This window comes from Burkholderia sp. BCC0097, assembly GCF_902832985.1.
GTDB classification, from domain to species: Bacteria; Pseudomonadota; Gammaproteobacteria; order Burkholderiales; family Burkholderiaceae; genus Burkholderia; species Burkholderia orbicola.
Genome location: NZ_CADFDM010000010.1, coordinates 171045 through 227033 on the forward strand (window position 1 = coordinate 171045; position 55989 = coordinate 227033).

At 67.3% G+C, this 55989-nt stretch carries 54 protein-coding genes (2 of these 54 running past the window's edge); 34 read left to right on the forward strand and 20 right to left on the reverse strand.

Annotation, left to right across the window (positions count from 1 at the left end):
* Together HWX07_RS29775 and HWX07_RS29780 are read right to left on the reverse strand one after the other, a co-directional pair.
* Positions 1-205 carry the 5' portion of a diguanylate cyclase gene (locus HWX07_RS29775; RefSeq protein ID WP_027808944.1) on the reverse strand. Its footprint begins 860 nt before the window's first position, so the window shows 205 of its 1065 coding nt (coding positions 1-205); the start codon lies at positions 203-205; the stop codon falls past the left edge of the window.
* 77 nt (positions 206-282) lie between these two features.
* Positions 283-1287, reverse strand: a complete 1005-nt coding sequence (locus HWX07_RS29780) for a chemotaxis response regulator protein-glutamate methylesterase (RefSeq protein ID WP_175878709.1) — start codon at positions 1285-1287, stop codon at positions 283-285.
* Between the two features lie 312 nt (positions 1288-1599).
* On the opposite strand from HWX07_RS29780, the gene HWX07_RS29785 reads away from it, so the two are divergent.
* The gene (locus HWX07_RS29785; RefSeq protein WP_175878710.1) at positions 1600-2028 is read left to right on the forward strand and encodes a hypothetical protein; all 429 of its coding nucleotides are present in this window, start codon (positions 1600-1602) and stop codon (positions 2026-2028) included.
* Between the two features lie 51 nt (positions 2029-2079).
* Here the strand turns inward: HWX07_RS29785 and HWX07_RS29790 are convergent, their stop codons facing one another.
* Positions 2080-2304, reverse strand: a complete 225-nt coding sequence (locus HWX07_RS29790; RefSeq protein WP_011548005.1) for a hypothetical protein — start codon at positions 2302-2304, stop codon at positions 2080-2082.
* Positions 2305-2575: 271 nt separating this feature from the next.
* On the opposite strand from HWX07_RS29790, the gene HWX07_RS29795 reads away from it, so the two are divergent.
* The 7 genes from HWX07_RS29795 to HWX07_RS29825 all read left to right on the forward strand — a co-directional run bounded on the left by HWX07_RS29795 (position 2576) and on the right by HWX07_RS29825 (position 8744).
* Entirely contained in the window at positions 2576-3265 is a 690-nt protein-coding gene (locus tag HWX07_RS29795) for a DUF969 domain-containing protein (RefSeq protein WP_175878711.1), read from the forward strand.
* Positions 3262-4212: a DUF979 domain-containing protein gene (locus HWX07_RS29800; RefSeq protein WP_175878712.1), complete on the forward strand. Its 951-nt coding sequence runs from the start codon at positions 3262-3264 to the stop codon at positions 4210-4212. The genes HWX07_RS29795 and HWX07_RS29800 overlap by 4 nt, the downstream gene beginning before the upstream one ends.
* Before the next feature lie 19 nt (positions 4213-4231).
* Entirely contained in the window at positions 4232-5254 is a 1023-nt protein-coding gene (locus HWX07_RS29805; protein WP_175878713.1) for a DUF2891 domain-containing protein, read from the forward strand.
* Between the two features lie 127 nt (positions 5255-5381).
* On the forward strand, positions 5382-5705 hold the full coding sequence (locus HWX07_RS29810; RefSeq protein WP_175878714.1) for a hypothetical protein: 324 nt from the start codon (positions 5382-5384) through the stop codon (positions 5703-5705).
* Between the two features lie 494 nt (positions 5706-6199).
* The gene (locus tag HWX07_RS29815) at positions 6200-6943 is read left to right on the forward strand and encodes a hypothetical protein (RefSeq protein ID WP_175878715.1); all 744 of its coding nucleotides are present in this window, start codon (positions 6200-6202) and stop codon (positions 6941-6943) included.
* Positions 6933-7370, forward strand: a complete 438-nt coding sequence (locus tag HWX07_RS29820) for a DUF4279 domain-containing protein (protein ID WP_175878799.1) — start codon at positions 6933-6935, stop codon at positions 7368-7370. Before HWX07_RS29815 ends, HWX07_RS29820 begins: the two co-directional genes overlap by 11 nt.
* Positions 7371-7682: 312 nt before the next feature.
* Positions 7683-8744: an asparaginase gene (locus HWX07_RS29825; protein ID WP_175878716.1), complete on the forward strand. Its 1062-nt coding sequence runs from the start codon at positions 7683-7685 to the stop codon at positions 8742-8744.
* Between the two features lie 57 nt (positions 8745-8801).
* Here HWX07_RS29825 and HWX07_RS29830 read toward each other — a convergent pair whose 3' ends face one another.
* Positions 8802-9776, reverse strand: a complete 975-nt coding sequence (locus HWX07_RS29830; protein ID WP_175878717.1) for a LysR family transcriptional regulator — start codon at positions 9774-9776, stop codon at positions 8802-8804.
* 142 nt (positions 9777-9918) lie between these two features.
* Between HWX07_RS29830 and aspA the strand changes: the two genes are divergently transcribed.
* Together aspA and HWX07_RS29840 are read left to right on the forward strand one after the other, a co-directional pair.
* Entirely contained in the window at positions 9919-11325 is a 1407-nt protein-coding gene (gene aspA / locus HWX07_RS29835; protein ID WP_175878718.1) for an aspartate ammonia-lyase, read from the forward strand.
* Between the two features lie 82 nt (positions 11326-11407).
* Complete coding sequence (locus HWX07_RS29840) at positions 11408-12913, forward strand: amino acid permease (protein WP_175878719.1); 1506 nt, start codon at positions 11408-11410, stop codon at positions 12911-12913.
* 74 nt (positions 12914-12987) lie between these two features.
* Here HWX07_RS29840 and HWX07_RS29845 read toward each other — a convergent pair whose 3' ends face one another.
* Positions 12988-13671: a phospholipase gene (locus HWX07_RS29845; RefSeq protein ID WP_175878720.1), complete on the reverse strand. Its 684-nt coding sequence runs from the start codon at positions 13669-13671 to the stop codon at positions 12988-12990.
* 256 nt (positions 13672-13927) lie between these two features.
* On the opposite strand from HWX07_RS29845, the gene vapB reads away from it, so the two are divergent.
* The 9 genes from vapB (at position 13928) to HWX07_RS29890 (ending at position 21770) form a co-directional block, all read left to right on the forward strand.
* A complete protein-coding gene (gene vapB / locus HWX07_RS29850; RefSeq protein WP_069230948.1) occupies positions 13928-14170 on the forward strand; it encodes a type II toxin-antitoxin system VapB family antitoxin in 243 nt (80 codons plus the stop codon).
* Positions 14167-14574 (forward strand): type II toxin-antitoxin system VapC family toxin, encoded by a 408-nt coding sequence (locus tag HWX07_RS29855; protein WP_175878721.1) that lies wholly within the window; start codon positions 14167-14169, stop codon positions 14572-14574. The genes vapB and HWX07_RS29855 overlap by 4 nt, the downstream gene beginning before the upstream one ends.
* A gap of 400 nt (positions 14575-14974) precedes the next feature.
* A complete protein-coding gene (locus tag HWX07_RS29860; protein ID WP_175878722.1) occupies positions 14975-17362 on the forward strand; it encodes an MCP four helix bundle domain-containing protein in 2388 nt (795 codons plus the stop codon).
* Between the two features lie 22 nt (positions 17363-17384).
* Positions 17385-18113, forward strand: coding sequence for a methyl-accepting chemotaxis protein (locus HWX07_RS29865; RefSeq protein WP_175878723.1), 729 nt, complete (start codon positions 17385-17387; stop codon positions 18111-18113).
* Positions 18110-18691 (forward strand): hypothetical protein, encoded by a 582-nt coding sequence (locus HWX07_RS29870; RefSeq protein WP_175878724.1) that lies wholly within the window; start codon positions 18110-18112, stop codon positions 18689-18691. The genes HWX07_RS29865 and HWX07_RS29870 overlap by 4 nt, the downstream gene beginning before the upstream one ends.
* 22 nt (positions 18692-18713) lie before the next feature.
* Positions 18714-19673, forward strand: a complete 960-nt coding sequence (locus tag HWX07_RS29875; protein ID WP_175878725.1) for a chemotaxis protein CheX — start codon at positions 18714-18716, stop codon at positions 19671-19673.
* Between the two features lie 36 nt (positions 19674-19709).
* Positions 19710-20075 (forward strand): response regulator, encoded by a 366-nt coding sequence (locus HWX07_RS29880; RefSeq protein WP_006486240.1) that lies wholly within the window; start codon positions 19710-19712, stop codon positions 20073-20075.
* Positions 20076-20217: 142 nt separating this feature from the next.
* The gene (locus HWX07_RS29885) at positions 20218-20670 is read left to right on the forward strand and encodes a DUF3592 domain-containing protein (RefSeq protein ID WP_175878726.1); all 453 of its coding nucleotides are present in this window, start codon (positions 20218-20220) and stop codon (positions 20668-20670) included.
* A gap of 149 nt (positions 20671-20819) precedes the next feature.
* Positions 20820-21770: a hypothetical protein gene (locus HWX07_RS29890; RefSeq protein ID WP_175878727.1), complete on the forward strand. Its 951-nt coding sequence runs from the start codon at positions 20820-20822 to the stop codon at positions 21768-21770.
* Between the two features lie 12 nt (positions 21771-21782).
* Here HWX07_RS29890 and HWX07_RS29895 read toward each other — a convergent pair whose 3' ends face one another.
* The gene (locus HWX07_RS29895) at positions 21783-22661 is read right to left on the reverse strand and encodes a LysR family transcriptional regulator (protein WP_175878800.1); all 879 of its coding nucleotides are present in this window, start codon (positions 22659-22661) and stop codon (positions 21783-21785) included.
* Positions 22662-22798: 137 nt separating this feature from the next.
* On the opposite strand from HWX07_RS29895, the gene HWX07_RS29900 reads away from it, so the two are divergent.
* Both HWX07_RS29900 and HWX07_RS29905 read left to right on the forward strand, forming a co-directional pair.
* Positions 22799-24229: an MFS transporter gene (locus HWX07_RS29900; protein WP_175878728.1), complete on the forward strand. Its 1431-nt coding sequence runs from the start codon at positions 22799-22801 to the stop codon at positions 24227-24229.
* Positions 24230-24414: 185 nt separating this feature from the next.
* Positions 24415-25209, forward strand: coding sequence for an enoyl-CoA hydratase (locus tag HWX07_RS29905; protein WP_175878729.1), 795 nt, complete (start codon positions 24415-24417; stop codon positions 25207-25209).
* Positions 25210-25411: 202 nt separating this feature from the next.
* On the opposite strand, the gene alr is transcribed toward HWX07_RS29905, so the two are convergent.
* Positions 25412-26533: an alanine racemase gene (gene alr, locus HWX07_RS29910; protein ID WP_175878730.1), complete on the reverse strand. Its 1122-nt coding sequence runs from the start codon at positions 26531-26533 to the stop codon at positions 25412-25414.
* Between the two features lie 303 nt (positions 26534-26836).
* On the opposite strand from alr, the gene HWX07_RS29915 reads away from it, so the two are divergent.
* On the forward strand, positions 26837-27208 hold the full coding sequence (locus HWX07_RS29915) for an MAPEG family protein (protein WP_011547985.1): 372 nt from the start codon (positions 26837-26839) through the stop codon (positions 27206-27208).
* A 45-nt stretch (positions 27209-27253) separates the two neighbouring features.
* Here the strand turns inward: HWX07_RS29915 and HWX07_RS29920 are convergent, their stop codons facing one another.
* On the reverse strand, positions 27254-28201 hold the full coding sequence (locus tag HWX07_RS29920) for a LysR family transcriptional regulator (RefSeq protein ID WP_027805305.1): 948 nt from the start codon (positions 28199-28201) through the stop codon (positions 27254-27256).
* Between the two features lie 118 nt (positions 28202-28319).
* Here HWX07_RS29920 and HWX07_RS29925 point away from each other — a divergent pair, with 118 nt between their 5' ends.
* From HWX07_RS29925 to HWX07_RS29965, 9 genes are all read left to right on the forward strand, one after another.
* The gene (locus HWX07_RS29925; protein WP_175878731.1) at positions 28320-31859 is read left to right on the forward strand and encodes an ABC transporter ATP-binding protein; all 3540 of its coding nucleotides are present in this window, start codon (positions 28320-28322) and stop codon (positions 31857-31859) included.
* A gap of 511 nt (positions 31860-32370) precedes the next feature.
* On the forward strand, positions 32371-33123 hold the full coding sequence (glnH, locus tag HWX07_RS29930) for a glutamine ABC transporter substrate-binding protein GlnH (protein ID WP_175878732.1): 753 nt from the start codon (positions 32371-32373) through the stop codon (positions 33121-33123).
* A 15-nt stretch (positions 33124-33138) separates the two neighbouring features.
* Complete coding sequence (gene glnP / locus HWX07_RS29935; protein WP_175878733.1) at positions 33139-33846, forward strand: glutamine ABC transporter permease GlnP; 708 nt, start codon at positions 33139-33141, stop codon at positions 33844-33846.
* On the forward strand, positions 33843-34571 hold the full coding sequence (gene glnQ, locus HWX07_RS29940) for a glutamine ABC transporter ATP-binding protein GlnQ (RefSeq protein ID WP_069230959.1): 729 nt from the start codon (positions 33843-33845) through the stop codon (positions 34569-34571). The genes glnP and glnQ overlap by 4 nt, the downstream gene beginning before the upstream one ends.
* A gap of 20 nt (positions 34572-34591) precedes the next feature.
* Positions 34592-35641 (forward strand): C45 family peptidase, encoded by a 1050-nt coding sequence (locus HWX07_RS29945; RefSeq protein ID WP_175878734.1) that lies wholly within the window; start codon positions 34592-34594, stop codon positions 35639-35641.
* A gap of 15 nt (positions 35642-35656) precedes the next feature.
* Entirely contained in the window at positions 35657-36991 is a 1335-nt protein-coding gene (locus HWX07_RS29950; protein WP_175878735.1) for an aspartate aminotransferase family protein, read from the forward strand.
* A 25-nt stretch (positions 36992-37016) separates the two neighbouring features.
* Complete coding sequence (locus HWX07_RS29955) at positions 37017-37571, forward strand: carboxymuconolactone decarboxylase family protein (RefSeq protein WP_175878736.1); 555 nt, start codon at positions 37017-37019, stop codon at positions 37569-37571.
* Between the two features lie 206 nt (positions 37572-37777).
* Positions 37778-38677 (forward strand): lipid A hydroxylase LpxO, encoded by a 900-nt coding sequence (gene lpxO / locus HWX07_RS29960; protein ID WP_175878737.1) that lies wholly within the window; start codon positions 37778-37780, stop codon positions 38675-38677.
* Between the two features lie 167 nt (positions 38678-38844).
* Positions 38845-39639, forward strand: a complete 795-nt coding sequence (locus HWX07_RS29965) for an extensin (protein ID WP_175878738.1) — start codon at positions 38845-38847, stop codon at positions 39637-39639.
* A gap of 95 nt (positions 39640-39734) precedes the next feature.
* On the opposite strand, the gene ahpF is transcribed toward HWX07_RS29965, so the two are convergent.
* The 5 genes from ahpF to HWX07_RS29990 all read right to left on the reverse strand — a co-directional run bounded on the left by ahpF (position 39735) and on the right by HWX07_RS29990 (position 43886).
* Entirely contained in the window at positions 39735-41336 is a 1602-nt protein-coding gene (ahpF, locus tag HWX07_RS29970; RefSeq protein WP_175878739.1) for an alkyl hydroperoxide reductase subunit F, read from the reverse strand.
* A gap of 125 nt (positions 41337-41461) precedes the next feature.
* Entirely contained in the window at positions 41462-42025 is a 564-nt protein-coding gene (gene ahpC / locus HWX07_RS29975; RefSeq protein ID WP_011547973.1) for an alkyl hydroperoxide reductase subunit C, read from the reverse strand.
* Positions 42026-42320: 295 nt separating this feature from the next.
* The gene (locus HWX07_RS29980) at positions 42321-42686 is read right to left on the reverse strand and encodes a type II toxin-antitoxin system VapC family toxin (RefSeq protein ID WP_012338377.1); all 366 of its coding nucleotides are present in this window, start codon (positions 42684-42686) and stop codon (positions 42321-42323) included.
* Positions 42680-42898: a hypothetical protein gene (locus HWX07_RS29985; RefSeq protein WP_011547971.1), complete on the reverse strand. Its 219-nt coding sequence runs from the start codon at positions 42896-42898 to the stop codon at positions 42680-42682. Before HWX07_RS29985 ends, HWX07_RS29980 begins: the two co-directional genes overlap by 7 nt.
* A 91-nt stretch (positions 42899-42989) precedes the next feature.
* Positions 42990-43886, reverse strand: a complete 897-nt coding sequence (locus HWX07_RS29990; RefSeq protein WP_074803710.1) for a LysR substrate-binding domain-containing protein — start codon at positions 43884-43886, stop codon at positions 42990-42992.
* Between the two features lie 178 nt (positions 43887-44064).
* Here HWX07_RS29990 and HWX07_RS29995 point away from each other — a divergent pair, with 178 nt between their 5' ends.
* From HWX07_RS29995 to HWX07_RS30005, 3 genes are read left to right on the forward strand one after another with little or no spacing between them, the layout of a single operon-like run.
* The gene (locus HWX07_RS29995) at positions 44065-45231 is read left to right on the forward strand and encodes a branched-chain amino acid ABC transporter substrate-binding protein (protein ID WP_175878740.1); all 1167 of its coding nucleotides are present in this window, start codon (positions 44065-44067) and stop codon (positions 45229-45231) included.
* 39 nt (positions 45232-45270) lie between these two features.
* Positions 45271-45795: an L-2-amino-thiazoline-4-carboxylic acid hydrolase gene (locus tag HWX07_RS30000; protein ID WP_175878741.1), complete on the forward strand. Its 525-nt coding sequence runs from the start codon at positions 45271-45273 to the stop codon at positions 45793-45795.
* Complete coding sequence (locus HWX07_RS30005) at positions 45788-47044, forward strand: Zn-dependent hydrolase (protein WP_175878742.1); 1257 nt, start codon at positions 45788-45790, stop codon at positions 47042-47044. The genes HWX07_RS30000 and HWX07_RS30005 overlap by 8 nt, the downstream gene beginning before the upstream one ends.
* Positions 47045-47075: 31 nt before the next feature.
* Here the strand turns inward: HWX07_RS30005 and HWX07_RS30010 are convergent, their stop codons facing one another.
* The 7 genes from HWX07_RS30010 to pgaA form a co-directional block, all read right to left on the reverse strand.
* Complete coding sequence (locus tag HWX07_RS30010; protein WP_175878743.1) at positions 47076-47912, reverse strand: cytochrome c; 837 nt, start codon at positions 47910-47912, stop codon at positions 47076-47078.
* A gap of 288 nt (positions 47913-48200) precedes the next feature.
* Complete coding sequence (locus HWX07_RS30015; protein ID WP_175878744.1) at positions 48201-49469, reverse strand: hypothetical protein; 1269 nt, start codon at positions 49467-49469, stop codon at positions 48201-48203.
* Positions 49466-51289: a glutamine--fructose-6-phosphate transaminase (isomerizing) gene (gene glmS / locus HWX07_RS30020; RefSeq protein ID WP_175878745.1), complete on the reverse strand. Its 1824-nt coding sequence runs from the start codon at positions 51287-51289 to the stop codon at positions 49466-49468. The genes HWX07_RS30015 and glmS overlap by 4 nt, the downstream gene beginning before the upstream one ends.
* Positions 51290-51406: 117 nt before the next feature.
* Positions 51407-51895: a Biofilm PGA synthesis auxiliary protein PgaD gene (locus tag HWX07_RS30025; protein ID WP_175878746.1), complete on the reverse strand. Its 489-nt coding sequence runs from the start codon at positions 51893-51895 to the stop codon at positions 51407-51409.
* Complete coding sequence (pgaC, locus tag HWX07_RS30030) at positions 51873-53144, reverse strand: poly-beta-1,6-N-acetyl-D-glucosamine synthase (RefSeq protein WP_011547962.1); 1272 nt, start codon at positions 53142-53144, stop codon at positions 51873-51875. Before pgaC ends, HWX07_RS30025 begins: the two co-directional genes overlap by 23 nt.
* Entirely contained in the window at positions 53141-55234 is a 2094-nt protein-coding gene (pgaB, locus tag HWX07_RS30035) for a poly-beta-1,6-N-acetyl-D-glucosamine N-deacetylase PgaB (RefSeq protein WP_175878747.1), read from the reverse strand. The genes pgaC and pgaB overlap by 4 nt, the downstream gene beginning before the upstream one ends.
* A 13-nt stretch (positions 55235-55247) precedes the next feature.
* Positions 55248-55989 carry the 3' portion of a poly-beta-1,6 N-acetyl-D-glucosamine export porin PgaA gene (pgaA, locus tag HWX07_RS30040; RefSeq protein WP_175878748.1) on the reverse strand. It continues 1916 nt past the right edge of the window, so the window shows 742 of its 2658 coding nt (coding positions 1917-2658); its start codon lies beyond the right edge, outside the window; its stop codon occupies positions 55248-55250.

Sequence of the window (55989 nt, forward strand, 5' to 3'; positions counted from 1 at the left end):
TCACGGTCGGGCGCGTCTCGACCGCGGTGGCCATCGCGTCGTCCGAGCGCGGGCAGTAGTGAAAGTCGATGCCTTCCTCGTCGACGAGCGCGCGCCGCACGGCTTCCGCGACGATCGTCTGGTCGTCGACCAGCAACACCATCGCCGGCGCGTCGGCGGGCGACGCGGTCGGGCCGCCCGGCGGTCGAGTCAGGTCAATCGTCATGGTCGATGCGGATTGTGGCGGTTGTCGCGGTCGTTGCAGGGGCAGGCATGGGTGTTGCGCGTGGTCATCGTCGGGGTTCAGATCCGCGCCAGCGCCGCCAGTTCGCCCGCGATGCGCCCGAGCGGCAGGATCGCCCGCGCCGCACCGAGCGTCGCGGCCGCCTTCGGCATCCCGTACACGGCGCTGGTCGCTTCGTCCTGCGCGATCGTATGGTAGCCCTTCATCCGCAGCGCCTTCAGGCCGATCGCGCCGTCGCGGCCCATCCCCGTGAGCAGCACGCCGATCACGCGGCCCGGCCAGTGCTCGGTCAGGCTGTTGAAGAATACGTCGACCGACGGGCGATACGGCGTGGCGGCCGGCTCCCGCGTGTATTCGATCGTGCCGGCGCGCGTGATGCGCAGGTGATCGTCGGTCGCGGCGAGCAGCGCGACGCCCGGTTGCGGGCGGTCGCCTTCGCGCGCGACGCGCACCGCGAGCCGGGTCTGGCCGTCGAGCCATTGCGCCATGCCTTCCGCGAACGCACGATCGACGTGCTGCACGATCACGATCGGCGCATTGAAATCGGCCGGCAGGTTGCCGAGGATCGACGCGAGCGCGCCGGGGCCGCCGGCCGATGCGCCGATCGCGATCAGCGGGCCGGCGCCGCCGCGCGCGGCCGCGTCGGCGAGGCGCGAGCCGCCCGGTGCGTCGAGCAGGCGGCCGATCTGGTCGATCTTCGCGAGCAGCAGTTTCGTCGTGTCGCCGGCCGCGCCGTCGCCGAGCCGCGGCGTGTCGACCGCGTCGAGCGCACCGGCGCCCATCGCCTCGAACACGCGCCACGCGTTCGCGCCGATGCAGCTCGTCACGATCAGGATCGCGCACGGTCGTTCGGAGCGCATGATCCGGCGCGTCGCCTCGATGCCGTCGAATTTCGGCATGATCAGATCCATCAGCACGATGTCGGGCGGCTGCGCGGAGCACAGTTCGACGGCCTGCGGGCCGTCGGTCGCGACCCACAGCACGCGGTGCTCGGGCCGTCGCGCGATCGCGCGGCGCATCGCCTCGACGGCAAGCGGGAGGTCGTTGACGATGCCGATGTTCACAAGCGGAATTCTCCGGTCGGTTCGTGGTGTTGGAGGTGGGCCGGGTTCATGGAAGGGCGCAGCCTGTTCGGCGCGGCCGGGCGGCATCGGCGGCCGGACGGCGCGGCATTCTTTTCGGTTGGCGACGCCCGAATGCTGTCATGCGGCGCGGGCGGCGGCAATCGAAAAATATGCGCATTGTGCGGTTTCAGTACGTTTCCTCTATGGCGATGCCGCATTGCCTGCCAGCGGGCCGGTCGATCCTGTCCGACAGGCCGCAAAAGTCCGCATGTTACCGTGCCGGCATCGACAAAAAAGCAAGGAGAGAACCGGATGAGCGCGCCCGATACCGTCCTCGTCAGCCGCGACCCGTACGCGCCGATCGTGATCGAGCAGGACGGCCGTTTGCTGTACCGGATCCACATCGAAAGCGGGCACGCGTCGTTCGACCGCGATTTTCCGGTCGAACCCGATGCGGTGCGGGTGCTGCGCGACGATGCCGAGCGCTACTATTTTCTGTTCGCGGCGCTTCACCATCCGTACCAGCTGAGCGCGACGAACCTCTCCGACGCGGAGCGCGAGCGTTATTTCGGCACGATCCTGTTCGCCGGCCGCGACGAAGTCGAAGCTTTCATGACGGAACGCGATCGCGCCAGCAACGGCGCGGTGGCGAACCTGCTGAGGATCTTCACGCAGGCCGATTACCGGCAACTGCGCGAGGGCCGGTGGTTCGGCATGGGCGCGGGCAGGCCCGCCGCGTAGCGGGCCGTAGCGCGCATCCGGCCGCGCGGCCGCGGGCCTGCCGCCACGCCGTCAATGGCTGCGCGCGTAGCCCTGGATCAGCGCGCGCATCATCCCTTCAACCGTCGCGTCGCGCAGGTCGGCTTCCTGCTCGGCTTCCTCGACGAGCGCGGCATAGGCGGTCGCGAGCGTCACGCGGTCGACTTCATGGCGTTGCTCCATCAGCGTCACCATCCCGTCCTTCGCCAGATGAGCGGAGAACGCGCGGCTGCCGATGGTCTGGAATACGTCAATCATGGCGGCTCTCCCGTACGTTGCCGATGCTCTTCAGTGTAGTCGGCGTCCCGGGGCTGCGCCACGCGCGCCGGGCGGCCCGATTCGTCCGATGAAACGCGGCCGACACATGGCGCGTGCACGGTGTCCATCGGCTTCAACGTTTACCCGAACCGGCAAATTGTCGACTTTTTATCGATAAAGTCTCGTGTTAGATTTCGCCGTCCGAGCCCGATGCAAACCGGGCCGGCAGCGCGTGGCCGGCGTGCCGCGCGTCCAGACACAAGGAGGGGAAATGCTGGTGCTGATTGGGGTGCCGATCGTCGTGATCGGCTTCGCGCTGCGCTTCAACGCGCTGCTGGTGGTCACGATCGCGGGGCTCGCGACGGGGCTGGCGGGTGGGCTGAATCTCGTCGACATCGTCAGCGCGTTCGGCAAGGCGTTCGCCGAGAACCGCTACATGGGGCTGATCTGGCTCACGCTGCCGGTGATCGCGCTGCTCGAGCGCAACGGGCTCAAGGAGCAGGCGAAACGGATGATCTCGCGAGTGCAGGCGGCCACCACGGGCCGCGTGCTGATGCTGTACTTCGTGCTGCGCCAGGCGACCGCCGCGCTCGGCCTCACGTCGCTCGGCGGCCACGCGCAGATGGTGCGGCCGCTGATCGCGCCGATGGCCGAGGCCGCCGCGGTCGGCCGGCACGGCGAGCTGCCCGAGGCGGTGCGCCAGCAGATCCGCGCGCATGCGTCGGGCGCCGACAACGTCGCCGTGTTCTTCGGCGAGGACATCTTCATCGCGATCCAGTCGATCCTGCTGATCAAGGGCTTTCTCGAACAGAACGGCATCGCCATCGAGCCGCTGCACCTGTCGGTATGGGCGATCCCGACCGCGATCGCCGCGCTGCTGATCCACTGCACGCGCCTCGCGCTGCTCGACCGCCGGCTCGCGCGCGGCTTCGGCCTGGTCAAGCAGGAGGGCGTGCGATGATCGGCCTCGAATCGCTGTACACGCTCGCGGGGCTGATGTTCACCGCGTTCGCGTACTTCAACCTGACGGATCGCACGAACCCGCGGCGCGTCGTCAATTTCGCGTTCTGGGCCATCTACGCGGCCACGTTCCTGTTCGGCGCGCTGCTGCCGCATTTCGTGACGGGGTGCCTCGCGATCGCGCTCGCGGTGATCGCGGGCTCCGGCAAGCTCGGCCGCGGCCAATCCGACGAGGCCGGCGAAGCGGCGGCCGGGCGGCGCGAGACGCTCGCGCAGCGCTTCGGCAACCGGCTGTTCCTGCCCGCACTGCTGATTCCGCTCGTCACGCTGATCGGCACGTTCGCGCTGAAGCTCGTGCCGTTCGTCGAGCCGAAGAGCGTGACGCTGATCTCGCTCGTGCTCGGCACGATCGTCGCGTTCGTCGTCGCGCTCGCGATGCTGCGCGATTCGCCCGTGCATGCGCTGAAGGAGGCGCGCCACACGATGGACGCGGTCGGCTGGGCCGCGATCCTGCCGCAGATGCTCGCGGCGCTCGGCGCGCTGTTCGCGGTCGCGGGCGTCGGCGGCGTGGTGTCGGGGCTCGTGAAGGACTGGGTGCCGATCGATTCGCCGTTCGCGGTGGTCGCGGCCTATACGGTCGGCATGGCGCTGTTCACTATGATCATGGGCAACGGCTTCGCCGCGTTCCCGGTGATGACGGCCGGTATCGGCCTGCCGCTGATCGTCCACCAGTTCCACGGCAATCCGGCGATCATGGGCGCGATCGGGATGCTGAGCGGCTTCTGCGGTACGCTGATGACGCCGATGGCCGCGAACTTCAACATCGTGCCCGCCGCGCTGCTCGAACTGAAGGACAAGAACGGCGTGATCAAGGCGCAGTGGCCGACCGCCGTGCTGCTGCTGGCCGTGAACACGCTGCTGATGTACGCGTTCGTATTCCGCTTCTGATTCGATGGACGAGATCCTCATGACCGACCGACTCACCCCCGAACTCGCGTCGAAATTCGCGTCGCTCGCGCTCGCGCACCTGACCCGCGAATATCCGAACAAGCTCACGCATGCGCTCGAAGGTCCGCACGACGTGCAGGGCCCGCGCGCATTGCATCCGATCTTCTACGGCAGCTACGACTGGCATTCGTGCGTGCACGGCTACTGGCTCGTGCTGCGCGTGCTCGAACGCTACCCGGCACTGCCGGAGGCCGAGCGCATCGTCGCGACCGTCGATGCGCATTTCACCGACGCGAACGTCGCCGGCGAGCGCGCGTATCTCGCGCGGCCGCACAACGCCGGCTTCGAGCGGCCGTACGGCTGGGCGTGGCTGCTCGCGCTCACCGCGCAGCTCGAGCGGCTCGCGCTGAAGGGCGTGCTGCCGCAGGCCGCGCGCTGGGCGAAGACGCTGGCGCCGCTGGCCGACCTGTTCGTGTCGCGCTTCGAGACGTTCCTGCCGAAGGCCACCTATCCGCTGCGCGTCGGCACGCATTTCAACACCGCGTTCGCGCTGGCGCTCGCGCTCGATTTCGCCCGCGACACGCAGCGCGACGGGCTCGCGGCGCTGATCGTCGATACCGCGAAGCGCTGGCACCTGAACGACGTCGCGTGCCAGGCGTGGGAGCCGTCGGGCGACGAATTCCTGTCGCCCGCGCTGATGGAGGCCGAACTGATGCGGCGGGTGCTGCCGGCCGCCGAATTCGACGGCTGGTTCGCGCGCTTCCTGCCCGATCTCGCGCAAGGCGAGCCGGCCACGCTGTTCGAGCCGGCGACGGTCAGCGACCGCAGCGACGGCAAGATCGCGCACCTCGACGGGCTGAACCTGAGCCGCGCGTGGTGCCAGCGTTCGCTGGCCGGCGCGCTGCCGGAAGGCGATGCGCGGCGTGCGAAGCTGCTCGACGCAGCTGATCGGCATCTCGCGAGCGCGCTCGCGCACGTGGCCGGCGATTACATGGGCGAGCACTGGCTCGCGACGTTCGCGTTGCTCGCGCTGGACGCGTAGCGCGCGAAACCCCGCCGGCGGCGAGGTCTTCGGCGCGCGGCTATACTCGCCGCTCGGGCCGCTTCGCGCAGCATGCATTGCGCGAAGCGCGCCATCTGCCAGCCAACCGCCAGTTCGGCGCCTCGCCATGGACAAGCTTGTTTTCTACGTCGCCGCGATCCACGGGCTCGCCGGCCCGGTGCAGGTCATGTCGCACGCGACGTCGCACGATCGCTGGACCGACGACGACGCCGAAGTCACGCGCGACGAAACCGAATACCGTTTCGACAACGGCGCGATCGTGCGCCGCTCGGTCGAGCAGGACCGTGCACCGTCCGACCTGATGTGCGCCGAATGCTGGATCGACTACGACGTGCTGCGCCGTCCCGATGCACAGCCGATCAGCCCGGCGCGGCTGACGTTCGACAACGCATGCCGCGAGACCTTCTGGTTGCGGTACCACCTCGCGTGAACGGGTTGGGGGCCGCATCAGCCCTGCGGCCGACGAAGCGCGTGCCGGGGTGTCGGCGCGGGGGGATTCAATTGATTTTTGAGAATCAATCGAATATTTTATAAATATATTAATTTTTTAAATCCCCGATATTTAACAGTCGTTCAAATTTTCCCCATGATCTCGTGGCAATAAGTTTGCCGGTGTTCTTCGAGCAAGTTTGCCAACAGAGAACGATGAATAAAAAGGCCTGCCGCCTGATGGATGCCAGGTTCCGGGGAAAGGTAGTGGCCATCGGGGAAACGGCAAGCACCTGGGCCGCACGCGCTTGCTGATTGCCCCTGTTTCACAGGCGGCGAGCTGTCCATTGACCGGTACATATGTGGTCCAGATGCACAACGGATTGCCGCAGGTAAATACAGCGAAACCATCGGATGCCGGGGAGAGCAGTCAACAGCTCTATTGTGTTATCCCGCTTTGCAATGCAGATTAATCTAAAAAGCGGAGCACACAGGATGACCTCGGTAACTCTCGATTTAGGTTCAGGAAAACGCGCAACGTTGACTTGCGCCGCAGGTTCTATCGGTGCAAGCCGATCGATGGGGCAACGCAGCGCCGTTTCGGAATTGATGCTGCACTGGCCGAAATACGCGGGCCTCACTGCCAACGCGTTGGCGTACATGCGGCAACTCGGTCTGGACGTGCTTCAGGGCACGCCGCTTGACGCGCTCAAATCCGCCATAGAAATCGGTCGCGTAGCGGTCGAGATTGACCGCGGGGTAGGCGGCGGTGGCGGTGGTGGCCAGCCGTCAATCCCACCCTTCCCGCGTGCCAGCAGGCTTGCCAGCGTGCCGCGGATGACCTCGCTGCGGGCCGACAAACCCCTACCGAGTTGGGCGACGCCTGGCGACGTGTCAGGCGACTCGCTGTTGGCCTACTTGGAAAGCGTTATTGGCGGCGGTGGCGCGGGCGGCGCAGCCGGTTTTACGGGCGGTGCCTCATCGTTGCTTGGAGATGCGCAGCCGTTCGATTATGCCGAACGCGCTGGCGAGCGTGTTGAATCGCTTGCCGCGGCGACCAACAATCCGAGCTTTGCGGCAAGGATGCTCGGCTACGATCGCAAGACGTTCGGGCAGATGCTGCATATCTTGAAGCCGGCCAACGGCTTGGGACCTGCCGACAACGTTATCTTCCACGACAGCGGGGACGTTGAATTCAAAGGCGTAATTATTGATAACATCCATGACTATGCACGCTGAGTCCCCTCCGCCCTCCGATAGCGCCCTTGCGCACGCGACGTTCATCATTTCATCGGACGGCGCGCACCCGGACACGTGGACCGCTTTCTTCGGCATCTTCCCGAGTCGAACGATCACGAAAGGGAAGCCCTATCTGCTGCCCTCCGGGCGCTTGAGTTCCCGGCCCGGAAAACTCAATCTATGGGCGCTGGAAAGCAAGGCCGCCGTTCAAAGCGATCGGTTGGAGCCGCATCTCCGCTACCTGATCGAACGACTCTCATTGCCGCGTGAAGGTCTGCTCGAGCGTATCGAACAAGCAGGGGCGCGTATGCGGTTCTTCTGTTACTGGGACAACGAAAAAGGTGATCGTGTGCCCTACGTATCGGACGCTACCCGCCAGTTGATTGAATCAGTCGGGGCAGTGATCGAGATCGACGAATATCGATAGCGTCTCCGGCTGCTGGCGTCGCCGTGACGCCTGAAGCGACGCGCGTACGTCCGTCCACCTCCCGCCCCGGCACAGGCGCGAGCTTGCGGGCAGTTCCCATTGCAGCGCGCCGCTGAGCGGTAAATAGCTAAACGATTGAATGGTTTTTGTACTAATTCGGTGAGGCTTCCGTGGGGGCGCGACCGCCTTTGCGTCGCATGCAACACCGCTTTCCATGACGAAGGCCGACGCGCGGCGGCGACGACTCGCTACACTGCCGTACCGGTTGGACGGGCCCCGGCATCAGGCCCGCGAGCAAGGAGACAGAAGAGGATGGAGACCCCACGCGCAGCGGTCGTCACGTACCGCGGCAATGCGATCGAGAACACGCACGTCGCCCATGTGGCGGTCGTCGATGCACGCGGCCGGCTGCTGGCCCGGTTCGGCGATCCGTACCGGATGACGCTCGCGCGGTCGGCGGCCAAGCCGGCCCAGGCGCTGTCGGTGATCGAGACGGGCGCGCCGGAGCGCTTCGGCTTCGACGATGCGGACATCGCGCTGATGTGCGCGTCGCACAGCAGCGAGGATCGTCATATCGAACGCACGCGCGCGATGCTCGCGAAGGTGGCCGCGCACGAATCGGATCTGCGCTGCGGCGGCCATCCGCCGTTGTCCGATGCGGTGTACCGGTCGTGGATCAAGCGCGACTACACGCCGACCGGCGTATGCAGCAACTGTTCGGGCAAGCATGTCGGGATGCTGGCCGGCGCGCAGGCGATCGGCGCGGCGATCGCCGATTACCATCTGCCCGACCATCCGATGCAGGTGCGCGTGAAGCAGGTGGTGGCCGACGCGTGCGGCCTGCGCGACGACGAGGTCGACTGGGGCATCGACGGCTGCAACCTGCCGACGCCGGCGTTCCCGCTGGATCGGCTGGCGCGCCTGTACGCGTCGCTGGCCGACGGCGCGGACGCGGTGGAGGCGGGCGGCGCGGTGACCGAGCGGGTGCGCGCACTGGCGCGCATTCATCGTGCGATGACCGCCCATCCGGAACTGGTCGCCGGCGAAGGACGCTATTGCACGGTGCTGATGAACGCGTTCGGCGGGCAGGTGGTCGGCAAGCTCGGCGCCGATGCGTGCTACGGGATCGGCGTGCGCGCGTCGGAACGCACGCGGCAACTCGGCGCGGACGGCGCGCTCGGCATCTCGGTGAAGATCGAGGACGGCAATCTCGACGTGCTCTATATGGTCGTCAGCGAAATCCTCGAGCGGCTGCGGATCGGCACGGCCGAGCAGCGCGCGCAACTGGCCGCGTTCCACCGGCCGCGGATGCTCAACACGCAGGGCGTCGAGTTCGGGCACGCGACGTTCCCGTTCGAATTGCAGGCGGCCTGAACGCGGTGGCCGCGTCGATGCCGCCGGCCCGCGATCCGGGCCGCGCATCGGTGCGCGCTACGCGCGTGCGTCGCGAATCTTCGCCAGCTCCCGCTCCGACAGCTCGCCGATCTGCGCGAGGTGTTCCGCCAGAAAATCCTTGAGCACGCGCAGCTTCGCCGAGCTGCGCCGGTTCGCCAGATACGCGATGTAGATGTATTCGCCGGTCAGCCGGTTTTGCAGCCGGTAACGCGGCAGCACGGCTTCGAGCTGGCCGCTCGCGAGCAGGTCGCGCACCAGCCAGATCTCGAATTCCGCGATGCCGAGCCCCGCGCAGGTCGCTTCCAGCAGCAGCTCCGAGTGGTCGGTGACGAGATTGCCGGCCGGCAGCACGCTGTGCTGCGTGTCGCCGCGCACGAGCGCCCAGCGCGGATCGCCTTCCGGGTGCACGTAGCGCAGGCAGTTGTGGTGCGTCAGGTCCTCCGGCGTTGCGGGGCGCCCGCAGCGGTCGAGGTAGCCGGGTGTCGCGCACAGGATGCTGTCGTTGCGCGACAGCCGGTGGACGACCAGGTTGTCCAGGTAGTTCTCGCCTTCGTGGATGTCGAGGTCGAAGCCGCCGGCCACGAGGTCGTTGTGGTTGTCGGTGAGCCGCACGTCGAGCTGGATCGTCGGATAGCGCGCCAGAAACGGCGCGATCAGCGGCGCGAGATGACGGCGGCCGAACGCGACCGGCGCGGTGAGCTTCAGCGGGCCGCTCGGCTGCGCGTTCAGCTCGGCGACGACGCGCAGCGTGTCGTCGAGATCGGCGATCAGCGTGACCGCGCGCTCCAGGTAGATATGGCCGGCTTCGGTGAGCGTCACGCTGTGCGTGGAGCGGTGCAGCAGCGCGACGCCGAGTGCCTCCTCGATCGCAGTGACCTTGCGCGCGACGGTCGACGTCGATACGTGCATCTCCTTCGCGACCGCCGAAAAACTCCCTGTTTCGACCACCCGCACGAACGCGCGCATCGCGCCCAGATGATCGATGCCGATTTCTCTCGCGCCTTTTTTCATTCGATTCTCGCTGTTGCGTCCCACGCAAAACCGCTTTCGATAATACAGAAGCGAGCTTGTTTTTGCAAAGGCATAGAATGCGAACCCGTCGCGTCGGGAAGTGGCGAACGACGAGCGGCACGAGACATCCAGGAGGGGCACGATGACCGAAAACGGCTTCCGCGTCGAAGCGGATCTTTTAGGCAAACGAAGTATTCCGGATGCCGCCTATTACGGCGTCCATACGCTGCGCGCGAAAGAGAATTTCGACATTTCCGGCCGCACCATCGCGTCGCTGCCGTACCTCGTGATGGCGCTCGCGTCCGTGAAGGAAGCGGCGGCCGACGCCAATTGCGAACTGGGGCTGCTGCCGCGGCCGTACCGCGATGCGATCGCCGCCGCGTGCGTCGAGATCCGCGAAGGGCGGCTGCACGACCAGTTCGTCGTCGACGTGATCCAGGGCGGCGCCGGCACGTCGACCAACATGAACGCGAACGAGGTGATCTGCAACCGCGCGCTCGAAATCATGGGGCACGCGCGCGGGCAGTACGAATACCTGCATCCGAACGAGCACGTCAATCTCGCCCAGAGCACCAACGACGTCTATCCCACCGCGATCCGGATCGCGACCTGCTTCGCGGTCGAACACCTGCTCGAGGCGATGGCGCGGCTGCGCGATGCGTTCGCGGAGCGCGCCGACGCGTTCGCCGGCTTGCTGAAGCTCGGCCGCACCCAATTGCAGGACGCGGTGCCGATGACCCTCGGCCAGGAATTCTCGACCTACGCGGTGATGCTGACGGAAGACATCGCGCGGCTGCAGGAGGCCGGCTGGCTGATCCGCGAGATCAACCTCGGCGCGACCGCGATCGGCACGGGCATCACCGCGCATCCGCAGTACGCGGAGAAGGCGCTGGCCGCGCTGCGCCGCATCACCGGGCTCGACCTGAGCACCGCGCCGAACCTGATCGAGGCGACGCAGGATTGCGGCGCGTTCGTGCAGGTGTCGGGCGTGCTCAAGCGGATCGCCGTCAAGCTGTCGAAGATCTGCAACGACCTGCGGCTGCTGTCGAGCGGCCCGCGCGCGGGCTTCGGCGAAATCAACCTGCCGCCCGTGCAGGCCGGCTCGTCGATCATGCCCGGCAAGGTGAATCCGGTGATCCCGGAAGTCGTCAACCAGGTGGCGTTCGAGGTGTTCGGCAACGACGTGACCATCACCTTCGCGGCCGAGGCCGGCCAGCTTCAGCTCAACGCGTTCGAGCCGGTGATCGCGAGCGCGCTGTTCCGCAGCTTCAGCCACCTGACGGCCGCCTGCACGACGCTCGCGCAGCGATGCGTGAGCGGCATCACCGCGAATCCCGAGCGGCTGCGCGAAACGATGGAACGCTCGGTCGCGCTCGCGACCGCGCTGAACCCGTACATCGGCTACAAGCGCGCGACCGCCGTGGCCGCCGAAGCGCATGCGACCGGCAAATCGATCCGCGAGGTCGTGCTGGCGCATGAACTGATGACCGACGCGCAACTCGACGAAGCGCTGCAGCCCGAAGCGTTGATCCGGCCGCGGGCGTTCTGACGTCGGGCCGTTCGCGGCCGTACCGAAAGGAAAGCGCCCCCGGAGCGGGGCGCGACACATCAACAAACAACGGAGACTCACGATGACACACCCCAGCGAGCGCCCGGCCGGTCCGGCCGGCGGCGCGGATGCCGCGCATGCCGACCCCGATGCGATGTTCGCGTCGCACGAGGCCGGCTACGCGAAGCAGTTGAAGCCGCGCCACGTGCAGATGATCGCGATGGGCGGGGCGATCGGCACCGGCCTCTTTCTCGGCGCGGGCGGGCGCCTGCAAAGCGCGGGGCCGGCGCTCGCGCTCGTGTATCTCGTGTGCGGCGTGTTCGCGTTCCTGATCATGCGCGCGCTCGGCGAGCTCGTGATGCACCGGCCGACCAGCGGCAGCTTCGTGTCGTACGCACGGGAGTTCATGGGCGAGCGCGCGTCGTTCGTCGCGGGCTGGATGTACTACCTGAACTGGGCGACGACCGGCATCGTCGACATCACCGCGGTCGCGATCTACATGAAGTACTGGGCCGTGTTCACCGACGTGCCGCAATGGGTATTCGCGCTCGGCGCGCTCGGGATCGTGTCGGTGATGAACATGATCGGCGTGAAGGTGTTCGGCGAGATGGAGTTCTGGTTCTCGCTCGTCAAGGTCGGCACGCTCGCGGTGTTTCTCGCGGTCGGCGCGGTGTTTCTCGCGAGCGGCCATCCGGTGGCGGGGCAGATGCCGGGGCTGCATGTCATCGCGGAGCACGGCGGGATCTTCCCGCACGGGATTCTGCCGGCCGTGCTGATCGTGCAGGGTGTCGTGTTCGCGTATGCGAGCATCGAGCTCGTCGGCGTCGCCGCCGGCGAGACCGCAGACGCGCGCAAGGTGCTGCCGAAGGCGATCAACAGCGTGATGTGGCGCATTGCGCTGTTCTACGTCGGCTCGGTCGTGCTGTTGACGATGCTGCTGCCGTGGACCGCGTACAGCGCGCATGAAAGCCCGTTCGTCACGTTCTTCGGCAAGCTCGGTGTGCCGTATGTCGGCACGGTGATGAACGTCGTGGTGTTGACTGCCGCGCTGTCGAGCCTGAACTCGGGACTCTATTCGACCGGGCGCGTGCTGCGCGCGATGGCGATGGGCGGCTCCGCGCCGCGCTTCGTGTCGCGGATGAACGCGCGCGGCGTGCCGTACGGCGGGATCCTGATCACGGTCGCGATCAACGCGATCGGCGTGCCGCTGAACTACATCGTGCCGGCCCAGGCGTTCGAGATCGTGCTGAACATGGCGTCGCTCGGGATCATCACGACGTGGGGCTTCATCGTGATGTGCCAGATCCTGTTCCGCCGCGCGGTCAATCGCGGCGAACTGAAAGCCGTGTCGTTCCGGATGCCCGGCGCACCGTTCACGTCATGGCTCACGCTCGCCTTCCTCGTCGGCGTGCTGGTGCTGATGGCGTTCGACTACCCGGGCGGCACGTGGACCGTCGCGATGATTCCGGTCGTCGTGCTCGCGCTGGTGATCGGCTGGAAGCTCGCGAAGCGTGGCGCCGAGCGCGAGCGGGCGGCGGCGATGCCCGCCTCCGTGCGTGCCGTTGCGGATCCCGCGCAGAACGCGTGACGAACGCTTGACGTCATGCCCCGGGGGCGCCGGTCCATTCGCGGGCCGGCGCCCCCGGCGCGTTCGATTCGACTTCAGTTCAATCCGGCGCGCTCGCCGACCCATCGGCCGAAATCGCCGGCCATCTCCGCGGTCAGTTCGTGGCCTGCCGCATACAGCCGCGTGTCGTGCGCGACGCCGAGCGCCGTCAGCTTCGCATCGGCCTTGTCCGCCCACGCGACGGGCAGCTTGTCGTCGAAGCGGCCGTGCACGATCAGCGCGTGAAGCGGGAGAAGCGCATCGCGCGGCGCGATCAGCGGATCGATTTCCGGCAGGATGCGCCCGCACAGCACGGCGAACGCGCTCACGTCGCCCGGCGACGTGAGGCCCACGCTCGCGCTCATGATGCCGCCCTGGCTGAAGCCGGCGATGACGGTCGGCAACGCGGGTGCGGCGCCATCCTGTTTGCGCAATGCATGCAGCAGCGTGATCAGCTGCACGCGGCTCTCGTCCGCACGCTCCGCATCGATTTCAGGGCCGTTCGGGCCGAAACGCACCGGAAACCACGCATGCTGACTGGGCCCGAACGTGAGCGGGCCGCGCAGGAACGCGATTTCGATGCGCGGATCGATCGCGTCGGCCACGTTCAGCAGGTTGGTTTCGTTGCCGCCGACGCCGTGCAGCAGCAACAGGCGGGCGGCGGGACGGCCGGCGGCCGGGCGTACACGGTACTGCAGGCCGGAATCGGGGTCGGTGGTCAGCGGCAGGGTGGCGGTCATCGCGTGGGTCCGGAAAGGGATCGATGCGACAGTCTAGAGCGGGCGGATCGGGAGGGGAATCGCCGGGGCGGGATTGATTGTTTCCTGGGCGGAATGAATCGGGCACCGTGCGTTGCGGAGCGGATCGCGATGTCACGCGGCCAGGCATGGCCGGACGGCCCGGATATATGCCGACGACAGGCCGATCGGACGACTCGTCATTCTCACGTACAGTTGATAAAATAGATACATTCTGTAGATACGTGAGGATGGAGCGATGGATACTGCAAAGCTCTTCAAGCATGGCGGCTCGCAGGCTGTCCGGCTACCGAAGGATTTCCGCTTCGACACGGCCGAGGTTCGCATCCGCCGCCACGGGGCGGCCGTCATTCTCGAGCCGATGCCGCAAGACTGGGCATGGCTGGCACCGCTGATCGGTCCGGTGGACGCCGATTTCGAGGCTGCCGCGACCACGCAGCCGTCCGGTCAGGAGCGCTCGGGCCTGGACGTGTTCGAATGAAGTTCCTGCTGGATACCAACGCGGTGATCGCCATTCTCAAAGGCGAGCCGGCGATACTGGCCCGTTTGCATGCCTGGCACCCGGCCGATTTCGGGATCCCCGCGATCGTCGCGCACGAGCTTTACTACGGCGCGTACAAGAGCCAGCGAGCGGCTGCGAACGTCGCGCGTGTCGACGCGCTGCAGTTCGAGGTCGTATCGTTCGACACCGAGGATGCACAGCATGCGGGTGAAATTCGTGCGCACCTGATCGCGGCCGGCACGCCGATTGGTCCATACGACGCCTTGATCGCAGGGCAGGCGCGCGCGCGGCACCTGGTGCTGGTCACGCACAACGTCCGCGAATTCGAGCGCGTTCCGCGGCTGCAATTCGAAGACTGGGTCGCGGAACCGAGGGCAGACTGAACGGCAGGTCATGCAAGATCGACATTAACGAACCTGCCCGACAAACCCCACATCGATCATAAAGAGATGCCAGGAAAAACGACCCGTCGATAATACGCAAACGTTTTGCCGGCATTCAATAAAATGGATTTGGCGGGGCATGAATAAAACAATGAATATCCGCTATTCCGGTGATTCGTCGAACGCCGCATCCTTACTGAGTATGGCGACCGAAAGTTAACGGCAAGTCGGCAAAAAACTTTAGGCTTTTCCCCACGCAATTATTCATTTCATTTTCCTCAATGACCGATCGATTTTCGGTCATCGGACAGTCATACATCATCCCCGATAATTCGGCGCTCACATTCTTTCAATAGACCAAAGGGCGATCGAACCCGGATCGCTGCGGGGAGCTGTACTCATGACCATCCGTCATCGCATTACGCTGCTAGTCGTCCTGACGTTCTTCGCGCTGTCCGCGATCGGCATCTACGCCGTGTACCAGACGCGCAAGAGCGCGTCCGAGGTGCGTCAGGTCACCCAGGGAATCGTGCCGAGCGCGCTCGCGTCGGCGGATCTCGTCGCCGACGTGAAGAACATCCAGATCGCGACGATGACGCTCGTCTACGCGCCCGACGCGAACACCGCCGCCCAGGCGCGCGACGAGCTGAAGGCGAAGCAGGCCGCGCTGCGCGCCGCACTCGACACGCAGGCGAAGTCGGCGGTCGGCCAGGCGCAGGTCGGGCTCGTCGCGCAGGCGAAGGACAGCGCCGCGAACTATTTCGCGGCGATCGCCGACACCGTGAAGATGAAGACGGACGGCAAGGCCGAGATGGCGCAGGCCTACCTGTTCGCGAACGTCGCGCAGTATCGCGACGAACTCGAAAGCATCGTCGACACGCTGCGCGTCGAGAAGAACCGCCAGAAGGACGACGCGATCGGCGCGCTGAACGGGATGCTCGCGACCACGGCGACCGCGATCGCGGGCGTCGCCGGCACGGTGATCGTGCTGCTGACCGCGCTCGGCTTCGTGCTGTATCGCCAGATCACGCGCCCGCTGATCGGGATGCAGACGGCGATGAGCGAGATCGCGACGAGCCAGGATTTCACGCGCCGCGTGCCGGTGGGCCGGATGGACGAGATCGGCCATTCGATCGTCGCCTTCAACGGGATGATCGAGAAGATCCAGGAGAACGCCGCGCAACTGAAGCAGAAGACGGCCGACATCCAGGCGATGCTGCAGAACATGCAGCAGGGCATCCTGACCGTCGTCGAGGGCGGCGTCGTGCACGCGGAGTATTCGGCGTACCTCGAAACCATCTTCGAGACGAACGACATCGCCGGCCGCGACCTGATGGCGCTCGTGTTCGACGATTCGGCGATCGGCGCCGACGCGCGCTCGCAGGTCGACGCGGCCGTGCATGCGTGCCTCGGCGAGGACAGCATGAACTTCGGGTTCAACGAACACCTGCTCGTCAACGAAGTCGCGAAGCGGATGCCGGACGGCCGCGAGAAGTGGCTCGACCTGAGCTGGTCGGCGATCACCGACGAGACCGACACGGTAGTGCGCCTGATGCTGTGCGTGCGCGACGTGAGCGAGATCCGCGAGCTGACCGCGCAGGCCGGCGAACAGCAGCGCCGCCTCGAGATGATCGGCGAGATTTTGTCGATCAGCCAGGACAAGTTCCACGACTTCGTGCACAGCGCGAAGGGCTTCCTCAGCGAGAACGAGCGGATGATCCGCCAGCACGAGCGCGTCGATCACTCGATCGTCGCGGCGCTGTTCCGCAACATGCACACGATCAAGGGCAACGCGCGCACCTACAGCCTCCAGCATCTGACGAACATCGTCCACGAAGCCGAGCAGGCGTACGAATCGCTGCGCCGCGCGGACAGCGGCCCAGAGTGGAACCGCGACGCGCTGATGGAGGATCTGGCGCGCGTACGCGAAGCCGTCGACCACTACGCGACGATCAACGCGGTCACGCTCGGCCGCAGCGGCGAGCCCGCTCCGAATGGCGCCGATTTCCTGATGGTCGAGCGCGCGCACATCAGCGAGAGCCTGCGGGTGCTCGACGGCGCCGATCCGGCGAACGCGTCCGACTGGCACGCGGCGCGCGATGCGGTGCGGCGCATGCTGAGCCAGCTCGGCACGCAAGGGATCGGCGACGCGCTCGGCGGCGTGATCGAGTCGCTGCCGTCGCTCGCGGCCGAGCTCGGCAAGCCGGCGCCCGTCGTGCACATCGACAGCCACGGCCAGCGGGTGCGCAGCGAGATCGTCGCGACGCTGAAGAACGTGTTCATGCACCTGCTGCGCAATGCGATCGACCACGGGATCGAATCGTCCGACGAGCGGCGCGCGGCCGGCAAGGCGGCATCCGGCACGATCGACATCGCGGTCGGCGTGGGCGGCGGCGAACTGTGGTTCGTGCTCGCCGACGACGGCCGCGGCCTCGCGCTCGACCGGATTCGCGGCATCGCGCGCGAGCGCGGCTGGATCGATGCCGCGAGCGAAGCGGCGTTATCCGACGAGGATGTCGCGGAGCTGATCTTCCGGCCCGGCTTCTCGACCGCGCAGACGGTGACCGAAGTATCGGGGCGCGGCGTCGGCATGGACGCGGTGCGCAATTTCCTGAAGCGTGACGGCGGCGATATCGCACTGCGCTTCACCGACGATCGCGTGGGGGCGCCGTATCGCGCGTTCGAGACGATCGTGTCGCTGCCGGCGCGCTTCGCGGCGGACGGCGCCGCGCCCGGCACGGGGCACGCGCAGCGCGCACGCGTCGCGGATATCGACGCAGCGGAGTGACGGCGTGATCGTGCAGGCGTGGATGACTCAGATGGCCGCCGCGCTGGCGGGCGGCGTGGTCGTCGCGGTGGCGGCGGCGATCGTGTTTCGTGCGATGCGCCAACGGCTCGTCGCGACGCTGGCGCGCGAGGCCGACGCGTTGCGCGACGCGCTCGACGCAGCCGCCGCACGCGCGGATGACGCGGCGTCCGCGCATGCGGAAGCGGCCGACGCATGGGCGCAACGCGAGGCGCAGCTCGAGGAGGCGCTGACGCGCGAGACCTCCGCGAACGGCGCGCAGCGCGACGCGTTGCAGGCGCGGTCGGCCGACCGCGCGGCGCTCGCGCAGCACGCGATGAAGATCGCCGACGAAGCCGCGCGCCTGCGCGGGCTGGCCGGCACGTTCGAGCGCTGGCACGAGCAGATGATCTCGCTGACCACGCAGAACCAGGACATGCGCGCGAAGAACCAGGAACTGTCGGCGATCGTCGCGCACGTGTCGATCGTGTCGCTGAACGCGTCGATCGAGGCGGCGCGCGCGGGCAATGCCGGGCGTGGTTTCTCGATCGTCGCGAGCGAGGTGCGCGGGCTGGCCGCGCGCTCGCAGGAACTGTCGAACAGCTATCGCGACAGTCTGAACCGCAACGATCTCGTGACGGCCGCGACGTTCCAGGACATCCAGGCCGGCGGCAAGATGATCACGGCCGCGCTCGCGACCGTCGAGACGCTGGCCGGGCAACTGCATGCGCAGATCGAAGGAGCGGCCGCGTGATCAGCGCACAGGCGAAGGCCGGTTTCGAGCGGATCTTTTTCGATGCCGCGCGCACGCGGCTCGCCGCCGGCGGCGCGTGCGACATCCGGCCGGCCGCCGGTCACGAACACAACGCGCCCGATCGGGGGCACGCGAAGTCACGATCGAAGCCGAAGGTGCCCGAGCATGTCGTGGCGCTGACGATCTCGGCGCTGCATTTCCGCCTGCTGCTCGCGCTGCGCTTCAGCGACGACGACGCGACACGCCGCCAATTCGCCGGCACGACGGCGGGCACGAGCAGTCAGCGGCCGCTGACCGACGCGTTCATGGAAGTCGCGAACCTGTGTTGCGGCGCGATCAACCAGGCATTGACCACGCCGTTTCCCGATCTCGGGATGTCGACGCCTTACCTGCTGAGCGGCGCGAGCATCGACTACATGCATGCGCTCGCACCCGATTACGTGGCCGCGTACGACCTGACGCTCGACGGCGGCGTGCGGGTCGGCGCGACGCTGTGCGTGTGCGCGAACGCGCCGGTCGATTTCCATGTGCCGGAAACGGCCACGATGGAATCCGGCGGCGAGCTCGAACTGTTCTGACCGACCATCAGGAATCCATCAGATGACCGAAGACCAACCCGTCAGCAAGGTGCTCGTACTCGACGACAGCCGCGTGCACGCCGATGCGATCAAGCGTTTCTGCGACGCGCACAACCTGGTCGGCCTGACCGTGCGGCGCAGCCGGCTGCTGAAGGTGCTGCGTTCGAACATCGATCTCGGCGCGATTCTGCTGGCCGAGGATTACGGCGGCTCGCCGGCCGAAAGCGCGATCATCGCGACGCAGATCGACGCGCTGCGCCCGGAACTGCCGATCATCCTGCGCCGCGAATCGCTGGCGTCGCGCGACGGGCTGCCCGATGCGCTCGCGCGGGTGGCATGCGCGGCCTACGTCGCCGACGACATGACGCCGCTCGAGCGCGCGATCGACGAATACCTGTTCGGCCGCGACTACCCGAACGCGCTGGTGCGCGGCATCTCGGAGATCACCGAGGCGCGTATCGACAGCCTGTTCCCGGGCATGGCGATCGAGCACGACACGCCGTGCATCGTGCGCGACCAGATCATCTTCGGCGAGGTGTTCAGCCTGATCGCGCTCGAAAGCGCATGGTGCCGCGGCTACATGCTGCTGCAGACGAGCGAGCAGCCGCTGCTCGACATGCTCGGCGGCACGCGCGACGGCGGCCGCGCGCCGGATTTCCGCGACGTAAACAGCGTGCTCGGCGAGCTGACCAACCTCGTGTGGGGCGCGTTCAAGAACCGCTATCTCGGCGACGCCGAGGCGCTGGCGCGCCATCCGGTGCAGGTGCCGCTCGTCGTCAATCACAAGCAGAAGTTCATCTCGTTCGGCGGCGACTGTCCGCAGCTCTGTTTCAAGTACCGGATGACCGATCCGGCATCGGGGCGTTCGGTCCGTCTCGACCAGCGTTTCGTGTTCAGCCTCAGCTGGTCGCCGGAGGATTTCCGCGAATCGGTGCAGGACGTGGGGCCGATGGTCGAATCGGGTGAACTCGAACTGTTTTGAACGTTGAAGTCGGCAACGACGAAAGGGGAATACGACATGGCAAAGATTCTGGTGGTCGACGATTCGGGCACGGTGCGCGACGAGGTCGCAGGCTTCCTGCGCAATCACGGGCTCGACGTCGCGACGGCCGTCGACGGCAAGGACGGGCTCGCGAAGCTCAAGGCGACGCCCGGCGTGCGTCTCGTGATCAGCGACGTGAACATGCCGAACATGGACGGCCTGACGATGGTCGAGAAGATTCGCGGCGAACTGGCGAACACGGCCGTCAACGTCGTGATGCTGACGACCGAAAGCAGCCCGGCGATGAAGGAGCGCGGCAAGGCCGCCGGCGTGAAGGGCTGGATCGTGAAGCCGTTCAAGGGCGACGCGGTGCTCGACGCGCTGAAGAAGCTCGCGGGCTGACGCACGCGGCCGGCGAGCCGCTTGCGGACGCGATTTACAGCGTACCGGGATGTCCGTATCCTGCCGGATGCCGAGGGCGGCGTGCGGCGCATCATGCGCCGCACGCCCGGCATTGACGAACATCAGGAGCGGAACGAAGCAGATGGCATCCGAAATCGGGCGATCCGCGGCGCAGCACATCGAGTGGCGGATCGCGAAGGGCGTCGTTTTTACCATCGTGGGCACGTGCATGCTGATCGGCGTCGCGCTGCATGCGCAGTCGACGCGTGAGTTCCTGCGAACGTCGGTCGTCGTGCCGGGGCGCGTCGTCAAGCTGAACGCGGGTCCGCATCATCCGGAGATCGCGTTCACGACGCTCGCGGGTGAGCAGGTCGAATATGCGCAGGGCGGCGCCGTCAGCGTCGAGGACGGCGCGACGGTGGAGGTGCGCTATGCGCCGGACGCGCCAAGGATGACCGCGCGGATGAACGCATTCGGCGCGATCTGGGGCGATGTGCTGGCGTTCGGCGTGATGGGCGCGGTCTTTTTCGTCGGCGGGGTCGGTCAGTTGCGGTCGGGCGTTCGCATGTGGCGCAGCGGGCGCAAGCGGACCTGACCGCTCGCTGCGCGCTGAAACTTGTCGCACCCGGCAAGTAGAACATCACGGCACTCACATGGCACGGCGGGCCGATCCGGTCGTCACGCACACGATTGCATGTGCGGCGTCGCAATATGTTGCCTCGTTACTTCACAGGACATTCCAGCATGACAATTCGCTTGATGCCGTGGCTCATCGCGATCGGCGCCGCATTCGCGGGCTTCCCCGCGCACGCGGCCGGTACCGCGCATTCGCTCGACCAAGTGCCCGGGAAGCTCGGTTCGCCCGAAGCCCGCGCCGCGTACGCGCGGGACATGAGCGGCGCGGAAGCGGACGGTTTCGGCGTGCACCTGCCGCCCGGCTTCACGAAGGAGGGGCTGGCGGCGCAGCTTGCCCCGGGCCAGCCGCTTGCGCGTGTCGTGCTGGCCGGCGCGAAACCGTGGCCGCAACGCCCCGGTGCGTTCGTCGCGATCGTGTGCGTGGCACCGACCGACGAGATTGCGCGCGAGGTGCTGCGATTCCGTGCACCCACCGATTGTGAAGGCTTCGAGAGCCGCGCCGACGCCGATGACCGGAAGGAATTCGTCTGGCTGGGCGTGTTCGAGCGCGGTCCGGACGGCGCGCCGCGCCTCATCGCGCGGACCGAACAGCCGCTCGAACAGGGAATCGACTGGAGCGACACGAATCTCGACAGTCCCGACTACATCGAGCAGACGAAGCAGTCGCGTGATGTCGCGTTACGGCCCGAGCGGTGGTCGCGGTTCGATCTCGCGCCGTATACGCTGCGGGCGGGCGATGCCGCGTTCGGGGTACGGGCGGGCTGGTCGATCGGCTATGCGGGCGGTGGTGCGTCGTTCGAGGCGCTGTACCTGTTCCGGATCGACGGCAAGACGCTGCGCGTCGTGTTCGCGCAGCCGATGATGTTCTACCGGGATATTGCCGGCGATTGGCATCGTAACGGCACGCGCGATCACGACATCACGGAAGGCAGCAATGCGCTGAGCGTGCTGTCGACGTCGACGGACGGCTTCCACGACTTGCAGTTGCGAGAGCGCGGCGGCAAATGGCGCCGGACGTTTCGCTGGTCTGCTGCCGATGGCGAATACCAGCCGCGCTGACGCACCGGCCCGTTAGCGGCCCGCCGCCGCCGTCGCGAATTCGTCGACGACGGCTTCGATCACCGCCTGCACGCGCGCGGTCTTGTAGAGATCGGCATGCGCGACGAGCCACACGTCGAAATGATTGCACCGCTGCGGCATGAGCCGTACCAGATCCGGCTCGGTGTCGGCGCGGAAGCACGGCAGCTCCGCAATGCCGAGCCCCGCCAGCGCGGCTTCCACCAGCATCATCGTCGACGAGGTCTGGAACATCACGCGGCCGCGTGATGTCGGTTCGCCGCACAGCGCGTCCCACATCGTCGGCACCACCGGCTGCTGATACATCACCAGATCGTGCCCGTCGAACGCACTGCCCGCGACCGGTTCGCCCCGTTCGGCCAGATAGCGGCGCGACGCGTAAATGCCGGTTTCGAGATGCCCGAGCCGCCTCACGATCAGGTCCGGCGATTCCGGCCGCAACGTGCGGATCGCGAGGTCCGCTTCGCGGCGCGTGAGATTGGTGATTTGCGCCGACGTCACGCACACGACGTCGATGCCGGCATGCCTGCGCCGCACGTTGGCGATCGCGGGCACGACGAAACGCTTGCCGAGCGTGTCGGTCGTGGCGATGCGCACGGACCCGGCCAGTTGCTCGTCGAGCCCCATCACGCGGCGTTCGATCGTCAGCGATGCGCGTTCCATCGTTTCGGCCGGTTCGAGCAACGCTTCGCCGGCGGTCGTCAGCACATAGAGGGACGGCGTGCGCAGAAACAGCCGGGCAGACAGTTCGTCCTCGAGCGCGGCGATCCGCCGTCCGACCGTCGCCTGGTCGACGTTCAGCTGCGCCGCGGCGCCGCGCAGCGTGCCGGTGCGCGCCAGCGCGAGGAAGAAGCGGGCGTTGTCCCAGTTCATGCGGATCGATTGTGTCATCGGGCAAGCGGCGACGGGCGCGAAAGGGTGATGCAAATCTGCATCAGGCAAATGCGAAATTATCACTTTTCCGCATCTCCCGCTCGCTCCTAGACTCCCGGCATCTGCCTGGAGGTGTCATGTCCGATTGCCGTTCCGTTTCCGTCCCCGTTTCCGCCGTTCCGCTGGCCGCGCCGAGCCGCGCGACGGCGCGCGAGCAGCGCCTGACGCTGGCGCTCGTCGCGATCGGCATGTTCATGGCGGTGCTCGATTCGACGATCGTCAACGTGGCGCTGCCGGCAATGCGCTCGAGCCTCGGCGCGACGGTCGCGGAACTCGCGTGGATCGTCGACGCGTATACGCTCAGCTTCGCCGCGCTGATCCTCGCGGGCGGCGCGCTGTCCGACCGGTTCGGCGCGAAGCGCGTGTATCTCGCCGGGCTGGCGCTGTTCGTCGGTGCATCGGCGGCGTGCGGCGTCGCGTCGTCGGTGGCGCTCCTCGTGGCCGCGCGTTTCGCGCAGGGCATGGGCGCCGCGCTGTTCTTGCCGGCGTCGCTCGCGATCGTGCGCAGCACCTTCGACGTGCCGGCCGAGCGGGCGCGGGCGATCGCGGTGTGGGCCGGCATCGCGTCGGTCGCGGTCGCCGTGGGGCCGGTGCTGGGCGGCATCCTCGTCGACGATTTCGGCTGGCGCAGCGCGTTCCTGATCAACGTGCCGACCGGTGCCGTCGCCTTTGCCGGCGCGGCGGCGCTGGTTCGGGCAGCGGCCGCGCGGGAGGTGCGCCAGTTCGACTGGGCCGGCCAGTGCGTCGGTGCGACGGCGCTCGGCGCGCTGTGTTTCGCGGTGATCGAGTTGCCCACCCGCGGCGCCGGCGCCACGGAGGTCCGCTGCGCGCTGCTGATCGCCGTGCTCGCGGCCGTCGTGCTGGTCGCCGTCGAGCGGCGTGCCCGCCATCCGATGGTGCCGCTCGCGTGGTTTCGCAATCGCGTGTTCGTCGCGATGAACCTGATGGGCAGCCTCGTCTATGTCGGCTACTTCGGGTTGTTGTTCGTGCTGAGCCTGTACCTGCACGGGCGCTTCGGCATGAGCGCGCGGCAGATCGGGATGACGTTGTTGCCGTTCGCGCTGAGCCTGTCGCTCGGCAACCTGCTGTCGGGAAAACTGCATGGCCGGGTTCGCCCCGTCAGGCTGATGGCGAACGGCCTCGCGATGGCGGCGCTGGCCGTTCCGGCGATCGCGCTGGCGCTCGTGCTGCGTGCGCCGTGGCCGGTGGTCTGGACGGCCATGGTCGCATTCGGCACCGGGACCGCGCTGTCGGTGGCGCCGATGATCGCGACGGTGCTCGAACAGGTGCCTGCCGACGCGGCAGGTGTGGCATCCGGGTTCCTCAACGCGGCGCGTCAGGCCGGCAGCCTGCTCGGCGTGGCCGTCGCAGGCGCCGCGACGATCCTGTTGCCGGAGCTGACCGATGCGCTGTGGGCGGTCGCGGCGCTCGGGGGTGTCGCCTACGCGATTGCCGCGCTCGCTGCGAGGGCGGCAGGCCGGGCGGAAGCCGCGCAACGGGGGCGTTGACGCTCGCGCGGCATCGCGCGTCGCGCGGTGGCCGGCAGGCCGCTACGCACGCGCATGCGGCGGCGCGGCTGGACGCCGTGCGGAATGTAGAGGACCATTTCGTGACGATGCAGCGAACGGACGGACATGATCGTCGCCCGTTCGCGCGGCCTCCGATCCTGCCGAACCCCGTCGAGCGGAACACCATGGAACCCATTCACGAGACTGCCGAGCCGATCCTGCTGCGCGACGCGCACGACGGCGTCGTCACGCTGCGCCTGAATCGCCCGCGGCAGTTCAACGCGTTGTCCGAAGCGATGCTCGCGGCCCTGCACGATGCGTTCGACACGCTGGCTGCCGATCCGCACGTGCGCTGCGTCGTGCTGGCCGCCGAAGGCAAGGCGTTTTGCGCCGGCCACGACTTGCGGCAGATGCGCGGCAAGCCCGAACTCGACTACTACCGCACGCTGTTCGCGCAGTGCAGCCGCGTGATGCTCGCAATGCGCGCGTTGCCGGTGCCGGTGATCGCGCGCGTGCACGGCATCGCGACGGCGGCCGGCTGCCAGCTCGTCGCCGCGTGCGACCTCGCGATGGCGGCCGATACCGCGCGCTTCGCGGTATCGGGCATCAACGTCGGGCTGTTCTGCTCGACGCCCGCCGTCGCGTTGAGCCGCAACGTCGCGGCCAAGCGCGCGTTCGACATGCTGATGACCGGGCGCTTCGTCGATGCGGCGACGGCCGCCGCGTGGGGGCTCGTCAACGAAGCCGTGCCCGAGGACGCGCTCGATGCGGCCGTCGCGCGCAAGGTCGCGGAGATCGTCGCGAAGAGCCCGGCCGCGGTGCGTTATGGCAAGCAGATGTTCTATCGTCAGCACGAGTTGCCGCTCGACGAAGCCTATGCGTATGCGGGCGACGTGATGGCGCGCAACATGATGGAAGAGGATGCGGGCGAAGGGATCGACGCGTTCCTCGAGAAGCGCAAGCCGACGTGGCGTTCGTGATGCGTTGACGAAGGCGGGCGGGGAGTGCGTCGTCTCTCGTCGTTGTGTGCAACGCGCAACGACGTACCGCGTCGTCGCTGATGCGCGTCGGCGGGCCGCCATACACAAACGCAGACGGGCCGCCCAAGGCAGCCCGCAAGTAAGTCGCACCGCATGCGCGGCGGCGCGGTTGCGCACCGCCGCACAGCAGCAGCGACGCCGGTCAGCGCCCGTAGCTGCCCGTCCGCGGCGCCGGCTGCACGCTCGCCGCACCGGGCGGCACGATCACGACCGGCACGCGGCGCGCGAGCGCGCACATCAGCTCGTAGCCGATCGTGCCGCTGGCTTGCGCGACATCGTCCACCTTCACCTGGTCGCCCCACAGCTCGACGCGTGAGCCGATGCCCGCGTCCGGGCACGGCGTCAGGTCGACGGTCAGCATGTCCATCGACACGCGGCCGACGACGCGCGTCATCACGCCGTCCACCGCGATCGGCGTGCCGGTCGGCGCGTGGCGCGGATAGCCGTCCGCGTAACCGCATGCGACCACGCCGATCCGCATCGGCCGGTCGGCCGTGAAGCGGCGGCCGTAACCGACCGTTTCGTCGGGCGCGAGCGTCTGCACGCCGATGATCTTGCTGGTCAGCGTCATCGCGGCCGTCAGCGGCGTGTCGGCGATATCCCGCGCCGCGCCGGTCGGCGACGCGCCGTACAGGATCGTGCCGGGCCGCACCCAGTCGCGGTGCGCGCGCGGATGCCACAGCACGGCCGCCGAATTCGACACCGAGCGCTCGCCCGGAATCCCGGCCGTGGTCGCGTCGAACTGGTCGAGTTGCCAGTCGACCTCGCCTTCGTCGGCGTTCGCGAAATGCATCATCAGCGTGATCTTGCCGATCGACGGCGCACTCGCCGCGCGTTCCCACGCGGCGCGGAACGCGGCCGGCCGGTAGCCGAGCCGGTTCATGCCGGAATTCATCTTGAGCTGGATATCGATCGGCTGCCGCGGCTTCGCGGCGATCAGCAGGTCGAGCTGTTCGTCGCAGTGCACGGCGACCGTCAGCCGGTGGCGATCGGCCAGCTCGACGTCGGCCGGCTCGAAGACGCCTTCGAGCAGCAGCACGGGCTTGTCCCAGCCGAGTTCGCGCACGCGCACGGCTTCGTCGAGATCGAGCAGCGCGATGCCGTCGGCGGCCGCGAGGCCGGGGTAGATCCGTTCGATGCCGTGGCCGTACGCGTTGGCCTTGACCACGGCCCACACGCGCGATTGCGCGGAGGTGCGGCGGATGAAGTCGAGGTTGTGGCGGACGGCGTCGGGGCGGATATGGGCGACGATGGGACGGGGCATGGCAAGGGCTCGGGTCGGATGTCGTTCGGCGCGCGGCGGCGCGGAGTGAAACGGCCGGCTGACGCGATGGCGCGTCAAGCCAGTGTCGAGCGCTATCTTATTGGTGTTCGACCAGTTTTAATTAACGTATTTGTCGACGATTTGGTGGAAATTTTGGTGTCGTCGCGGCCCGGGCGCCTTCCCCGGCAGCCTGCGCGGCCCGAGTCTCTCATCTAGAAAACCGGTGCGCGAACGGCACGGCGCAATGCTAAGCTCTCGGCGATCTTGTCATTGATCAATGTAATCATAACGGAGGAGACTTTGATGACGACGTCCCAGCTGTGCCTGTTCATCGTGGCGCTGTTGCCGTTCCCGATGACGTTTCTCGCCAAGGCCCGCAAGGGTTACGACAACTGCGCGCCGCGCGATTACCTGGCGAAGCTCGAAGGCTGGCGGGCCCGAGCCCAGGCTGCCCATCAGAATGCGTGGGAAGCGCTCGCGCTGTTCACCGCCGCGCTGGTGGTGGCGTGGCACAACGGCGCGAACGTGCATCGCGTCGACCAGCTCGCGATGGCGTTCGTCGCGATCCGCATCGTCTATGCGCTGATGTACCTGCTGAACTGGGCGTCGCTGCGTTCGCTCGTGTGGTTCGGCGGCATGGCGTGCATCGTCGCGCTGTTCTTCGCCACGCCGTAAGCGGGCCGCCGGCCACCCGAGGGCGGCATCGCATGCCGGCTCTCGTCAGGCGCCGCCCGCGCCCCGTGCGTGACTGTCATTGGATGCGGGCGCAACCTTCTTCGAGACGAACGGCGGCGCGTCCGCTTCGCTGCGCAGGAACGCGATCAACGGATCGAGCAGCCGGTGCCGCGTCGACGGATGGCGGCGCAACACGAAGCGCCATGACGCATCGCGCGAAAGGCCCGGCACCAGCGGCACCAGACGCCCGCTGCGCAGTTCGGGCTCGATCAGCGGCACGCGGCCGAGCGCGATGCCCGCGCCGCCGACGGCCGCGCCGATCACCTGGCTGAAACTGCTGTAACGGACGATCTTCGTGTCGAAGTCGTCCGGCAAGCCGAAGTGCACCGCCCAGTTGCGCCAGTCGATCTCGGGGCTGTCCTCGTGCATCTCCTGCAGCAGCCGCGAGCGGCAGACGTACCCCGATGCGTACGGAAACAGCTCGGGGCTGCAGACCGGAAACACGGTTTCCCGCATCAGCACGTCGTCGTCGGCGCGCAGCCGGTGCGCGGGGACGTGCACGATCGCGAGGTCGACGCCGCTGCGCGCGAAATCCGGCTCGTCGTCGAGCACGACCGCATGCAGCGGGGTATCGGGATGCAGCGACGAGAATTCCGCCAGCCGGCGCGCGAGCCACATCGACGAAAACGGCGCGTTGGCGGATACGGTGAGCCGTTGCGCGGTGCCGCGAATCTCGGCGCACGCGTCGGTGAGACGCGACAGCGCATCGCTGACGGCCGGCAGCAGGCGCGTACCGGCCGGCGTGAGGCTGATGCCGCCGAGCCCCGTGCTGCGTTCGAGCAGCCTTGCCCCCAGCGATTCCTCGAGCGAGCGGATCTGGTGGCTGACCGCGCTGGTCGACACGTTCAGCTCGACCGCCGCGCGCGCGAACCCGCCGAGGCGGACGGCCGCCTCGAAAGCACGCAGTGCGCTGAGGGGAGGAAGGTGCGACATGCGGGGTATTGTAGTTGACTCAACACCCGTTGAAAAATCATCTTTTGCCGCGCGCGGACGGCGCGGGTAGCCTCGATCCGGTCAAGAAAAACGCAACGAAACACCGACTGGAGGCTTCATGTATTTCGACCGACGACTATGGGCAATGATGGCGGGATTGCGCTGGCGGGTGGCGGCGGCCGTCGCGCTCGGGCTGCTCGCGATGGGTGTCGGCATCCTCCGCTTCGTATTCCTCGGCCGCGTGCTGGCGCTGGTTTTTTCCGGGGCGCCGGCGCGCAGCATCGGCGAAGCCGTCGTTGCAACGGCGGCCTGCGTGCTGCTGCGTGCATGGCTCGATCATCGCCGCACGGTGCTCGCGCAGCACACGGCCGGCCGCGTGCAGGCCACGCTGCGCGCGCGGCTGTTCGACCGGATCGCCGCGCTCGGCCCCGCATGGTTCAGCGGCGAACGCACGGGCGGCGTGATGCTGGCCGTCGTCGACGGCGTCGAGCAGCTGCAGACCTTCTTCGGCGTCTACCTGCCGCAGCTCGTGATCGCCGCGTGCGCGCCGCTGATGATCTTCGCGGTGCTCGCGTGGTGGGACGTGCCGACGGCCGCGGTCCTGCTGGTCGCGGCGCTCGTCACGCTCGCGCTGCCGCAGCTCGTGCATCGTGCGGACAAGCGCGCGGCGCTCGCCCGTTCGGCCGCGTTCAAGGCGTTCGGCGAGGAGTTTCTCGACGCGGTGCAGGGCCTGCCGACGCTGAAGGCGTTCGGGCAGAGCACCGCGTTCGGCGCGAAGCTGGCCGCGAAGGCGCGGGCGCTGTCGGACAGCACGTTCTGGGTACTCGCGCTCGGGCTGCTGACGCGGCTCTTCACGGATCTGGGCACCGGCCTCGGCGCGGCCGCGGCGATCGCGGTGGGCGCGTGGCGCGTGCGGCACGGCGACATGAGCCTCGAAGCGCTGCTGATCGTGCTGATGGCCGGCAGCGAGATCTTCCGGCCGCTGCGCGACCTGCGCGCGGTGCTGCATCAGGGGATGATCGGCCAGTCGGCGGCGAATGCGATCCATGCGCTGCTCGACGCGGGCAGCCATGCCCCTTCCGTCGACGCGCCGCGCGTACCAGGCCTGCGGCCGGAGATCGCGTTCGATCGCGTCAGCTTCGCGTACCCGGGGCGCCGCGCGGATGCCCATGCGGCGTTGAGCTTCACGGTGCGCGAGGGTGAGACGGTCGCGATCGTCGGGCCGAGCGGGGCCGGCAAGTCGACCATCGTGCGCCTGCTGCTGCGCCAGCACGACGCGCAGGGCGGCGCGGTCCGGATCGGCGGCCACGACGTGCGCACGCTCGATGCCGACCAGGTGCGCGAGATGATCGCGGTCGTCGCGCAGGATGCGACGCTGTTCGACGGCAGCGTCGCCGACAACCTGCGGCTCGGCCGCCCGGACGCGAGCGACGCGGACATGATCGCCGCCGCGCGCGCCGCCAATGCGCACGACTTCATTTCGGCGCTGCCCGACGGCTACGCGACGCGTATTGGCGAACGCGGACTCATGCTGTCGGGCGGCCAGCGCCAGCGCATCGCGATCGCCCGCGCGCTGCTGCGCGATGCGCCGATCCTGTTGCTCGACGAGGCGCTGTCGTCGGTCGATGCGGAAAACGAAGCGCTGATCCAGCAGGCGCTCGACCGGCTCACGCGCGGGCGTACGACGCTCGTGCTCGCGCACCGGTTGTCCAGCGTGATCGGCGCCGATCGCATCCTGGTGCTCGACCAGGGGCAGGTGGTCGACGAAGGGACGCATGCGGCACTGATCGCGCGCGACGGCCCGTATCGCCGGCTGATGGGGCCGCAACTGGAAGCGGTCGCCGAATCCGTCGGCGCGACCGAGGCGGCGGGCACGACCGCCCGCGCGTCATCGGGCCCGCAGGTGCGGCCGCTGAACGACGACGCGGCGACGATCGGCTGGCCGGAAACGTTGCAGACGCTGCTGCGCTTCGTGCGTCCGTGGAAGGGCAAGGTGGCGCTGACCGTGCTGTTCGGGATCGGCCGCGTGCTCGCGTTCATCGGCGTCGGCGTGCTCGGCGCGCGGGTGGTCGGCGCGGTGCCTAGCGGCCAGGTCGGCACCGGGTTGATTGCCGCGCTGCTCGTGATCGCGCCGGTCGCGGCCGTGCTGCACTGGCTCGAATCGTGGCTCGCGCACGACATGGCGTACCGGCTGCTCGCGGAAATGCGCATCGCGCTGTTCGCGACGCTCGAACGGCTCGCGCCGGCCGGGCTGCTGCGTCGCCGTTCCGGCGATCTCGTGTCGCTCGCGACGCAGGACGTCGAGACCGTCGAATATTTCTATGCGCATACGCTGGCGCCCGCGTTCGTCGCGGTGCTCGTGCCGGCCGGCGTGCTGGTGCTGCTCGCGTCGGTCGCATGGCCGCTCGCGCTCGTGCTGCTGCCGTTCCTGCTGTGGGCCGGGCTCGCGCCCGTGCTGGCCCGGCGCGACGTCGACCGGCTCGGCACCGGCGCGCGCGACGCGCTCGGCCAACTCGGCGCGCACCTGACCGAAACGATCCAGGGCCTCGCGGAACTGACCGCGTTCCAGGCGATCGCGCGCCGGCGCGCGGCATTCGTGGCCGAAGTCGACGCGTATCGCCGGCAGCGCGCGAAGCTGCTCGACGATCTGTCGACGCAAAGCGCCGCGCTGGAAGTCGCGAGCGGGCTCGGCGGGCTGGCGGTCGCGGCGCTCGGCGCGTGGTTGTGCGCACGCGGCGGGTTCCCGCGCGAGTCGTTGCCGCTGCTGGTGCTGGTCGCGGTGGCCGCGTTCATGCCGGTGGCCGAAATCGGCCAGGTCGCGCGCCAGCTTGCCGACACGATCGCGTCGACGCGCCGCTTGCGCGCGCTGGAGAAGGAACCGGTGACGGTGACCGACGGCGCGCATGCGATGCCCGGCAATCCGGCGGTGCGGTTCGAGGCGGCGTCGTTCATGTATCCGGGGCGCAGCGTGCCCGCGATCGACCGCGTGAGCTTCGAGGTGCCGCCCGGCAGCACGGTCGCGCTGGTCGGCGCGTCGGGCGCCGGCAAGTCGACGGTCGCGAGCCTGCTGCTGCGTTTCTGGGACCCGCAGCAGGGCCGCGTGACGCTCGGCGGCGTCGATCTGCGCGATCTGCGGCTCGACGACCTGCGGCAGCACATCGCGCTCGTCGCGCAGGATACCTACCTGTTCAACGACACGCTCGAGGCGAACATCCGGCTCGCCGCGAACGACGCGTCGGATGCGGACGTACAGCGCGCGATCGACCACGCGGCGCTCGGCGATTTCGTCGCGCGACTGCCGGACGGGCTCGCGACGCGCGTCGGCGAGCGCGGCGTGCAGTTGTCGGGCGGCCAGCGCCAGCGTGTGGCGATCGCGCGCGCGTTCCTGAAGGATGCGCCGGTGCTGATCCTCGACGAGGCGACGTCGCATCTGGACACGATCAGCGAGCAGCAGATCCGCGCGGCGCTGGAGGACCTGATGACGCAGCGCACGTCGATCATCATCGCGCACCGCCTGTCGACCGTGCGCAATGCCGACCTGATCCTCGTGATGGAGCAGGGCGCCGTGATCGAGGCCGGGCGCCACGCGGAACTGATCGCGCGGCAGGGCGCGTATGCGCGGCTGGTGTCGCATCAGGCGAGCGGTGTCGCGGCGTGAGCGGCGCGGGGTCGATGCGCCGTCGTTCGGCGATGCCGCGCGAATCCCGCAATCTGCGTTGAGCCGCGCCGGCGGTTGCCGGCCTGGCGCCCACGGTCGTCCCGACAACGCGCCTGGTTGAATCGCCGGCCGTCCGCGCAGGCCGGCGTGCGGGTCGCGGCTTGCGCGGTCGCCATCCTGCCGCACGCGTTGCACTGGGCGGCCGTCGTGCCGGCCCGCACCAACCGCTGCGATCCTCCCTTCGACCCTCTGCCTTAAGCCCGCCTGCGCGGCATGCCCCCGTGCATTTCGCCCGCCATCCGCCGCTTTCCTCCGATCTATCCGCGCCGCGTGCCCCGGGTTTGCCTCGATGCATTTATTTGTTGCGGACTTTTTTGTTGTCGTAGTATCGCCATTGACAACACTTGTTGCACTAAGGTCTAATTCAACATCGCATGTTGCGGTGCGGCTTGATGTCGTCGTTCCCCGGCCAGCCGGCCGGTTACATCGCTCAACCATGCGGAGAAATGCCATGAGTCGCCGTTCCTTCCTGAAAGCCGTCGCGGTTGCTGCCGCGCTCGGCGCCAGCCTCGCGCACGCGGACACCAAGACGCTCGTCGTCGGGACCGATACGTCGTTCATGCCGTTCGAGTTCAAGCAGGGCGACAAGTACGTCGGCTTCGATCTCGACCTGTGGGCCGAGATCGCGAAGGACCAGGGCTGGAAATACACGATCCAGCCGATGGATTTCGCGGGCCTGATCCCGGCGCTGCAGACGCAGAACATCGACGTCGCGCTGTCGGGGATGACGATCAAGGAAGAGCGCAAGAAGGCGATCGACTTCTCCGCGCCGTACTACGACAGCGGCCTCGCCGCGATGGTGCAGGCCGACAACACGTCGATCAAGTCGATCGACGACCTGAACGGCAAGGTGATCGCCGCGAAGACGGGCACCGCGACGATCGACTGGATCAAGGCGCACCTGAAGCCGAAGGAGGTCCGTCAGTTCCCGAACATCGACCAGGCCTATCTCGCGCTGGAAGCCGGCCGTGTCGACGCCGCGATGCACGACACGCCGAACGTGCTGTTCTTCGTGAACAACGAAGGCAAGGGCAAGGTGAAGGTCGCGGGCCAGCCGGTCAGCGGCGACAAGTACGGGATCGGCTTCCCGAAGGGCAGCCCGCTCGTGCCGAAGGTCAATGCGTCGCTCGTGAAGATCAAGGCCGACGGCCGCTACGCGCAGATCTACAAGAAGTGGTTCGGCGCCGAGCCGCCGAAGATGTGAGCGTGACCACGCGTCATGGCGCGGCCGGGTGGCCGCGCCGGTCTTGAATCGAACGGGGAGCGACAAGTGAATTTCGATTGGTCGGCGATCTGGGCGGCGTTGCCGGACCTGATGGACGGGGTCCGGTTGACGGTGTTCATCGCATTAGTGGGGCTGGTGGGCGGTTTCATCGTCGGGATGATCGCGGGGATGTTCCGCGCATACGGACCGAAGGTGATGAACGTGCTCGCACAGATCTATATTGAGTTGATCCGCGGCACGCCGATCGTCGTGCAGGTGATGTTCCTGTATTTCGCGCTGCCGCTGCTCGCGCATATCCGCATCGACGGCCTGACGGCCGCGATCATCGCGATCACGGTGAATTCCGGCGCGTATCTTGCGGAAGTGGTGCGCGGCGCGTTGCTGTCGATCCCGAAGGGGCTGACGGAAGCGGGGCTCGCGATGGGCCTGTCGATGCCGCGCGTGCTGCTGAAGATCGTCGGGCCGCTGGCGTTCCGGCGGCTGATTCCGCCGCTCGGCAACCAGTGCATCGTGAGCCTGAAGGACACGTCGCTGTTCATCGTGATCGGCGTGGGCGAACTGACGCGCAAGGGGCAGGAAATCATCGCCGGCAATTTCCAGGCGGTCGAGATCTGGAGTGCGGTGGCCGTCATCTATCTGATACTGACCGGCGCGATGACGCTGACCCTGCGGATCGTCGAGAAGAGGATGCGTATCCTATGAGCATGATCGAATTCCAGAACGTGTCGAAGAGCTTCGGCCACGTGCCGGTGCTGAAGAACATCGACCTGAGGATCGACGCGGGCGAGGTGGTCGTCGTGGTCGGCCCGTCGGGCTCGGGCAAGTCGACGATGCTGCGCTGTATCAACGCGCTCGAGAAGATCACCGGCGGCGAGCTGCTGGTCGACGGCCAGAGCGTGCGCGGCAACGCGACGACGATCCGCAACATCCGGCTCGAAGCCGGCATGGTGTTCCAGCAGTTCAACCTGTTCCCGCAAATGACCGCGCTCGAGAACGTGATGTTCGGGCCGATGCAGGTGCGCGGCGCGTCGCGCGCCGACGCGCGCGACCAGGCGATGGCGCTGCTCGACAAGGTCGGCCTCGAATCGCGCGCGAATCATTACCCGTCGGAGCTGTCGGGCGGCCAGCAGCAGCGCGTCGCGATCGCGCGTGCGCTTGCGATCCGGCCGCGGCTGATGCTGTTCGACGAGCCGACCTCGGCACTCGATCCGGAATTGCGCCACGAAGTGCTGAAAGTGATGCAGGATCTCGCGACCGAAGGGATGACGATGATCGTCGTCACGCACGAGATCGGCTTCGCGAAGCGGGTCGGCACGCGGCTGCTGTTCATGGATCAGGGCGGCATTGCCGAGGACGGCCATCCGGTCGACCTGATCGACCGGCCGCCGACGCCGCGCCTGAAGGAATTCCTGAAACACGTGTCCTGAACGGAACCGAACCCTCCGACATGCCGCTTTCCCTTTCTCCCGTCATCGCCGGCGCGCCGTTCGACATCGGCGTGCGTCTCGGCGAGCTTGCGCGCCCGGTATTCGACGCGTACATGCAGCAGAGCAGCGCATGGCAGGCCGTGCGCCGCTGGCGCGGTCATCCGTTCGTCGCGGTGCTGCGGCAGGCCGCGCTTGCCGCGTATCCCGATCTCGTCGCGGAACTCGACGGCATCGCGGCGGGCATCGGCTGGCCGGCCGAGGACATCTTCCTGTGGAATTGCCGCGGCGAGCTGATCCACAACGCGCCGGACGGCTGCACGACGCTCGCCGCGCACGATGCGAACGGCACGCGCTGGATCGCGCACAACGAGGACGGCGATCCGTACCTGCGCGAGCGCTGCCTGCTCGTCGACGTGCAGCCGGCGGGCAAGCCCGGCTTCATCAGTTTCTACTACCCTGGATCGCTGCCGGGCCATACCTTTGCCGCGAACCGCGCGGGCATCGCGCAGGCGATCAACAACCTGCGAATCCGCACGCCGGCGCCGGGCGTGCCGCGCATGATCCTCGCGCGCGCCGTGCTCGATGCGACGTCGCTCGACGCAGCCGCCGACGTGCTGCGATCGCATGCGCGCGCGAGCGGTTTTCATCACACGCTCGGGGCGACCGGCGATGCGCGCTTGCTGAGCATCGAGGCGAGCGTCGCGCGCTGCTCGATCGTCGACGTCGCGCGACTGGCCGGCCATGCGAACCATCTCGTGCATGCCGGCTGCGACGCGGAAGCGCAGATCGTCACGCAGTCGTCGGCCGACCGCCAGCGCCGCGTCGATGCGCTGACGCCCGGCATCGACACGATCGACGCCGCCGCGCTGCTGAGCGTGCTCGGCGATCGCGCGCCGGAAGGACTGCCGATTTATCGCGACGATCCGGCCGATCCCGACGACGAGAACACGCTGGCGACCGCGGTGTTCGAGATTCATGACACCGCGATCGACTTCACCGTCCATCAACACGGCACGCAGCGCTTCGCGACGCGCATCGTGCCGTCCGCGCACGCGCCCAGCGCATCCTGATCCATGAGGCCACGCATGACGACCGTTTTCCATCGCGCCCCGCGCGCCACCTTGCCCGTTGCCGTCGCAGGCGACGGCATCGAGATCATCGATTCGACCGGCAAACGCTATATCGACGCGTGCGGCGGGGCGGCCGTATCGTGTCTCGGCCACAGCAACCAGCGCGTGATCGACGCGATCAAGCGACAGGCGCAGCAATTGCCTTACGCGCATACGTCGTTCTTCACGACGGAAGTGGCCGAAGAACTGGCCGACCGGCTCGTCGACGGCGCGCCGGCCGGGCTCGACCACGTGTATTTCGTGTCGGGCGGCTCGGAGGCGATCGAAGCCGCGTTGAAGCTCGCGCGCCAGTATTTCGTCGAGAAGGGCGAGCCGCAGCGCCGCCATTTCATCGCCCGGCGCCAGAGTTATCACGGCAACACGCTCGGCGCGCTCGCGATCGGCGGCAACGCCTGGCGGCGCGAACCGTTCCTGCCGTTGCTGATCGAAGCGCACCACGTGAGCCCGTGCTATGCGTACCGCGACCAGCAGGCGGGCGAAACCGACGAAGCGTACGCGCAGCGTCTGGCCGACGAGCTTGAGCGGAAGATCGTCGAACTCGGTGCGGAAAACGTCGCGGCGTTCGTCGCGGAAACGGTGGTGGGCGCGACGGCCGGCGCGGTGCCTCCGGTGCGCACGTACCTGAAGAAGATTCGCGCGGTGTGCGACAAGTACGGCGTGCTGCTGATCCTCGACGAGATCATGTCGGGGATGGGGCGAACGGGCTATCTGTATGCATGCGACGAAGACGACGTCGCGCCCGATCTGCTGACGATCGCGAAAGGGCTTGGCGCGGGTTACCAGCCGATCGGTGCGACGCTGGTGAGCGACCGTATCTATCGCACGATCGTCGACGGCTCGGGCTTTTTCCAGCACGGTCACACCTACCTCGGCCACGCGACGGCCTGCGCGGCCGCGCTCGAAGTGCAGCGCGTGATCGCCGAAGACAAGCTGCTCGACAACGTGAAGGCGCGCGGCGAGCAACTGCGTGCGTCGTTGCGCGAGCATTACGGCACGCATCCGCATGTCGGCGACGTGCGCGGCCGCGGGCTGTTCGTCGGCGTCGAACTCGTGCGCGATCGCGACACCAAGGCGGCGTTCGACCCCGCGTTGAAGCTGCATGCGGCGGTCAAGCGCGAAGCGATGCAGCGGGGGTTGATGGTGTATCCGATGGGTGGCACGATCGACGGCGTGCACGGCGACCACATCCTCGTTGCGCCGCCGTTCGTGTGCACCGCGCAGCAGATCGACACGATCGTCGAGCGGCTGACCAGCGCGATCGGCGCGGCGCTCGCGTTGGCCGGCGCGTGAACCCCGATCTCACCGAATCCTCACCATGACAGACAGACTGCCTCCCTTCGATCCCGCATCAGCCACCGACGAACAGAAGGCCGTGCTCGCCGATATCCTCAGCGGCCCGCGCGGCAACCTGAACGGGCCGTTCCTCGGCTGGATCGCGAGCCCCGAACTGGCGCAGCACGCGCAGAAGCTCGGCGCATTCTGCCGCTATCGCACGGGGCTGCCGCTGCGCCTGTCGGAGCTCGCGATTCTCGTGACGGCCGCGCGCTGGCGCTCGCAGGCCGAGTGGCACATCCATTATCCGATCGCGCTCGAGGCCGGCGTGCCGGCCGCGACGGCCGATGCGATCCGGCTGGGCGTCGCGCCCGCATTCGAATCGGACGACGATGCGCTGATCCATGCGTTCGCCACCGAGCTGTACGACACGCGCCGCGTGAGCGATGCGACGTTCGCGCGGGCGCAGGCGCGCTTCCGCCACGAGACCGTGGTGAATCTCGTCGCGCTGCTCGGCTATTACGCGCTCGTGGCGATGACGCTCAACACGTTCGGCATGCGCGCGGAAGGACAAACTGATTTGCCGTTTCCGGAATAATCGCTGCCGGCGCGTGCGTCGGTAGCCTGTCGCGCATGCATGAAGATTGCCCGAAAAGCCCGTATATACGGGCTTTTCGGCGTTTTGGCACGGATCGATTGGCCATCTCGTCGCGTTGCGAGACCCACACATGCGATCTCACCGTCAGAGCAAGAAATTTTCCTCGTCTCTAGAATTTCTTCGAAAGAGCTACGGGGGAAATATCGATGCGCTGGGTCCTGTTGATCGTGTTCATTGCGTGTGTCGTGTACACGCATCGGCGCGGCAAGGTTCGGCACCGGTTGTTCAGGCAACTATCCGACCACTCGACCTTTACCGCACCGCTGAACTGCTTTTCGTATGCGTTCTCGTCGGTGCCGACCACGCCGTTTCTCGACACGGAGCACCTTCCGGAGCTCGCGGTGCTGCAGCGCGAATGGCGCACGTTCCGACGCGAAGCGCTCGCGTTGCGCGATGCGAGCCGGATCAAGGCGTCGGGCGAGTACAACGACATCGGCTTCAATTCGTTCTTTCGCCACGGCTGGAAGCGTTTTTACCTGAAGTGGTACGACGCGCCGCATCCGTCCGCGCAGTTGTTGTGTCCGCGCTCGGTCGAGATCCTGTCGCGGATTCCGTCGATCAAGGCGGCGATGTTCGCGCAGTTGCCGCCGGGCGGGACGCTCGGGCTGCATCGCGATCCGTATGCGGGCTCGCTGCGCTACCACCTCGGGCTCGACACGCCGAACGACGACGCGTGCCGTATCGTGGTCGACGGCGAGTCGTACGCGTGGCGCGACGGGGAGGCCGTGATGTTCGACGAGACGTACCTGCACTGGGCCGAAAACCGCACCGGGCACGATCGCGTGATCCTGTTTTGCGACATCGACCGCCCGATGAAATATCGCTGGGCGCAGCGCATCAATAATGCGTTCGGACAACTGCTGATGCGCGCGGCCGCGTCGCCGAACGAAACGGGCGATCGTACGGGCGGGCTCAATCGTGCGTTCCGGTACCTGTATGCGATTCGCCGTGCCGGCAAGCGCCTGAAGGCGTGGAATCGCACGGTGTACTACATCGTCAAGTGGCTGCTGTTCGGCGGGATCGCGGTCGCGATTTTCTGCATCTGATCGGCGAGAGCGGGCGGTTTATTCTCGTCTGACGATAGCGCGGCGCGGCCTCGCACGGCGTCGGCGCCCTTGCGCCGCGATCAATGCAACCAAATGTATTCGTGCGAGATCAACGCGCATTGGCCGCGTATGATGGCTTGTTCACATCGATATGTCGGTGAGCAAGCATGACGAGTACTCGTAAAACCATCATGATCGCCGGCGGGCTCCTGGTAGCCGCGGCCGGCACCGCATACGTGATGCTGTTGCGCGCGGACCACCGTGCGATCGAAGACGCCGGCATCGGCGATTCGGCCGCGCCTGTTGCCGCGGCGCCCGCGGGCAGCGATCACGCAGTACAGGGCGCGATCGCGCCGCCGGCCCCGGCCGCCGCGACGGCGCCGAAGCAGGCGGCTGCCGCGCCGCCTCCCGCACCAACCGCACCCACGCCCGCGCCGGCCGCAACCGCGCGCGTCGACGCCGCGCCTGCGCCGGTGCCGGTCGTCAGCGACAAGCCGCAACCGGTGACGAAGCCGGCCGCACCGCCGCCGAAGGTCAATGTCGTGACGGTGAACCCGGACGATTCGACCCCACCGGCCCCGGCCCAGACTGCGGCCGTTCAACCCGCCCAATCGGTCCAACCCGCTCAGTCGGCCGCGCCAGCACAGGTCACGCAACGCGCGCCGCGCAAGCGCGACGGCCTCGAACGCCACGCCGCGCCGTCGGCCGCGACGAAATCCGAAACGCCGGAGACGGCCGCGCTCGTCAGGGAATCGGCGAAGCTCGACCCGTCGTTGCCGCCGCCGTCGATGTCGTCGATCTCTTCGATGCCGGCGAGCACCGGTTCATACCGGCAGGGAAGTGCGTCGTCCGGCGCGAATCCGGTGGCGGCCGCGATGACCGAGCAACTGGTCCGGCAGTCGAGCAGTATCAAGTCGACGGCGCCCGTGCCGGCGGACGGCGGCACGACCGCGACCAAGTAACCGCGAAGGTATTCGGCATAAAAAGGGCCCCGCACGCCGACCAAAGCATGCGGGGCCAAGAGAGACAAACTGTGATGCCGGTGCGTTGATGTCCGTCAGGCGGCGACCGCTTCTTCGGCCTGCGGCTGCGCAGTGGCCGCAGGCGCCGCCACGTCCTGCCGGATCAGGTAATCGAACGCGCCGAGCGACGCCTTCGCGCCTTCGCCGACCGCGATCACGATCTGCTTGAACGGCACCGTCGTCACGTCGCCGGCCGCGAACACGCCCGGCACCGACGTCGCGCCGCGCGCATCGACGACGATCTCGCCGTGCTTCGACAGTTCGACCGTGCCTTTCAGCCATTCGGTGTTCGGCACGAGGCCGATCTGCACGAACACGCCTTCGAGGTCGACGCGCTTCGTTTCACCGGAACGCAGATCCTTGTAGACGAGCCCGTTCAGCTTGCTGCCGTCGCCGGTCAGTTCGGTCGTCTGCGCCTGCGTGACGATCGTCACGTTCGGCAGGCTGCGCAGCTTGCGTTGCAGCACTTCGTCCGCACGCAGTTGCGCGCCGTATTCGATCAGCGTGACTTCCTTCACGATGCCGGCGAGGTCGATCGCGGCCTCGACGCCCGAGTTGCCGCCGCCGACCACCGCGACACGCTTGCCCTTGAACAGCGGGCCGTCGCAGTGCGGGCAGTACGCGACCCCACGGTTACGGTATTCGCGCTCGCCCGGCACGTTGATTTCGCGCCAGCGTGCGCCGGTCGCGAGGACGATCGTCTTCGCCTTCAGCACCGCGCCGTTCGCGAGGCGGATCTGGTGCACGTCGCCCGGAATCAGTGCGTCGGCGCGCTGCACGTCCATGATGTCGACGTCGTACTGTTTCACGTGCTGCTCGAGTGCGGTCGCGAACTTCGGCCCTTCGGTCTCCTGCACCGACACGAAATTCTCGATTGCCATCGTGTCCAGCACCTGGCCGCCGAAACGCTCGGCCACGACACCCGTCGCGATGCCCTTGCGTGCCGAGTAGATCGCCGCGGCCGCGCCCGCCGGGCCGCCGCCCACGATCAGCGTGTCGAACACCGGCTTGTTTTCGAGCGACTTCGCCGCGCGTTCGCCGGCACCCGTATCGAGCTTCGCGAGGATTTCCTTCACGCTGCTGCGGCCCTGGCCGAACGATGCGCCGTTCAGGAACATCGTCGGCACGGCCATGATCTGGCGCGACTCGACTTCATCCTGGAACAGCGCGCCGTCGATCGCGACGTGGCGGATGCGCGGGTTGATCAGCGACATCACGTTCAGCGCCTGCACGACTTCCGGGCAGTTCTGGCACGACAGCGAGAAAAACGTTTCGAATGCGTAGTCGCCGTCGAGCGCGCGAATCTGTTCGATCACGTCGTCGTCGAGCTTGATCGGATGGCCGCCCGTCTGCAGCAGCGCGAGCACGAGCGACGTGAATTCATGGCCCATCGGGATGCCGGCGAAGCGGATGCCGGCCGGCTTGCCGGGCTCGCTGATCGAGAACGACGGCTTGCGCTCGGCGTCGTCGCGGCGTTCGGTTACGGTCACGCGATCCGTCAGCGACGCAATCTCGTTCAGCAGCGCCAGCAGTTCCTGAGATTTCGCGCTGTCGTCGAGCGAGGCGACGAGTTCGATCGGGCGCGTGATCTTTTCGAGGTACGCTTTGAGTTGGTTCTTGAGATTGGCGTCGAGCATGGCGTTTCGGATTCCGTATTGATAATGCTGGTCGGGCACGTCGTGCCGGAGGAGGGCGCGGGCCGCGCGAGGCGGCCCGTGGCGATGCTTGTCGCGCGCCCCGTGCGAGGCGCGCGGAGCGATCGTCAGATCTTGCCGATCAGGTCGAGCGACGGGGTCAGCGTTTCCGCACCCGGCGTCCACTTGGCCGGGCACACTTCACCCGGATGCGCCGCGATGTATTGCGCAGCCTGCACCTTGCGCAGCAGTTCGCCTGCGTCGCGGCCGATGCCGTTGTCGTGGATTTCGCACAGCTTGATCTCGCCTTCCGGGTTGATCACGAACGTGCCGCGCAGCGCCATCCCTTCTTCCTCGATCAGCACGTCGAAGTTGCGCGACAGCGTGAGCGTCGGGTCGCCGACCAGCGGGTACTTGATCTTGGCGATCGTGTCCGACGTGTCGTGCCATGCCTTGTGCGTGAAGTGCGTGTCGGTCGACACGCCGTAGATTTCGACACCCAGCTTCTGGAATTCCGCGTAACGGTCGGCGAGGTCGCCCAGTTCGGTCGGGCAGACGAACGTGAAGTCGGCCGGGTAGAACACGACGACGGACCACTTGCCCTTGAAGTTCTCTTCCGAGACGGGCACGAATTCGCCGTTGTGGTAAGCGGTTGCCTTGAACGGCTTGATTTGGGTGTTGATGATCGGCATCTGGACAATTCCTTTTCGGAAGGGGTGAGTGGAGTGTTGCCAGTATCCGGGTTCACCCTGAGCTTGTGAAATTGCTTGTTTCAATCCGAGGCATCGGGATTTTCTATCTGCTTCCGGCCCTTGATTGGCGGGGGCGGGGAGGTTTTGACGCGTTGGCACGGCTGGGCGCGCGCTCGGCATGAGCGCGAATGAGGGGCGTGCGGCGAGCATCCCGCGTGTTCCAGTTGCAGGAGGAGAGGCTGGTGCGCGTGGACCGAGGCGTGGCGGGAGAGGGCGCGTGTTCGCGCACGCCGGCTTAGATCTGATATGGCACGCGAACGCCGGGCTCGGAGGCGGGAAAGTCCTTCGTGTTGCGCGATACGAGCAACAGCCCGTTCACTTGTGCCGACGCCCACACGATTGCGTCGGGCAGACGTATGCGGCGTTCCTTGCGAATCGTCACGGCGCGATTCGCCACCGTGCTGTCGAGCGCGATGACATTGAACGACGAGAGCCATGCACGGATGGGGGCCTCGTCACTTACGGACGCCCCGACGAGGACTTCCATCCACGAGATCATGCTGATTGCGCGATAGTCGTAGCGGCCTAGCTCCGCACGCGCGGATTCCACGCCGCCCAGATAATCGATCAGGATGTTGGTGTCGAAAAGGGCTTTTACCATTCCGAGCGCAATTCCTCTTGATAGGCGAGCCCGTCGACCGTGCGATCTTTCCATAGACCGAAGACGTCGTCGGCAAGCCGGTGCTTGTTCAGGGCAATGTAGGCGTCGATCGCGTCACGAATGATGGCGGCGCGGGGACGGTGTTGAGTCTCGACGATGACGGCCAACTCGTCGAGTTGGCCATCCGACAGATCGACCAGAATCCGGCTCATGGCAACCTCCGATATATGATATGCATATCATATATGCCGCCTTGAAAGCATGCAAGGCCCTTGGGTAGGACGACGCGGCAAGGTGCCCCGCTCAAATCCCCGCCATCTCCCGCAACCATTCCGCCAGCCGCCGCGCCCCGTCGGGCATGTCCGCGTCCTCACGCGTGCACAGGTAGTAGTCGCGCCCATCGTCGAGCGCGTGGTCGAACAGTTGCACCAGCTCGCCGTTCGCCAGTTCGCGCTGGACCAGCGGCGCGCGCAGCAGCGCGGCGCCGAGATCCGCACGGGCGGCGCTCAGCGTGAGCTGGCCATCCTCGAACATCGGCCCCACCGCGTGCGATACGTGCCGCACGCCGGCGCCCTGCAGCCAGTTGACCCACGTGCTGCGATCCTCGTCATGCACCAGCGGCGCGCGCGCGAGATCGGCCGGCGTGCGGAACGGCCCGTGACGCTTCAGGAACGACGGGCTGCACATCGGCACCATCGCGCCCGGCAGCAGCCGCTCGCAGCGGTAGCCGGGCCAGTCGCCGGTGCCGAAGCGGATCGACAGATCCGACGCATCGCTTCGGTAGTTGCGGTGATGCGCGTACAGCACCGTGACGTCGACATCGGTGTTGTCGGCCAGGAACGCATGCAGCCGCGGAATGAACCAGCCGATGCCGAGCAGCGGAATCAGGCTGACGGTGATCTGGCGCAGCGACGAACGATCCCGCACGAAGCGCGTCGCGCTGCGCAGCACCGAGAACGCCGCGCTGATCGACCGGTAGTAGTCGCGTCCCTCGTCGGTGAGCGCGAGCAGCCGGCCTTCGCGTACCGTCAGCGGCGTCTGGATGAACGCCTCGAGCAGTTGCAGCTGATGGCTGACCGCCGATGGCGTGATGTCGAGCTCGCCCGCCGCCGCGGTGACCGAGCCGAGGCGCGCGAATGCTTCGAATGCACGCACCGCGCGCAACGGCGGATCGTGCGGCAATTGTTCGATATTTTTCATGTATCGAATTTTATCGAAAAGTCGGGGTAAGCGGCAACATAAAAATACCCTTTATTTACAGCGATGTACGTTAATGTGTCGGGAACGGTATAAGCATCAAATAATTGGGTATTTGGGGTTTGAGTGTCGAATATTTAATATTTTTCATGTTTTTGATCCGACTGACCCGTCCCCGCACATGAAAATCGCTTTATTTTCCACCCGCCTCGCCTTCTCGGCGGCCGCCCTGGTCGCCACCGTTCCCGCGTTCGCGCAGTCCGCTCCGCAGACGGTCCTGATCGGTCTCGCCGCGCCGCTCACCGGCCCGTCCGCACGGATCGGCAAGGACTTGCAGAACGGTGCGCAGCTCGCGATCGACGACGCGAACGCGAAGCATCCGACCATCGGCGGCAAGCCGGTCGTCTACAAGCTCGTCGCGGCCGACGACCAGTCCGACCCGCGCACGGCCGTCTCGGTCGCGCAGCAAGTCGTCGACCAGCACGTGATCGGCGTCGTCGGTCACTGGAACACGGGCTGCAGCGTGCCGGCGTCGCGCGTGTACCGCGATGCGGGCATTCCGCAGATCGCGCCGGCCTCCACCGGTCATCAATACACGCAGCAGGGCTACGCGACCGCGTTCCGCATCATGGGTCACGACGATGCGGGCGGCCACTTCACCGGCGCATACGCGGTGAAGACGCTGAAGGCCAAGCGCATCGCGGTGATCGACGATCGCACGTCGTTCGGCGCCGGGCTGGCCGACCAGTTCATCAAGGGCGTGCAGGCGAACGGCGGCACGATCGTCGATCGTCAGTACGTGAACGACAAGACGACCGACTTCAGCGGCGTGCTGACCGCGATCAAGGGCAAGCGCGCGGACCTCGTGTTCTTCGGTGGCCTCGACGCGCAGGCCGCGCCGATCGCGCGCCGGATGCGCCAGCTTGGCGTGAATGCACCGCTGCTCGGCGCGGGCGGCTTCGTGAGCCAGACCTTCCTGTCGCTCGCCGGCAAGGACGGCGACGGCGTGACGGCGCTCGAACCGGGCCTGCCGCTCGACCGGATGCCGGGCGGCAAGGCGTTCGACACGCAATACCAGGCGCGCTTTCACGCGCCGATCGAGCTGCATGCGCCGTTCGCGTACGACGCGGCCGCCACGCTGATCGCGGCCGCGCAGAAGGCCGGCACGACCCAGCCGGCGAAGCTGGTCGCGGCCGTCCGTGCGGTCGATCGACCGGGCGTGACCGGGCGCATCGCGTTCGATACCGAAGGCAACCTGAAGGACCCGGCCTTCACGATCTACCAGGTGCGCGGCGGCAAGTGGGCCGTCGTCGACGTGCTCGGCGGCTCGCGCACCGCGGCCAAGTAACGACAAAACGACAAAACGACAAAAACCAGGACGATTCCCATGACAGAAGCGCACCCGACATCCGCCGCCGCACCCGAGGACTCGCGCCTCGGGATCCTCGCGCGGCGCCGCATCGAAGCGGAAATCATCAAGCCGATCTACGAGATCATGAAGCGCGAGTTCGGCGCCGAGCGCGCGCAGGCCGTGATCGCGGAAGCCGTGCGCGGCGCGGCCGTCGACGCGGGCCGGACCTTCGCCGCGCAGGAGCCGGACGGCACGAGCGTGAAGTCGTTCATCGCGCTGCAGGTGCTGTGGGAGAAGGACGATGCGCTCGACGTCGAGGTGCGGCGCGCGGACGACGCGCACTACGACTACGACGTGCACCGCTGCAGCTATGCGGAGATGTATCACGCGATGGGGCTCGGCGAGATCGGCCACCTGCTGAGCTGCGCGCGCGACAGCTATTTCATCCAGGGCTATGCGCCGGACATCGCGCTCACGCGCACGAGCACGATCATGCAGGGCGGCAAGCGCTGCGATTTTCGCTATGCGCTGCAAAGTGCGCCGGAGAACGGCGATGCGTAACGATGCCGATATCGCGAGCATGCCGCGCGTCGACGGCGAGCGCCTGTGGGCGTCGCTCGAACGGATGGCGCAGATCGGCGCGACGCCGAAGGGCGGTGTGTGCCGTCTCGCGCTGACCGACCTCGACCGCGAGTCGCGCGACCTGTTCGTGCAGTGGGCGCGCGACGCCGGCTGCACGGTGCGCGTCGACCGGATGGGCAACGTGTTCGCGCGCCGCGCAGGCCGCAATCCGGACGCCGCACCGGTGATGACGGGCTCGCACGCCGATTCGCAGCCGACCGGCGGCCGCTACGACGGTATTTACGGCGTGCTCGGCGGGCTCGAAGTCGTGCGCGCGCTGAACGACGCGGGCATCGAGACCGAGCGCCCGATCGACGTCGTGATCTGGACCAACGAGGAAGGCTCGCGCTTCGCGCCGGCGATGGTGTCGGCCGGCGTGTTCTCGGGCATCTATACGCTCGAATACGGGCTGTCGCGCACCGACGGCGCGGGCCGGACGATCGGCGAGGAGCTCGAACGGATCGGCTACGCGGGCGCGGAGCCGGTCGGCGGCTATCCGGTGCATGCGGCGTACGAACTGCACATCGAGCAGGGCGCGATTCTCGAACGGGCCGGCAAGACGATCAGCGTCGTGACGGCCGGGCAGGGGCAGCGCTGGTACGAGGTGACGCTCACCGGGGTCGACGCGCACGCCGGTACGACGCCGATGGCGTTCCGTCGCGACGCGCTGGTCGGCGCGGCGCGGATGATCTCGTTCATCGAGGTGCTCGGCCGCCGTTACGCACCGGATGCGCGCGCAACGGTCGGGATGATCGAGGCGCGGCCGAATTCGCGCAACACGGTGCCGGGCGGCTGCTTCTTCACGGTGGAATTCCGTCATCCGGACGATGCGGTCCTCGACGAACTGGACGCGGCGCTGCGCGCGGAACTTGCGCGTGTGGCCGACGAAACCGGCCTCGGTGCGCGGATCGAGCAGATCTTCACGTATGCGCCGGTGCCGTTCGCGCCACGCTGCATCGACACGGTGCGTGACGCGGCGCGCTCGCTCGGGCTGTCGCACATGGACATCGTGTCCGGCGCGGGCCATGACGCATGCTATGTCGCGCGTGTCGCGCCGACGGGCATGATCTTCGTGCCGTGCGTCGATGGGCTGAGCCACAACGAGGCCGAAGCGATTACGCCGGAATGGGCGACGGCGGGCGCCGACGTGCTGTTGCGCGCGGTGTTGCTGAGCGCGCAGGAAGCGTAAGCGCGCCGGGTGCGGCCGGGTGGGGGGCGCGTTATTTTGCCGCCTTGCGCCGCGCCATATACGCGAGATACGCGACGATCTGGTCGAGTTCGCGATCGCTCAGTTGATCGGGCGGAAACGTCGGCATGCTGCGGCCCGGCCAGTCGCGCACCGACGCCGGATTGCGGATGTAGCGGCGCAGCGCGGCGGGCTGGAAGTAGTCGACCGGGTTCATCGGCGTGTTCAGGTCGGGGCCGGCGTGGCTGCTGCCCGCGCCGTCGACGCGGTGACACGCGAGACATTGCGTGACGAACAGGCGCTGGCCCGCGCGGGCCGGATCGTTCGCGGGCAACGCGGTGTCGACGGCGAGCGACGGCCAGCGCGCGAGCGGCGACGATTCGATCGTGATGCGCACGATCTGGTACGGCCACTGCTCGCCGCGCACCGACGACGCGTCCGGCCCGAGCCAGACGAGATAGAACGGCCCCGCGCTGAGCTGCTTGCCGGGCAGCTTCGGCCACGGATGGGCCGGGTCCTCGATCGCGAGCCACGGGATCGCGCCGGCCGGCGCGCGGCGGCGCACGAGATCGAGCGGCAGTTGCGCGGCGAAACCGTCGGCCGCGCGCGTTTCGAGCACACCGTCGGCCGGCAGCGGCGTGTCGCCGAGCAGCGCGGCGAACGGCACCGCGCGGAACGTCATCGGCCGGCCGTAGGCGATGTCGCGCGGCACGTGGATGTCGGCCGCATCGGCGCGTGCGAGCAGCGTCTGGCGGGTGAGGGCACGCGTCGTGCCGTCGGTATCGAGTTCGAGCGTGGACTGGGCCGACGCGCGTTGCCCGAGCAGGCAAACCGTCAGCAGCACGAGCGAAAACCACTGGCGCTTCAGCATTCGTTCTCCGGGAAGGGGCGTTCCGGCGGCGGCAGGAGGCGGGACGCCGCGGCCGATGGAAGGAATCGGGCGACAGTCTAGCCGGTACGGGCGGCGCTGGCGAATTCCGCAGAGGAAAGGCGCGGCAGTTGGGGTCGGGCAGGCCCGCGACGGCGTGCCCGACTACCGGGCGGCCGAGTTGAGAGGTGTTGTCTGTCGCGGTGTGGTTCGGATGGCGGAAAGACGAAGGGCACGGGGAGACACGCGGCCTGTCCGCGTTCACGACGACAGTGCGTTACCGGAGCGCCGTCAATGACTCGAACACGACATTTCGTTCTTCGGCATCGGCGTGTCGCGCGCCGGTTCGAAATCGGCTTCGCGCAGCCCCGACGGCGTCAGCGACACGAAATGCATCGCCGTGCCGTGCGCCGGGAAGCTGGCGATGCCCGTCGAGCCCCACGGAATCGGCGAGCGCTGCACGCCGCTCACTACCATGCCCGCCGGCGCAAGCGCGAGCGTCAGCAGCCGCCCGTCGCGGGTCGGCACATACGCGTGCGTGCCGGCGACGCCGATACCCGATTCGCGCACCGACGCGGGCAGGCAATCGAGCGTCGCCGTGCGGCGGCCGTCCGGCGCGATCAGCATCGCGACGCCGCGCTCGTCCGCTGTCGTCGTGACGACGATGAAACGGTCGATCTCCGGCACATAGGCGGCTGAATACACGTAGTACTGGATCGCATCGTTCAGCGATCCAAGTTTATTCAGCTTCGCGGTGACCGGATCGAACATCGCGTATTCGAGCGTCGCGTCCGTGCTGCCGTCGATGAATTTCTGCCACACGAGCAGCGCGTTGCGCGGCGAGCCCGCGATCACGGGCCACCACTCGCGGCGATGCGGCGCGACCGCGACATGGTTCAGCACGCGCCCGGCCGCGTCGTAGGTTTTCAGGTAGACGCCGTTGCCGCTGCCGAGGTTGTCGACTCCGCCGCCGTTGACCCAGTCGGCCGAATAGAACACGACGAAGCGGTCGGCGACCGTCGCGACATGCCCCGAATGGCCGCCCGATTCGACGTCGTTCGGGTAGGGCTTGATCGGCTTCAGGTCGCGGCGGTAGACGCCGTAGCGCTGGCTGACTTCCTGCGACGTATTCCAGCCGTCCTCGAACGTGACGAAGATGTCGCCGTGCGCGTTTTGCGCGATCGAGACGGGCTCCTGCGCCTCGGGGCGGCTGATGAACGTGCGCACGTGCAGCAGGCGCGGCTCGCTGGGCCGCCACTCGCCGACGTACACGTCGTGCGGCCAGCTGCCGCCGCGCAGCGCGCCGCGCGGCACGATGCCCGAGCTGCTGAAGAACACCCAGCGTTTGCCGTCGCCGGCGTCGGCCACGCCGATGCCGTGCATGAAGCGCCGCGGGTCGCCGGTGTCCTGCGGCGTCGGGGCGCTCGGCACGGTGACCGTATGCACGACCGGCGCGCCGGCAAAGGCAGGCGGCGACGCCGTGGCGAGGCTGCCCGCGCCGCAGAGGGCAGCCATGGCCAGCCGCATGACCGCCTGTACCGGGCGCGTTCGTCGCGTCATTCGACGGTCACCGATTTCGCGAGGTTGCGCGGCTTGTCGACATCCGCGCCGCGTGCGCAGCCGACGTGATACGCGAGCAGTTGCAGCGGAATCACGTTGACGATCGGCGACAGCACGTCGCCCGATTCGCGCACGCGGATCAGGTGCGTGTCGCGGTCGGCGTCGATCTCGAGCTGATTGCCGGCCAGCACGTAGAGCCGGCCGCCGCGCGCGCGCACCTCGGCCATGTTGGACTTCAGCTTCTGGAACAGGCGGTCGTCCGGCGCGATCGTGACGACCGGCATCGCGCTCGTGACGAGCGCGAGCGGCCCGTGCTTCAGCTCGCCGGCCGCATAGCCTTCCGCATGGATGTACGACACCTCCTTGAGCTTCAGCGCGCCTTCCAGCGCGATCGGGAAATGGATGCCGCGCCCGAGGAACAGCGCATTCTCGGTGCGGGCGAACTTCGCGGCCCAGCCCATGATCTGCGTTTCCAGCGCGAGCGCGTGGCTGATGCGATCGGGCAGCGCGCGCAATTGCTTCAGGTGCGTCGCGACTTGCGCGGCATCGAGCCGGCCGCGCAGTTGCGCGAGCGTCAGCGTCAGCACGAACAGCGCGACGAGCTGCGTGGTGAACGCCTTGGTCGACGCGACACCGAGTTCGGCGCCGGCCCGCGTCAGGAACCGCAGCGGCGCGTTGCGCGCGATCGTGCTGGTCGCGACGTTGCAGATCGCCATCGACAGATCCTGGCCCATCGCGCGCGCCTGCTCGATCGCGCCGATGGTGTCGGCCGTTTCGCCCGACTGCGAGATGCCGACGACGAGCGTGCGCGGATCGGCCACCGTGTCGCGGTAGCGGTATTCGCTGGCGATCTCGACCTGCGCCGGCACGCCCGCGATGCTCTCGAGCCAGTATTTCGCGGTCAGGCCCGCATAGTAGCTGGTGCCGCAGCCGAGCAGCAGCACGCTTCTCACCCGCGACAGCAGCGCGCGCGTGCCTTCCGTCGCGTCGAACAGCGCCGGCGAGATCGCGTCGATGCCGTCCAGCGTGCTGTCGATCGCCTTCGGCTGCTCGAAGATTTCCTTCTGCATGAAGTGCTGGTAAGGGCCGAGCGCGGCGTCGTCCGCGCGCGCCTTCACTTCGCACAACGGGCGCCGCGCTTCCTGCCCGCCCGCATCGACCACGGCGATGCGCTCCGGCGTGATCAGCGCGACGTCGCCGTCCTCCAGGTACACGAAGCGGTCGGTCAGGTCGCCGAGCGCCGCGCAATCGGACGCCAGGTAGTTCTGCTCGGCGCCGATGCCGATCACGAGCGGCGAGCCGGCGCGCGCGGCGACGAGGCGCTGCGGCTCGAGCGCACTGAGCACCGCGATCGCGTACGCACCGTGCAGCCGCTTGACGGCGCGCACGACCGCATCGAACAGGTCGTCGCGATAGAGGCTGTGGATCAGGTGCGCGATGACTTCGGTATCGGTCTGCCCGCGAAACGTGTAGCCGCGTTGCTTCAGTTCGGCGCGCAGCGTGTCGTGGTTTTCGATGATCCCGTTGTGTACGACCGCGATCGTGTCGCCCGACATGATCGGGTGCGCGTTCATTTCGGACGGAGCACCGTGCGTCGCCCAGCGTGTGTGCGCGATGCAGGTACGTGCTTCGAGACCGAGCGTCAGCACGCGGTCCTGCAAGTCGGTCACGCGTCTCAACGTACGTTCGCTGCGCAGGCGGCCATCGCCTTGCACGGCGATGCCGCATGAATCGTAACCGCGATATTCGAGCCGGCTCAGCGCATTGACCAGTTGCGGCACTTGATTGTTCCGGCCGCTTGCTCCGACGATTCCGCACATGATTCACCTCGTCTCCAGGAAGTTGTCGACCGGCACGCGTCGCGCGCCGGCACGGTGTCGAAAGCGGTGCCACGTCGCGCGGCAGGCGTCGCGCCCGGCGCGGCAGTTTCCGACGATTCATTCGCGGGGCTGCGGCTCGGCATGCGCGACCCATTCGATGCCCGAAATCGACCCGTTCGCATCGTGCGACGCGACGAGAATGCGCGTCGTGCGTCGCGCGCCGCGCCGGCGCTCGCTCGAGAACGCGGTCGCCGGTACGGAGCGCACCTTCACGCTGGCCGAGCGTCGCAGCATCTTCGATACACGTAACCGATAGGCGAACGGATGCACGACGCGTCCCGCGATCAGCCACATGACGATCGTGCCGGCGATCAGCGCGATGCTCGTCACGTAGAACACGATCTGTTCGATCGGCATCTCGGCCTCGTTGAACGGCAGCAGGTAACGGTACGTATAGATGCAGATCGAGGCCCATACGCCCCCGACCAGCGCAGGCCGCACGAGGCGGAACCACGCGACGAGCACGGGCCCGACGATGTTGCCGCGTTCGGCGATCATGTCGCGCGGTGCGCGCAGGGAAAGGTCAATAATCGGCGCGTTCTTCATGTTGAATGCCTCGGTCGGGACTGACCCAGACGGCGCGCTTGCCACGGCCCCGCAGCACGACGGCGGGCAGGGCGATGACGGTGGTGATCATGCTGATCAGCCAGAACGCGACGGGGTACCAGATGGTGTCAAGGAAGTACATCAGGAGTTTTTCGTCGTAACGACGATCGATCATGCTGCCGATGATCAGCTGCAGGATGCAGGTCGCGACCAGCAGCATCCCGTGCCAGTGCGGCACCACGGACACATGCCAGTTCGGCGGAAGCGGGTAGACGACGTCGATCAGCGCGAGCAGCAGGATGAACGTCATCGAGTACGCCCACGCGATGCCGATCAGGTATTCGGCGAACAGCGGCCACATCATCATCTGCGTCGGCCGCATCAGCGTGCCCGCGTACTTGAGCAGCACCTGGATGCCGCCCTTCGACCAGCGCAGCCGCTGCCGGTAGAGCCCCTTCACCGTCTCGGGCATCAGGATCCAGCTGAGCGCGTGCGGCTCGTACACGACGCGCCAGTCGCGGCATTGCAGCTTCCAGCTGATGTCGATGTCTTCGGTGAGCATGTCCGAGCTCCAGTAGCCGACGTCGGCGAGCGCGGTCTTGCGGAACATCGTGATCACGCCCGACACCGTGAAGATGCGGCCGTACACCTGTTGCGTGCGCTTGATCAGCCCGACGATCGACGAGAATTCGCCGACCTGCATGCGGCCGAGCAGCGACGTGCGCGTGCGGATGCGCGGGTTGCCGGTCACCGCGCCGACGCCCGGGTCGGTCAGGAAGTGCTCGAGCATCCAGCCGATCGCATCGTGCGCGAGCAGCGCGTCGCCGTCGATGCACAGCAGGTATTCCGCGTTCGACACGGCCGCCGCGGTCGTCAGCCCGACCGCCTTGCCTTCGTTGCGCGCGTGATGGATCACGAGCAGCCGCGGGATCTCGACGGCCAGCTCGTTGAGGATTTCGCCGGTGCGGTCCTTGCTGCCGTCGTTGACCGCGATGATGTCGTAGTTCGGATACTGCATCCCGTTCAGGTGGCCGATCACGCTGCGCGCGTTCGCGGCTTCGTTGAAGCAGGGCACGACGATCGAGACCTTCGGGATGCCGCTCGACGCGATCGTGCGCGTCGACAGCTCGCGGCCTTCCTCGAGCAGGAAGTAGTGCACGACGCCGCCGATCATCCACAGATACGACATGAAGAACGGATAGTAGAAGACGAAATCCTGCAGGCGCTGGATGAGGCTATGGGAGGTCATGGTGTCTTGGTTCCCTGCGATTGCTGCATCTGCATCAGCGCGTTGATCGAGGTGGGGTCGAGGCGCGACTTCAGCGACATCACGTCGCGCATCGCGTCGAGTTCCGGCTGGCCGTTCAGGAAGTTGTCGGGGTAGTAGCCGAAATTCACCGCGCCCTCGCTGCGCAGCCGCCGCATCTGCGCGAGCAGCGTGCTGGCCGGCACCGCCTTCTGCCCGTGCCAGTCGTACGCCTGCAGTTCGAACACGGTGCGCTGCAGCCCGCGCTGCTTCGTGCGTACCGCCTTCACGAGCTGGTCCAGCCAGCCTTCCGGGTCTTTCGCCTGTTCCATGTACGGCATCGCCATCAGCGCGACGTAGTCGTAGGTGGCGAGGAAATCGTCGTAGTTCTGCGCGAACCACGCTTCCGATTCGGGCTTGAGCACCGGCATCGCGAAGATGTTGCGCGAGGTCAGCACGTCGCCGACGTTCTGATGGGCCAGCACGATCTGTTCGAGCTGCCGGGTCATGTCGATCAGGTAGCGCGTCTTCTGGCGCGTCCAGCGCTTCATCAGGTCGGGGTTCTCGCGGATCTTGCCGACGTCCGCCGGCAGCCCCCATTGCGAATACACGCGCAGCGCATGCCGGCTCGCATCCTCGTAGTCGTCGAGCACGGCGTCGTCGCTGAACAGGAGCCCGCTGAACGACGCGTGCTTGCTGAGATCCTCGTAGACCTGCTGGATCATCAGCCGCGCATCGGGATCGAACGGACTCAGCCGGAACACGCGCGTGCCGTTCTCTCTAGCCGGCGCGCCGCCGAACGCGCTCACGGCCTGGAGCGAGCGGAGCTTGTCGGCGGGCGGCCGGAACGCGAGCACCGGCATCCACGCGTACACCTGTACGTTGGCGCGCGTATTGAGTTGCCACGCGGCACGCGAGAACAGGTCGGAACGCATCGGCAGGTGCCGGTTGGGGAAATACACCGCCTCGGCCACGCCCGTGCCCTTCGGGTCCGCAAACGCCTGCAGGTACACCGATTTCGGCTGCATCCGGTAGATGCGCTCGATCAGCTTGCCGAGATTCGCTTCCTGCCGTGCGGGATCGGGATCGTAGACCTGGTCGAGATCGACCTGCACGGTGCGCTCGGGCACGTCGACGTCGCCGCGGTTCGACGCCGGTTCGCGCATCGAGCGCTCGAACCCGCCGATGTCGACGTCGTACATCATCAGGATCCGTCTCAGCCGGTCGAGCGGCACGTCCGGCGTATTCGGGCCGGCATCGAGGCTGAACTGGATGTCCATGCCGAGCGACGTCGAGATCTGGCGCACGGGCTGGTTTTCCGCGCCGTACGGCCACACCATCGAGCGCGCGACGATACCGGTGCGTTCGCGGATCTGCTGCACGCACGTCTGCAGGTCGTCGTGCACGCGTGCATGGAACTCGGCGTCGGTTTCATAGCGTTTCTGGTCCTGCAGGTACAGATGCGACGTGGTCGCCGGCAACTCGTTGCCTTGCGGATTCGCGACCGCGCCATGATGGAGATTGTGGGTGTGGCAGCCGAGCTCGACGAATTCCGACTGGCCGAGCTTCTTCACCTCGTCCCACGACAGGAAATAGTCGCGCGGCACCTGCACCTTGTCGCTGATGCGGATCGGCGTATCCGGCGGTGTGTCGATCCACGCGGTGACGAGGCCCATCACAGCCGGATACTTGAAGCGCTCGAGCAGCGGCAGCACTTTCGTGTAGTGGCTGCGGAAGCCGTCGTCGAACGTGAGCAGCACGGAGCGCGGCGGCAGCGGCTTGCCGCCGCGGCGCGACTCCTCGATCTGCTTGACCGTGATGGTGTGGTAGTTGTTGGTCTGCAGCCACGAGAAGATCGCGGTCAGCGTGCCGGTATCGACCGCGAACGGATCGATGATCGCGGTCGGCGACGAGAACGACGCCATCAGGTTGTCGCGCACGTCGTGCATGCAGATCACGCGAAACGTCTTGCCGTCGGCTGGATCGGACGGCGGCAGCAGATCGATCATCTTGGCGTTGGTCACGCCCGGGAACAGCGAACAGGCGGCAAACGTTCCGAGGCATCCGCACATGAAGGTCCGTCTGGATTGCATTCAGAGCTCCTTGCTAAAACGGCAGGTTGAGCGACAGGAAGCCGGTTTCGGAGCGCTCGCGCTGGCCGTCGTATGCGTGGCTGCTGACCTCGACGCCGTAGCTCAGCGTGATGTCGTGCTTGAATGTCCACGCGTGCTCGAGGCGCGCGCTCCACAGCGGGCTGGTGCCGAAGCCGCGCTCGTTGTACGCGCCGCCCGATACCGACACGCGTTGTTGCAGCCCCGTGTCACCTTTCTTCCACAGCGTCAATTGATGCATCACGGTCGCCGCGGCCGCGTAGTCGCGACCGGGGCTGAAGTAGGGCGCGTCCTGGCGCGTGTTGCTGTCGGTGCCGAGATTCAGCGAGACGTTGACGAGCTGGTTCGCGGACGTGTACACGCGCTGCGTGGCGGTCGCCGCGATCTCCTGATGGAAGTTCGAATCGCTGTAGCGGCTCACGCCGTAGCTCAGCTTGACTTCGCGCCGGTCGTTCTGCCGATACACGACTTCGACGTTCGCGGAGCGGCCCCAGATGTGCGCGGCATACGCCTTCCACGGCAGCGAGTTGTCGTTGGTGTCGAGCCCGGCGTTGACCGTCCAGTAGTCGTTCAGCGCGTACGCGATCGTGCCGCGGCCGCCGGTCCGGCCGTCCCCGCCCAGCGAGCGCGTGACTTCGCCGAGCACCGTGAGCGGCCCGTGCCGGTAGTCGCCGCCGATGCCCGTACGCGTGCGGCTGACGCTGCCGCCGTCGGTTTGCGCATGGCCGAAGAACGTA

What these genes read in the sequence shown, in the direction of transcription:
- HWX07_RS29785 (WP_175878710.1), top strand. Translation starts at nt 1,600, where the DNA reads ATGAGCGCGCCCGATACCGTCCTCGTCAGCCGCGACCCGTACGCGCCG.
- HWX07_RS29790 (WP_011548005.1), bottom strand. Translation starts at nt 2,304, where the DNA reads ATGATTGACGTATTCCAGACCATCGGCAGCCGCGCGTTCTCCGCTCAT.
- HWX07_RS29795 (WP_175878711.1), top strand. Translation starts at nt 2,576, where the DNA reads ATGCTGGTGCTGATTGGGGTGCCGATCGTCGTGATCGGCTTCGCGCTG.
- HWX07_RS29800 (WP_175878712.1), top strand. Translation starts at nt 3,262, where the DNA reads ATGATCGGCCTCGAATCGCTGTACACGCTCGCGGGGCTGATGTTCACC.
- HWX07_RS29805 (WP_175878713.1), top strand. Translation starts at nt 4,232, where the DNA reads ATGACCGACCGACTCACCCCCGAACTCGCGTCGAAATTCGCGTCGCTC.
- HWX07_RS29810 (WP_175878714.1), top strand. Translation starts at nt 5,382, where the DNA reads ATGGACAAGCTTGTTTTCTACGTCGCCGCGATCCACGGGCTCGCCGGC.
- HWX07_RS29815 (WP_175878715.1), top strand. Translation starts at nt 6,200, where the DNA reads ATGACCTCGGTAACTCTCGATTTAGGTTCAGGAAAACGCGCAACGTTG.
- HWX07_RS29820 (WP_175878799.1), top strand. Translation starts at nt 6,933, where the DNA reads ATGCACGCTGAGTCCCCTCCGCCCTCCGATAGCGCCCTTGCGCACGCG.
- HWX07_RS29825 (WP_175878716.1), top strand. Translation starts at nt 7,683, where the DNA reads ATGGAGACCCCACGCGCAGCGGTCGTCACGTACCGCGGCAATGCGATC.
- HWX07_RS29830 (WP_175878717.1), bottom strand. Translation starts at nt 9,776, where the DNA reads ATGAAAAAAGGCGCGAGAGAAATCGGCATCGATCATCTGGGCGCGATG.
- aspA (WP_175878718.1), top strand. Translation starts at nt 9,919, where the DNA reads ATGACCGAAAACGGCTTCCGCGTCGAAGCGGATCTTTTAGGCAAACGA.
- HWX07_RS29840 (WP_175878719.1), top strand. Translation starts at nt 11,408, where the DNA reads ATGACACACCCCAGCGAGCGCCCGGCCGGTCCGGCCGGCGGCGCGGAT.
- HWX07_RS29845 (WP_175878720.1), bottom strand. Translation starts at nt 13,671, where the DNA reads ATGACCGCCACCCTGCCGCTGACCACCGACCCCGATTCCGGCCTGCAG.
- vapB (WP_069230948.1), top strand. Translation starts at nt 13,928, where the DNA reads ATGGATACTGCAAAGCTCTTCAAGCATGGCGGCTCGCAGGCTGTCCGG.
- HWX07_RS29855 (WP_175878721.1), top strand. Translation starts at nt 14,167, where the DNA reads ATGAAGTTCCTGCTGGATACCAACGCGGTGATCGCCATTCTCAAAGGC.
- HWX07_RS29860 (WP_175878722.1), top strand. Translation starts at nt 14,975, where the DNA reads ATGACCATCCGTCATCGCATTACGCTGCTAGTCGTCCTGACGTTCTTC.
- HWX07_RS29865 (WP_175878723.1), top strand. Translation starts at nt 17,385, where the DNA reads ATGACTCAGATGGCCGCCGCGCTGGCGGGCGGCGTGGTCGTCGCGGTG.
- HWX07_RS29875 (WP_175878725.1), top strand. Translation starts at nt 18,714, where the DNA reads ATGACCGAAGACCAACCCGTCAGCAAGGTGCTCGTACTCGACGACAGC.
- HWX07_RS29880 (WP_006486240.1), top strand. Translation starts at nt 19,710, where the DNA reads ATGGCAAAGATTCTGGTGGTCGACGATTCGGGCACGGTGCGCGACGAG.
- HWX07_RS29885 (WP_175878726.1), top strand. Translation starts at nt 20,218, where the DNA reads ATGGCATCCGAAATCGGGCGATCCGCGGCGCAGCACATCGAGTGGCGG.
- HWX07_RS29890 (WP_175878727.1), top strand. Translation starts at nt 20,820, where the DNA reads ATGACAATTCGCTTGATGCCGTGGCTCATCGCGATCGGCGCCGCATTC.
- HWX07_RS29895 (WP_175878800.1), bottom strand. Translation starts at nt 22,661, where the DNA reads ATGAACTGGGACAACGCCCGCTTCTTCCTCGCGCTGGCGCGCACCGGC.
- HWX07_RS29900 (WP_175878728.1), top strand. Translation starts at nt 22,799, where the DNA reads ATGTCCGATTGCCGTTCCGTTTCCGTCCCCGTTTCCGCCGTTCCGCTG.
- HWX07_RS29905 (WP_175878729.1), top strand. Translation starts at nt 24,415, where the DNA reads ATGGAACCCATTCACGAGACTGCCGAGCCGATCCTGCTGCGCGACGCG.
- alr (WP_175878730.1), bottom strand. Translation starts at nt 26,533, where the DNA reads ATGCCCCGTCCCATCGTCGCCCATATCCGCCCCGACGCCGTCCGCCAC.
- HWX07_RS29915 (WP_011547985.1), top strand. Translation starts at nt 26,837, where the DNA reads ATGACGACGTCCCAGCTGTGCCTGTTCATCGTGGCGCTGTTGCCGTTC.
- HWX07_RS29920 (WP_027805305.1), bottom strand. Translation starts at nt 28,201, where the DNA reads ATGTCGCACCTTCCTCCCCTCAGCGCACTGCGTGCTTTCGAGGCGGCC.
- HWX07_RS29925 (WP_175878731.1), top strand. Translation starts at nt 28,320, where the DNA reads ATGTATTTCGACCGACGACTATGGGCAATGATGGCGGGATTGCGCTGG.
- glnH (WP_175878732.1), top strand. Translation starts at nt 32,371, where the DNA reads ATGAGTCGCCGTTCCTTCCTGAAAGCCGTCGCGGTTGCTGCCGCGCTC.
- glnP (WP_175878733.1), top strand. Translation starts at nt 33,139, where the DNA reads ATGGCGCGGCCGGGTGGCCGCGCCGGTCTTGAATCGAACGGGGAGCGA.
- glnQ (WP_069230959.1), top strand. Translation starts at nt 33,843, where the DNA reads ATGAGCATGATCGAATTCCAGAACGTGTCGAAGAGCTTCGGCCACGTG.
- HWX07_RS29945 (WP_175878734.1), top strand. Translation starts at nt 34,592, where the DNA reads ATGCCGCTTTCCCTTTCTCCCGTCATCGCCGGCGCGCCGTTCGACATC.
- HWX07_RS29950 (WP_175878735.1), top strand. Translation starts at nt 35,657, where the DNA reads ATGACGACCGTTTTCCATCGCGCCCCGCGCGCCACCTTGCCCGTTGCC.
- HWX07_RS29955 (WP_175878736.1), top strand. Translation starts at nt 37,017, where the DNA reads ATGACAGACAGACTGCCTCCCTTCGATCCCGCATCAGCCACCGACGAA.
- lpxO (WP_175878737.1), top strand. Translation starts at nt 37,778, where the DNA reads ATGCGCTGGGTCCTGTTGATCGTGTTCATTGCGTGTGTCGTGTACACG.
- HWX07_RS29965 (WP_175878738.1), top strand. Translation starts at nt 38,845, where the DNA reads ATGACGAGTACTCGTAAAACCATCATGATCGCCGGCGGGCTCCTGGTA.
- ahpF (WP_175878739.1), bottom strand. Translation starts at nt 41,336, where the DNA reads ATGCTCGACGCCAATCTCAAGAACCAACTCAAAGCGTACCTCGAAAAG.
- ahpC (WP_011547973.1), bottom strand. Translation starts at nt 42,025, where the DNA reads ATGCCGATCATCAACACCCAAATCAAGCCGTTCAAGGCAACCGCTTAC.
- HWX07_RS29980 (WP_012338377.1), bottom strand. Translation starts at nt 42,686, where the DNA reads ATGGTAAAAGCCCTTTTCGACACCAACATCCTGATCGATTATCTGGGC.
- HWX07_RS29985 (WP_011547971.1), bottom strand. Translation starts at nt 42,898, where the DNA reads ATGAGCCGGATTCTGGTCGATCTGTCGGATGGCCAACTCGACGAGTTG.
- HWX07_RS29990 (WP_074803710.1), bottom strand. Translation starts at nt 43,886, where the DNA reads ATGAAAAATATCGAACAATTGCCGCACGATCCGCCGTTGCGCGCGGTG.
- HWX07_RS29995 (WP_175878740.1), top strand. Translation starts at nt 44,065, where the DNA reads ATGAAAATCGCTTTATTTTCCACCCGCCTCGCCTTCTCGGCGGCCGCC.
- HWX07_RS30000 (WP_175878741.1), top strand. Translation starts at nt 45,271, where the DNA reads ATGACAGAAGCGCACCCGACATCCGCCGCCGCACCCGAGGACTCGCGC.
- HWX07_RS30005 (WP_175878742.1), top strand. Translation starts at nt 45,788, where the DNA reads ATGCGTAACGATGCCGATATCGCGAGCATGCCGCGCGTCGACGGCGAG.
- HWX07_RS30010 (WP_175878743.1), bottom strand. Translation starts at nt 47,912, where the DNA reads ATGCTGAAGCGCCAGTGGTTTTCGCTCGTGCTGCTGACGGTTTGCCTG.
- HWX07_RS30015 (WP_175878744.1), bottom strand. Translation starts at nt 49,469, where the DNA reads ATGACGCGACGAACGCGCCCGGTACAGGCGGTCATGCGGCTGGCCATG.
- glmS (WP_175878745.1), bottom strand. Translation starts at nt 51,289, where the DNA reads ATGTGCGGAATCGTCGGAGCAAGCGGCCGGAACAATCAAGTGCCGCAA.
- HWX07_RS30025 (WP_175878746.1), bottom strand. Translation starts at nt 51,895, where the DNA reads ATGAAGAACGCGCCGATTATTGACCTTTCCCTGCGCGCACCGCGCGAC.
- pgaC (WP_011547962.1), bottom strand. Translation starts at nt 53,144, where the DNA reads ATGACCTCCCATAGCCTCATCCAGCGCCTGCAGGATTTCGTCTTCTAC.
- pgaB (WP_175878747.1), bottom strand. Translation starts at nt 55,234, where the DNA reads ATGCAATCCAGACGGACCTTCATGTGCGGATGCCTCGGAACGTTTGCC.